At 73.1% G+C, this 56,225-nt stretch carries 51 protein-coding genes (1 of these 51 only partly in view); 27 read left to right on the forward strand and 24 right to left on the reverse strand.

All coding sequences use genetic code 11. From position 1 onward, the window contains the following. The first annotated feature begins 26 nt into the window (after positions 1-26). A complete protein-coding gene (locus ACWEPF_RS09355; protein ID WP_452172083.1) occupies positions 27-1,406 on the forward strand; it encodes a phospholipase D-like domain-containing protein in 1,380 nt (459 codons plus the stop codon). Here the strand turns inward: ACWEPF_RS09355 and ACWEPF_RS09360 are convergent. The 3 genes from ACWEPF_RS09360 to ACWEPF_RS09370 are packed head-to-tail and all read right to left on the reverse strand — an operon-like array spanning position 1,403 to position 3,410. Further along, on the reverse strand, positions 1,403-2,272 hold the full coding sequence (locus tag ACWEPF_RS09360; protein ID WP_452172084.1) for an alpha/beta fold hydrolase: 870 nt from the start codon (positions 2,270-2,272) through the stop codon (positions 1,403-1,405). The genes ACWEPF_RS09355 and ACWEPF_RS09360 overlap by 4 nt on opposite strands. Beyond that, positions 2,269-3,198, reverse strand: a complete 930-nt coding sequence (locus ACWEPF_RS09365; protein ID WP_452172085.1) for a GNAT family N-acetyltransferase — start codon at positions 3,196-3,198, stop codon at positions 2,269-2,271. The genes ACWEPF_RS09360 and ACWEPF_RS09365 overlap by 4 nt, the downstream gene beginning before the upstream one ends. Positions 3,199-3,233: 35 nt before the next feature. Next, a complete protein-coding gene (locus ACWEPF_RS09370; protein ID WP_452172086.1) occupies positions 3,234-3,410 on the reverse strand; it encodes a hypothetical protein in 177 nt (58 codons plus the stop codon). Positions 3,411-3,539: 129 nt separating this feature from the next. Between ACWEPF_RS09370 and ACWEPF_RS09375 the strand changes: the two genes are divergently transcribed. Further along, the gene (locus tag ACWEPF_RS09375) at positions 3,540-3,968 is read left to right on the forward strand and encodes a DUF6221 family protein (RefSeq protein ID WP_452172087.1); all 429 of its coding nucleotides are present in this window, start codon (positions 3,540-3,542) and stop codon (positions 3,966-3,968) included. Between the two features lie 67 nt (positions 3,969-4,035). Here the strand turns inward: ACWEPF_RS09375 and ACWEPF_RS09380 are convergent, their stop codons facing one another. Genes ACWEPF_RS09380 through ureA form a run of 3 tightly spaced genes read right to left on the reverse strand, consistent with a single transcriptional unit; the run spans position 4,036 to position 7,591 of the window. Further along, a complete protein-coding gene (locus tag ACWEPF_RS09380) occupies positions 4,036-5,079 on the reverse strand; it encodes an agmatine deiminase family protein (protein ID WP_452172088.1) in 1,044 nt (347 codons plus the stop codon). Between the two features lie 45 nt (positions 5,080-5,124). Beyond that, entirely contained in the window at positions 5,125-6,825 is a 1,701-nt protein-coding gene (locus ACWEPF_RS09385) for an urease subunit alpha (protein ID WP_452172089.1), read from the reverse strand. Positions 6,826-6,880: 55 nt separating this feature from the next. After that, positions 6,881-7,591: an urease subunit gamma gene (gene ureA / locus ACWEPF_RS09390; protein ID WP_452172090.1), complete on the reverse strand. Its 711-nt coding sequence runs from the start codon at positions 7,589-7,591 to the stop codon at positions 6,881-6,883. A 239-nt stretch (positions 7,592-7,830) separates the two neighbouring features. Between ureA and ACWEPF_RS09395 the strand changes: the two genes are divergently transcribed. From ACWEPF_RS09395 to ACWEPF_RS09405, 3 genes are all read left to right on the forward strand, one after another. Then, complete coding sequence (locus tag ACWEPF_RS09395) at positions 7,831-8,295, forward strand: MarR family winged helix-turn-helix transcriptional regulator (protein ID WP_452172091.1); 465 nt, start codon at positions 7,831-7,833, stop codon at positions 8,293-8,295. Between the two features lie 224 nt (positions 8,296-8,519). Continuing rightward, positions 8,520-9,035, forward strand: a complete 516-nt coding sequence (locus ACWEPF_RS09400) for an ATP-binding protein (RefSeq protein WP_452172178.1) — start codon at positions 8,520-8,522, stop codon at positions 9,033-9,035. Between the two features lie 364 nt (positions 9,036-9,399). Next, positions 9,400-11,634, forward strand: coding sequence for a SpoIIE family protein phosphatase (locus ACWEPF_RS09405; RefSeq protein ID WP_345289320.1), 2,235 nt, complete (start codon positions 9,400-9,402; stop codon positions 11,632-11,634). A gap of 156 nt (positions 11,635-11,790) precedes the next feature. Here ACWEPF_RS09405 and ACWEPF_RS09410 read toward each other — a convergent pair whose 3' ends face one another. From ACWEPF_RS09410 to ACWEPF_RS09430, 5 genes are all read right to left on the reverse strand, one after another. After that, on the reverse strand, positions 11,791-12,864 hold the full coding sequence (locus ACWEPF_RS09410) for a DUF2637 domain-containing protein (RefSeq protein WP_452172092.1): 1,074 nt from the start codon (positions 12,862-12,864) through the stop codon (positions 11,791-11,793). A 171-nt stretch (positions 12,865-13,035) separates the two neighbouring features. Then, positions 13,036-13,860, reverse strand: a complete 825-nt coding sequence (locus ACWEPF_RS09415; protein ID WP_452172093.1) for a (2Fe-2S)-binding protein — start codon at positions 13,858-13,860, stop codon at positions 13,036-13,038. Between the two features lie 143 nt (positions 13,861-14,003). After that, positions 14,004-14,816, reverse strand: coding sequence for a hypothetical protein (locus tag ACWEPF_RS09420; RefSeq protein WP_452172179.1), 813 nt, complete (start codon positions 14,814-14,816; stop codon positions 14,004-14,006). Between the two features lie 129 nt (positions 14,817-14,945). Next, complete coding sequence (locus ACWEPF_RS09425) at positions 14,946-15,800, reverse strand: hypothetical protein (RefSeq protein WP_452172094.1); 855 nt, start codon at positions 15,798-15,800, stop codon at positions 14,946-14,948. 140 nt (positions 15,801-15,940) lie between these two features. Further along, a complete protein-coding gene (locus ACWEPF_RS09430; protein ID WP_452172095.1) occupies positions 15,941-16,531 on the reverse strand; it encodes a nucleotidyltransferase family protein in 591 nt (196 codons plus the stop codon). 216 nt (positions 16,532-16,747) lie between these two features. On the opposite strand from ACWEPF_RS09430, the gene moaA reads away from it, so the two are divergent. Beyond that, a complete protein-coding gene (gene moaA / locus ACWEPF_RS09435) occupies positions 16,748-17,743 on the forward strand; it encodes a GTP 3',8-cyclase MoaA (RefSeq protein ID WP_345289325.1) in 996 nt (331 codons plus the stop codon). A 139-nt stretch (positions 17,744-17,882) separates the two neighbouring features. On the opposite strand, the gene ACWEPF_RS09440 is transcribed toward moaA, so the two are convergent. From ACWEPF_RS09440 to ACWEPF_RS09455, 4 genes are all read right to left on the reverse strand, one after another. Continuing rightward, on the reverse strand, positions 17,883-19,481 hold the full coding sequence (locus tag ACWEPF_RS09440) for an alpha/beta hydrolase (RefSeq protein ID WP_452172096.1): 1,599 nt from the start codon (positions 19,479-19,481) through the stop codon (positions 17,883-17,885). A 40-nt stretch (positions 19,482-19,521) separates the two neighbouring features. Further along, complete coding sequence (locus ACWEPF_RS09445; protein WP_452172097.1) at positions 19,522-20,280, reverse strand: HNH endonuclease family protein; 759 nt, start codon at positions 20,278-20,280, stop codon at positions 19,522-19,524. 162 nt (positions 20,281-20,442) lie between these two features. Beyond that, positions 20,443-22,791, reverse strand: coding sequence for an ArnT family glycosyltransferase (locus ACWEPF_RS09450; RefSeq protein ID WP_452172098.1), 2,349 nt, complete (start codon positions 22,789-22,791; stop codon positions 20,443-20,445). A gap of 89 nt (positions 22,792-22,880) precedes the next feature. Continuing rightward, positions 22,881-23,999: an alpha/beta hydrolase gene (locus tag ACWEPF_RS09455; protein ID WP_345289329.1), complete on the reverse strand. Its 1,119-nt coding sequence runs from the start codon at positions 23,997-23,999 to the stop codon at positions 22,881-22,883. 126 nt (positions 24,000-24,125) lie between these two features. Here ACWEPF_RS09455 and ACWEPF_RS09460 point away from each other — a divergent pair, with 126 nt between their 5' ends. Then, positions 24,126-25,142: a LacI family DNA-binding transcriptional regulator gene (locus ACWEPF_RS09460; protein ID WP_452172099.1), complete on the forward strand. Its 1,017-nt coding sequence runs from the start codon at positions 24,126-24,128 to the stop codon at positions 25,140-25,142. Positions 25,143-25,250: 108 nt separating this feature from the next. On the opposite strand, the gene ACWEPF_RS09465 is transcribed toward ACWEPF_RS09460, so the two are convergent. Beyond that, positions 25,251-26,636: a hypothetical protein gene (locus ACWEPF_RS09465; protein WP_452172100.1), complete on the reverse strand. Its 1,386-nt coding sequence runs from the start codon at positions 26,634-26,636 to the stop codon at positions 25,251-25,253. A 174-nt stretch (positions 26,637-26,810) separates the two neighbouring features. On the opposite strand from ACWEPF_RS09465, the gene ACWEPF_RS09470 reads away from it, so the two are divergent. Genes ACWEPF_RS09470 through ACWEPF_RS09480 form a run of 3 tightly spaced genes read left to right on the forward strand, consistent with a single transcriptional unit; the run spans position 26,811 to position 29,883 of the window. Further along, entirely contained in the window at positions 26,811-27,596 is a 786-nt protein-coding gene (locus tag ACWEPF_RS09470) for a sporulation protein (RefSeq protein ID WP_345289332.1), read from the forward strand. A 30-nt stretch (positions 27,597-27,626) separates the two neighbouring features. Next, a complete protein-coding gene (locus tag ACWEPF_RS09475) occupies positions 27,627-28,493 on the forward strand; it encodes a polysaccharide deacetylase family protein (RefSeq protein WP_452172101.1) in 867 nt (288 codons plus the stop codon). A 37-nt stretch (positions 28,494-28,530) separates the two neighbouring features. Beyond that, on the forward strand, positions 28,531-29,883 hold the full coding sequence (locus ACWEPF_RS09480) for an acyltransferase (protein ID WP_452172102.1): 1,353 nt from the start codon (positions 28,531-28,533) through the stop codon (positions 29,881-29,883). A 68-nt stretch (positions 29,884-29,951) separates the two neighbouring features. Here the strand turns inward: ACWEPF_RS09480 and ACWEPF_RS09485 are convergent, their stop codons facing one another. Both ACWEPF_RS09485 and ACWEPF_RS09490 read right to left on the reverse strand, forming a co-directional pair. Beyond that, positions 29,952-32,507 carry a discoidin domain-containing protein gene (locus ACWEPF_RS09485; RefSeq protein WP_452172103.1) on the reverse strand — a complete coding sequence of 852 codons (2,556 nt, stop codon included), beginning with the start codon at positions 32,505-32,507 and terminating at the stop codon, positions 29,952-29,954. Between the two features lie 358 nt (positions 32,508-32,865). Beyond that, complete coding sequence (locus ACWEPF_RS09490; protein WP_345289336.1) at positions 32,866-34,092, reverse strand: ROK family transcriptional regulator; 1,227 nt, start codon at positions 34,090-34,092, stop codon at positions 32,866-32,868. Between the two features lie 163 nt (positions 34,093-34,255). Between ACWEPF_RS09490 and ACWEPF_RS09495 the strand changes: the two genes are divergently transcribed. From ACWEPF_RS09495 to ACWEPF_RS09510, 4 genes are read left to right on the forward strand one after another with little or no spacing between them, the layout of a single operon-like run. Then, positions 34,256-35,566 carry an ABC transporter substrate-binding protein gene (locus ACWEPF_RS09495; protein ID WP_452172104.1) on the forward strand — a complete coding sequence of 437 codons (1,311 nt, stop codon included), beginning with the start codon at positions 34,256-34,258 and terminating at the stop codon, positions 35,564-35,566. A 46-nt stretch (positions 35,567-35,612) separates the two neighbouring features. Then, a complete protein-coding gene (locus ACWEPF_RS09500; RefSeq protein ID WP_380148937.1) occupies positions 35,613-36,647 on the forward strand; it encodes a carbohydrate ABC transporter permease in 1,035 nt (344 codons plus the stop codon). Further along, positions 36,640-37,482, forward strand: a complete 843-nt coding sequence (locus ACWEPF_RS09505; protein WP_345289338.1) for a carbohydrate ABC transporter permease — start codon at positions 36,640-36,642, stop codon at positions 37,480-37,482. Before ACWEPF_RS09500 ends, ACWEPF_RS09505 begins: the two co-directional genes overlap by 8 nt. 35 nt (positions 37,483-37,517) lie before the next feature. Continuing rightward, positions 37,518-38,855: a GH1 family beta-glucosidase gene (locus tag ACWEPF_RS09510; protein WP_452172105.1), complete on the forward strand. Its 1,338-nt coding sequence runs from the start codon at positions 37,518-37,520 to the stop codon at positions 38,853-38,855. Between the two features lie 3 nt (positions 38,856-38,858). On the opposite strand, the gene ACWEPF_RS09515 is transcribed toward ACWEPF_RS09510, so the two are convergent. Beyond that, the gene (locus tag ACWEPF_RS09515) at positions 38,859-39,908 is read right to left on the reverse strand and encodes a hypothetical protein (protein WP_452172106.1); all 1,050 of its coding nucleotides are present in this window, start codon (positions 39,906-39,908) and stop codon (positions 38,859-38,861) included. 107 nt (positions 39,909-40,015) lie between these two features. Here ACWEPF_RS09515 and ACWEPF_RS09520 point away from each other — a divergent pair, with 107 nt between their 5' ends. Both ACWEPF_RS09520 and ACWEPF_RS09525 read left to right on the forward strand, forming a co-directional pair. After that, on the forward strand, positions 40,016-40,420 hold the full coding sequence (locus ACWEPF_RS09520) for an effector-associated constant component EACC1 (RefSeq protein WP_452172107.1): 405 nt from the start codon (positions 40,016-40,018) through the stop codon (positions 40,418-40,420). Next, positions 40,417-42,276 carry a caspase, EACC1-associated type gene (locus ACWEPF_RS09525; protein ID WP_452172108.1) on the forward strand — a complete coding sequence of 620 codons (1,860 nt, stop codon included), beginning with the start codon at positions 40,417-40,419 and terminating at the stop codon, positions 42,274-42,276. The genes ACWEPF_RS09520 and ACWEPF_RS09525 overlap by 4 nt, the downstream gene beginning before the upstream one ends. 27 nt (positions 42,277-42,303) lie before the next feature. Here the strand turns inward: ACWEPF_RS09525 and ACWEPF_RS09530 are convergent, their stop codons facing one another. Beyond that, the gene (locus ACWEPF_RS09530; RefSeq protein WP_452172109.1) at positions 42,304-43,353 is read right to left on the reverse strand and encodes a M4 family metallopeptidase; all 1,050 of its coding nucleotides are present in this window, start codon (positions 43,351-43,353) and stop codon (positions 42,304-42,306) included. Positions 43,354-43,568: 215 nt separating this feature from the next. Between ACWEPF_RS09530 and ACWEPF_RS09535 the strand changes: the two genes are divergently transcribed. The 7 genes from ACWEPF_RS09535 to ACWEPF_RS09565 all read left to right on the forward strand — a co-directional run bounded on the left by ACWEPF_RS09535 (position 43,569) and on the right by ACWEPF_RS09565 (position 47,034). After that, a complete protein-coding gene (locus tag ACWEPF_RS09535) occupies positions 43,569-43,970 on the forward strand; it encodes an effector-associated constant component EACC1 (protein WP_452172110.1) in 402 nt (133 codons plus the stop codon). Beyond that, on the forward strand, positions 43,870-44,226 hold the full coding sequence (locus ACWEPF_RS09540) for a DUF6086 family protein (protein WP_452172111.1): 357 nt from the start codon (positions 43,870-43,872) through the stop codon (positions 44,224-44,226). Before ACWEPF_RS09535 ends, ACWEPF_RS09540 begins: the two co-directional genes overlap by 101 nt. Before the next feature lie 65 nt (positions 44,227-44,291). Beyond that, positions 44,292-45,104, forward strand: coding sequence for an SDR family NAD(P)-dependent oxidoreductase (locus ACWEPF_RS09545; RefSeq protein ID WP_452172112.1), 813 nt, complete (start codon positions 44,292-44,294; stop codon positions 45,102-45,104). A gap of 19 nt (positions 45,105-45,123) precedes the next feature. After that, complete coding sequence (locus tag ACWEPF_RS09550; RefSeq protein ID WP_452172113.1) at positions 45,124-45,588, forward strand: hypothetical protein; 465 nt, start codon at positions 45,124-45,126, stop codon at positions 45,586-45,588. 34 nt (positions 45,589-45,622) lie between these two features. Next, the gene (locus ACWEPF_RS09555; RefSeq protein WP_452172114.1) at positions 45,623-46,327 is read left to right on the forward strand and encodes a hypothetical protein; all 705 of its coding nucleotides are present in this window, start codon (positions 45,623-45,625) and stop codon (positions 46,325-46,327) included. A 105-nt stretch (positions 46,328-46,432) separates the two neighbouring features. After that, a complete protein-coding gene (locus ACWEPF_RS09560; protein ID WP_452172115.1) occupies positions 46,433-46,786 on the forward strand; it encodes a hypothetical protein in 354 nt (117 codons plus the stop codon). Next, the gene (locus ACWEPF_RS09565) at positions 46,783-47,034 is read left to right on the forward strand and encodes a hypothetical protein (RefSeq protein WP_345289353.1); all 252 of its coding nucleotides are present in this window, start codon (positions 46,783-46,785) and stop codon (positions 47,032-47,034) included. The genes ACWEPF_RS09560 and ACWEPF_RS09565 overlap by 4 nt, the downstream gene beginning before the upstream one ends. 25 nt (positions 47,035-47,059) lie before the next feature. Here the strand turns inward: ACWEPF_RS09565 and ACWEPF_RS09570 are convergent, their stop codons facing one another. Genes ACWEPF_RS09570 through ACWEPF_RS09580 form a run of 3 tightly spaced genes read right to left on the reverse strand, consistent with a single transcriptional unit; the run spans position 47,060 to position 51,059 of the window. Continuing rightward, positions 47,060-47,506 (reverse strand): DUF3052 domain-containing protein, encoded by a 447-nt coding sequence (locus ACWEPF_RS09570; protein ID WP_452172116.1) that lies wholly within the window; start codon positions 47,504-47,506, stop codon positions 47,060-47,062. Between the two features lie 32 nt (positions 47,507-47,538). After that, positions 47,539-49,566, reverse strand: coding sequence for a CocE/NonD family hydrolase (locus ACWEPF_RS09575; protein ID WP_452172117.1), 2,028 nt, complete (start codon positions 49,564-49,566; stop codon positions 47,539-47,541). Positions 49,567-49,577: 11 nt separating this feature from the next. Next, positions 49,578-51,059, reverse strand: coding sequence for a peptide MFS transporter (locus ACWEPF_RS09580; RefSeq protein WP_452172118.1), 1,482 nt, complete (start codon positions 51,057-51,059; stop codon positions 49,578-49,580). 207 nt (positions 51,060-51,266) lie between these two features. On the opposite strand from ACWEPF_RS09580, the gene ACWEPF_RS09585 reads away from it, so the two are divergent. Next, positions 51,267-52,370 (forward strand): HoxN/HupN/NixA family nickel/cobalt transporter, encoded by a 1,104-nt coding sequence (locus ACWEPF_RS09585; protein WP_452172119.1) that lies wholly within the window; start codon positions 51,267-51,269, stop codon positions 52,368-52,370. Between the two features lie 223 nt (positions 52,371-52,593). Here the strand turns inward: ACWEPF_RS09585 and ACWEPF_RS09590 are convergent, their stop codons facing one another. Beyond that, positions 52,594-53,580: a helix-turn-helix transcriptional regulator gene (locus ACWEPF_RS09590; protein WP_449797095.1), complete on the reverse strand. Its 987-nt coding sequence runs from the start codon at positions 53,578-53,580 to the stop codon at positions 52,594-52,596. 214 nt (positions 53,581-53,794) lie between these two features. Here ACWEPF_RS09590 and ACWEPF_RS09595 point away from each other — a divergent pair, with 214 nt between their 5' ends. The 3 genes from ACWEPF_RS09595 to ACWEPF_RS09605 all read left to right on the forward strand — a co-directional run. Further along, positions 53,795-53,989: a hypothetical protein gene (locus ACWEPF_RS09595; protein WP_345289361.1), complete on the forward strand. Its 195-nt coding sequence runs from the start codon at positions 53,795-53,797 to the stop codon at positions 53,987-53,989. A 28-nt stretch (positions 53,990-54,017) separates the two neighbouring features. After that, positions 54,018-54,290, forward strand: coding sequence for a hypothetical protein (locus tag ACWEPF_RS09600; protein ID WP_452172120.1), 273 nt, complete (start codon positions 54,018-54,020; stop codon positions 54,288-54,290). Positions 54,291-54,584: 294 nt separating this feature from the next. After that, on the forward strand, positions 54,585-56,225 hold the beginning of the coding sequence (locus ACWEPF_RS09605) for a DNRLRE domain-containing protein (protein ID WP_452172121.1). Its footprint extends 4,617 nt past the window's final position; only the first 1,641 of its 6,258 coding nucleotides appear in the window; the start codon lies at positions 54,585-54,587; its stop codon lies off the right edge, out of view.

Here is a 56,225-nt window from a genome sequence, read left to right on the forward strand (position 1 = left end):
CGCGGGCTGGTCTAGAGTGGCCCGCCATGATCACCGAGAGACTGACCCTCAGGGCGCTCGGCGCCACGGCGCCGAAGGCCCGGCGGCTGCTGCCCGCGCTGCTCTGCGGCCTCCTGCTGGCCACCGCCGTCCCGACCGCCGCGGTCGCCGAGCCGACCACCTACGTGACCACCGGACCGGTCTTCAACAACCCGAAGGCGCCCGACACCGCGGGCCAGAACGCGATACTCGGCCACCTCGGCCGGCTCACCGGCGGGGCGCTGCCCGGCTCCACCGTCCGGATCTCGATCTACTCGCTGCGCTCCGACTGGTACGCGGGCAAGCTGGCCGAGGCGCACCGCAACGGCGTCAACGTCCAGGTCCTGGTGGACCACACCAGCATCGAGGCCGACAGCTCCGGGGCGACGCCCGGCCTGAAGGTGAAGAACACCCTGGACGCCGCGTTCGCCGAGACCGCACCCGCCGGGAAGACCTACGGCACCTCCTGGATCCGGGTCTGCGCGCCGGACCAGGCCTGCCTGGCGAAGAACGCCGAGCAGTACGCGCCGTTCAGCAACAACCACAACAAGTTCTTCCTGTTCTCCCGCACCACCGGCAGCGGCTCGCCCACCCTGGGCGTCCCGCTGGACGACGTGACCGTGCAGTCCTCGGGGAACCTCACCGTCTGGGACCTCAAGTACGGCTGGAACGACGCCATGACGGTGGTCGGCAACGCCGAGCTGCACGCCGCCTACCGCACCTACTTCGAGAAGCTGACGGCCTCTCAGGCCGCCCCGGACGGCTCGCTCCAGACCAAGGACTACCCCGTCGAGGTGCAGGCCGGGGCGGCCCGGGCCTACTTCTTCCCGCGGGCCACCTCCGACCCGATCGTGGACCTCCTCAACACGGTGGACGACCCGATCGGCACCGCCCCGGTCTGCTACGGCAACACCAAGACCGCGGAGAACCCCGAGGGCCGCACCGTCATCCGGATCGCCCAGCACCAGATCTCCCGCGCGGCCGTCGCGCAGAAGCTCTGGGAGCTGGCCGAGGCCGGCTGCTACGTGGACGTCGTGTACCGCCTGCTCAACGACTGGGACGCCCCCGGCCCGCAGCGCGACATCGGCTTCTGGCTGACCCGCTCCACCAAGAACGGCAAGATCTCGCTGCACCGCCTCAACAACGACACCCGTGGCGGCTCCGCCACCCACACCAAGTACCTGCTGGTGGAGGGCGGTTACCAGGGCCAGGCCGACCAGAAGCTCGTCTTCACCGGCAGTCACCCCTACACCAACATGGGCCTCACCGAGACCGACGAGGCCCTGCTGAAGTACCAGGACGCGGCCGTCCACGACGCCTACCTGAAGAACTTCCGCGACCAGCGCGCCGCCGCGGTCGCCGAGGACGCGCTCGGCGGCGTGGCCTAGCCGGAGGTCTCGCCCGGAGCGGCGGCGGGTCCGCCGTCCCGGGCGAGGAAGTCCAGCAGTCGGCCGTCGAGCGCGCTCGGGTCGGCGGTCGGGATCGCGTGGTGCGACAGGCCGGGCAGCAACGCGACCTCCGCGTGCGGCAGTTGACGGCGGGCCCGGGCGGCGAGGGCGGCCGCGTCGTGGGTGCGGCTGCGTTCGGCGAACAGCACCAGGGTGGGGACGGCCGGGCCGGGTGGGCGGGTGGTGCGGCCGCTGACCGGGCGGCCGACCCTGGGTGCGGTGGCGCCGAGCACGTAGAGATCGGCCCAGGCCGGGTCGGGAGCCGAACTACCGGTCTCCCAGCGGAGGTAGTCGCGGACCCGGGCCTCGGTCGGGCGCAGCAGCAGGGGCAGCGCGCGCAGCAGGTAGCCGGGGCGGAAGCCGCCGAACACCTGGGTCGGGTCGAGCAGGGCCAGCCTCGTCACCCGTTGCGGGGCGTGCCGTGCGAAGGTGACGGCCAGCCAGGCGCCGTAGGAGTGGCCGCAGACGGCGGTGGCGGAGAGCCCGAGGCCGTCCAGGACGGAGCCGAGCCAGGCGGTCAGGTCGGCGGGGCGGCGCAGCGGCCGGCCCGCGCGGACGCTGCGTCCGACGTCGCCGAGGATGTCCACGGCGTAGAGCCGGTGGTGCGCACCGAGCGCCGGTGCGTTGGCGTACCAGACGGTGCCGGTGGCTCCGCCGCCGTGCAGCAGGAGGAGCGGGGCGCCGTCCGGCGGGCCGTACGCGTGCACCCGGGTCGGCCCGTACGGGGTGGGGACGGTCAGTTCGGCCGTGCCGGCGGGCCAGCGGGCGAGCAGGGCGTCGTAGGCGGCGGCGAAGCGTTCGGTCACGGTCCCTCCGGGGTGTGGCTGATCTCCTTGCGGTGGACGGTGGAGCTGTGGCGGACCCGCATGCCGACGTGCAGGTAGAGGTCGAGGGCGCCGGTCTCGGAGTGGGTGCCGAGGGTGGTGGTGGGGCGGCCCGCCCGGGTGAAGGCCTGGAAGGTGGCGGCCAGCAGGTGGCGGGCCAGGCCGCGGCGGCGGTGGGCCGGGTGGACGGCCAGCTGTTCGATCCAACCCTCGTCCGGCTCGGGGGAGTCGAGGGAGACGGTGGCGCCGGTGAGATGGCCGCCGGTGAAGGCGAGCAGGGTGGCGGCCGGGGCGAAGGACGGGTGGGCGAGGGTGTGGGCGGCCCACTCGTGGTAGCCGTGGCGGCGCTGCTGCCACTCGTCGAAGGCGTCCTGGACCAGGGCGTGGAGCGCCGGGCCGTCACCCTCCCGGTACGGGCGGACGGTGGTGCCGGGCGGTGCGGGCGGGAGGTCCGCGAGGGACGCGGTGTGCTCCAACAGCCATTCGGTGACCCGGGGTCGGTACCCGCGCGAGCGGACCAGGGAGACGGCCGCGGCGTCGGCGTCCGGCACGACCTGGGTGATCTGCTCCCCGCCGGCCGCCCTGGCCCGGGCCTCGGCCCAGTCGAGCAGTGCCGCCCCGAGCCCGAGCCCCCGGTGCTCCGGATGCACCCGCACCACGGAACGCCGGTCCACCCAGGCCCAGCCCGCCACCGCCCCGGCCGTCTCCCGCACCACGACGGTGTCCAGCTCGGCGACCAGCCCCGGCCGTGCCAGGTCGGCCGTCACCTGCCCGGCGCCGTGGCCGGCCCTGCCGTACAACTCCTGTTCGCAGCGGGCCAGGAGGGCCTCGACCGCGGGTACGTCCTCGGGGCGGACCGGGTGGCTCCGGTACCCGGCGGGCAGCAGCGGTTCGACGTGTCCCGACATGCCGTCAGCCTAACCGGCGCAGGGTGGAGGGGAGTTCAGTCCCCGACGTAGATCTGCTGCTGCGGGTCGAGGTGCTCGGCGACCGGGGTGGTGTAGTTGGCGTAGGGGGTCGCGCCGCTGAGGACGTGGGCCACCGAGGCGGAGGTGGCGTCGGTGAGGCAGGCCGCCATGGCGATGGCGGCCGCTGCTGCGGCCATGGCGCGGATGTTCATCGGGACCCCCGTGATCCTTCCAACCCGACCGCACCGGCCGGGCTGGTGATCTTCGCAGGCCGACGTCCCGCGGCACAAGGGTGGTCCGAAACGGCCTGCGGTTGTGTCAGGTCAGGGGATGATGTCCGCATGACCGAGGACCTGCCCGCCTTCCTGCGGGCCCGCTTCGCCGAGGACCGGCAGGCCGCCCTGGAGGCGCACCCGCAGGCGGCCTCGGGGTGGTGGGCGGCCGACGCCGCGACGCCGGTCGAGCGGTACCTGGCCCGCTGGAGGCCCTCGCGGGTGCTGGCCGAGACCGCCGCCAAGCAGCAGCTGCTGGAGCTCGCCAACGCGGAGTGCGCACCCGCCTGCCGGGTGGAGCACGCCTTCGACGCCGGGTGCGGCCTGCGGTGGATGGGGCCGCTGCACGTCGAGGAGGACGGCGGCCGCTGGCTCCGGGACGACACCGGGGCCCGGTTCGCGCCGCCCCCGGTGACCTCGCCGCAGACGCTGCGCCTGCTCGCGCTCCCGTACGCGGACCACCCGGGTTACCGGTGGGAGTGGGCCCCGGGGCTCTGAGCTTCGAACGGCCGAGGGCCGCCCGGCACGTGGTGCGCCGGACGGCCCTCGTTGCCCTGACGGAGCGTCAGGCCTTGGGCTGCTGCTGGGTGATGCAGTGGATGCCGCCGCCGTTGGCGAAGATCTCGCGGGCGTCGACCAGCTCGACCGTGCGGCCCGGGTAGGCCTCGGCGAGCAGCGCGGCGGCGACCTGGTCGCGCGGGTCGTCGAAGGCGCAGAGGACGACGGCGCCGTTGGCGACGTAGTGGTTGATGTAGGAGTAGTCGACCGGCTCGCCCTCCTCGTCCAGCAGGACGGTGGGGGCGGGGAGTTCGACGACCTCCAGCTGCCGGCCCTGGGCGTCGGTGGAGGCGCGCAGGATGGCGACCAGCTCCTGGCAGACCTCGTGGTCCGGGTGGGCGGGGTCGGGCTGGACGTGGGCGACGACCACGCCGGGGCGGACGAAGGAGGCGACGATGTCGATGTGGCCCCGGGTGCCGAACTCGTCGTAGTCGCGGGTGAGTCCGCGCGGCAGCCAGACCGCCTTGGTGGTGCCGAGGTGGGCGTGCAGCTCGGCCTCGACCTGCTCCCTGGTCCAGTCGGAGTTGCGGCCCTCGCCGAGCTGGACGGTGTCGGTCACCAGCACGGTGCCCTCGCCGTCCACGTGGATGCCGCCGCCCTCGTTGATCAGGCGGGAGGCGAAGCGCTGCACCTCGGTGAGCTTGGTGATCTCCTCGGCGATGTGCTGGTCGTTGTCCCAGCGGGCCCAGGACTGCGCGCCCCAGCCGTTGAACACCCAGTCGGTGGCCGCGAGTTCACCGGAGCCGTTGATCAGGAAGGTGGGGCCGATGTCCCGCATCCAGGCGTCGTCCAGCGGGCGCTCGACCAGCTCGACCGAGGCGTCGACGTAGCGGCGGGCGGCGTCCAGCTCCCCGGTGTTGACGATCATCGTGACCGGCTCGTACCGGACGATGGTGTTGGCGACCCGGGCCCAGGCCTCCCGCGCGTTGTGCAGGTGGTCGGGGGTGTCGAAGGTCGGGTTGTCGGTGGGGAAGGCCATCCAGGTGCGGTCGTGCGGGTGCCATTCGGCGGGCATCCGGAAGCCGAGCTGGGCGGGGGTGGCGGCGGTCATGGGTGTGAAGTCCTCGATGGGTGAAGGGTGTTGGACGGGGGTTGGTCAGAGGAAGTAGAGGCGGCTGAGCGAGACGGAGTCGGCCGGGGCCGAGCGGAGCGGTTCGCCGTCGAGCGTGACCAGGCCGGTGGTGGCCTCGACCTGGACGGTGCCGGTGCGGGCGTTGCGGACCATGTCGGCGGGGCCGATGCCCCGGGTGCCGCGGACGGCGACCCGGCGGCGCCGGGTGGGCATGGCGTCCCCGTTCTCGACGGCGGCCCGGGCCACGAAGGCCACCGAGAGGTCGGCGGCGGTGGCCCCGTGGGCGCCGAACTGGGGGCCCAGGACCAGGGGTTCGCAGCGGTCGGTGGAGGCGTTGGGGTCGCCGGTGACGCCGTAGGCGGGGAAGCCGGACTTCAGCACCAGCTGCGGTTTGGCGCCGAAGTGGTCCGGGCGCCAGAGCACGATGTCGGCGAGCTTGCCCACCTCGATCGAGCCGACCTCGTGGGAGAGGCCGTGCGCGATGGCGGGGTTGATGGTGAGCTTGGCGACGTAGCGGAGCACCCGCTCGTTGTCGTCGCCGGCCTCGGTGGTGCCGAACCCGCCGTCCAGCGGCCCGAGTTCGAGCTTCATCTTGCCGGCCATGGCGAAGGTGCGGCGCACCGTCTCGCCCGCCCGGCCCATGCCCTGGGCGTCGGAGGAGGTGATGCCGATGACGCCCAGGTCGTGCAGCACGTCCTCGGCGCCCATGGTGCCGGCCCGGATCCGGTCGCGGGCCATGGCGGCGTCGCCGGGGAGGTCGACCTTGAGGTCGTGGGCGGAGACGATCATGCCGAAGTGCTCGCCCAGGGCGTCCCGGCCGAACGGGAGGGTCGGGTTGGTGGAGGAGCCGATGACGTTGGGGACGCCGGCCATCTTGAGCACGTTGGGGACGTGTCCGCCGCCGCACCCCTCGATGTGGAAGGCGTGGATGGTACGGCCGTCCAGCACCCGCAGGGTGTCCTCGACCGAGAGGCACTCGTTGAGGCCGTCGGTGTGCAGGGCGACCTGGACGTCGTGCTCCTCGGCGACCCGCAGCGCGGTGTCGAGCGCGCGGGTGTGGGCGCCCATGTCCTCGTGCACCTTGAAGCCCGAGGCACCGCCCTCGGCCAGTGCCTCGACCAGCGGGGCCGGGTCGGAGGACGAACCGCGGCCCAGGAAGCCGATGTTGACCGGCCAGGCGTCGAAGGCGTTGAAGGCGTGGCGCAGGGCCCAGGGGGAGTTGACGCCGACGCCCCAGACCGGGCCGAACTCCTGCCCGATGACCGTGGTGACGCCGGAGGCGAGCGAGGCCTCCATGATCCGGGGCGAGAGCAGGTGGACGTGGGTGTCGATCGCGCCGGCGGTGGCGATCAGGCCCTCCCCGGAGACGATCGTGGTGCCGGTGCCGACCACCACCTCGACGCCGTCCAGGGTGTCCGGGTTGCCGGCCCGGCCGATCGCGGCGATCCGGCCGCCGATCAGGCCGATCGAGGTCTTGCGGATCCCGAGGACCGCGTCGATCACCAGCACGTTGGAGATGACGACGTCACAGGTGTCGCGCACGGCGGCGGGCTTGAGGTGCAGGCCGTCGCGGGCGGTCTTGCCGAAGCCGGCCAGGAACTCGTCACCGGGGGCCTGCGAGTCGGACTCCACCCGGACGATCAGCCCGGAGTCGCCGAGCCGGATCCGGTCGCCGGCCCGGGGGCCGTGCACGGAGACGTAGTCGTGCGGGGTGATGGCGGTCATCGGCCGGCCTCCTGGAGCGGGGCAGGGGCAGAGGCAGGGGCGAGCTCGGGCGCGGTCACGAGTCCAGCTCCGCGTCGTCGAAGCCGGTCAGGTAGCCGGTGGCCCGGGCCTTGGCGAGCGCGGCCTCGCGGGCGCCGGGGGCGTCCAGCGGGCCGTCCACCAGGCCGGCGAAGCCGATCGCCACCCGGGCCCCGCCGATCGGCACCAGGCCGACCTCGACGGTGGCGCCCGGGTCGAAGCGGACCGAGGAGCCGGCCGGTACGGCGAGGTGGGTGCCGTAGGCGGCGGAGCGGTCGAAGGCGAGCCGCGGGTTGGCCTCGAAGAAGTGGAAGTGCGAGGTGACCGAGATCGGCACGTCCGAGGTGTTGTGCACTGGGAGCAGCAGGGTCTCCTCGATCGGGTCGTACCCCTCGCCGCTGCCCAGCAGCACACCGCCGGGGGCCTCGTCGCCGAGCGAACCGGTGCCCCGGAAGGGGGCGTTGACCACGGCGAGGCGGGTGCCGTCGTCGAAGACCGCCTCCACCTGGACCACCGTCACCACGTCGGCCACGCCGGGCAGCACGTCCGCGGCGGAGAGCACGGTGCGGCCGGCCTCGACGGCCTCGGCCAGCCGGCGGCCGTCCCGGGCCGCCTCGCAGACGGCGTCGGCGATCAGGGCGGTGGCCTCGGGGACGTTCAGCTTCACGCCCCGGGCCCGCCGGGCGCGGGCGAGTTCGGCGGCCGTGAAGATCAGCAGCCGGTCCCGCTCGGTGGGGGTCAGTCGCACGGTGCCTCGCTCTCCTCGCCGTGGCGGCGGCCGCTCAACTTAGAACGCCGTTCAAACTCTCTGTCCGGCCATTGAACCCGGACGGCGCCGCCGTGTCCAGCCTTGTCCGTTCCGGGGTGTTCTGCGCGCCGGGCGTCGCAATCGTGTGGCGGATGCTTGCGGGAGGGCCGGACACCGCGGGTGGCGCGGGTCGATACTGGGGCCGTCCGTGCACAGCCCAGTGAATGGAGCCCCGGCTGATGAGTGCCGCCACCGACCCCGCCGTCCTGCTGGCCGGACCGAAGGGGGCGCGGCTCCGCCTCGGCCCCGCGATCAGGCAGGCTGAGCAGAGCGTGACGGCAGCCAAGGTGGAGGCGCTGCGGGGCCTCGGTCTGACCGTGCCGCAGTACGCCGTGCTGCTCCAGCTCGCCGAGCGGACCGAGCGCTCCGGAGCCCAGCTCGCCCGGGGCGCCGCCGTCACCCCGCAGACCATGGCCGGTGTGCTGGCCAATCTGGAGGCCAAAGGCCTGATCGAGCGTCAGCAGTCCGAGGTGCACGGCAAGGTGATGCTGGCCCGGCTGACCGAGGCCGGGGAGGGCCTGCTCGCCGAGGCCGACGACCGCGCGGTGGGGGTGGAGGCCGCGCTCTGGTCGGCCTTCGCCCCCGAGGAGCGCGAGCAGCTGTGCGCCCTGCTGCGGCGGGCGGCGACCGCCCTGCGCCCGTAGCGGTCCACCGGCAGGGGGCCGGTCGCGGTCCAAACCTCCCGGCAGCCCCGGAAAGGATCATTCGGAGCCCCCTGAGCCCCGCTTCACCACAGGTGACCGTCCGCACACTGTTGCGTGTCCCCGCCAGTGGGCATGAGGATGGTCGTCGGTATCGGGACAGTCCGCCAGCGGGGGACGCGACGCGGCCAACTGTCCGTGAGAAGGGCTGTGGGGGGCGTTACGTGATGGAAGGCAAGGCCAGGTTCCCGCGTCAGCGGACGGCTTCGAGCAGCACGGCGGCCGGCGGGGACTCCGTCCGCGCCAGGGGCCACGACCAGCACACCCACGAGGGGCGGACGCCGCAGGAGCCGGGCTGCGCCCTGCACCGCAGGCTGCACGCGGCGCTCAGCCCGGCCGACCTGACCGGAGTCGGCGCCGTCCGCCGCCGGCTGCGGGCCGCCCTCGACCTCTGGGGCGTCCCCGAACTCGCCGACACGGCGGAGCTGTTGACCTCCGAGCTGGTGACCAACGCGCTGCTGCACACCGAGCGCGGCGCGGTGCTGGACGCGGTGCTCAGCCCCGAGCACCGGCTGCGGATCGAGGTCCAGGACGGCACCACCCGGCTCCCGGGCCGCCGGATCGCGAGCGAGACCGCCACCTCCGGGCGCGGCCTGCAGCTGGTCGAGGCGCTGGCCGACGACTGGGGTGTCCAGCTGCGCGGTGACGGCAAGGTCACCTGGTTCGAGCTCGGCGCCGCCTGAGCGGTTCCGCTCCGCCCCTCCCGCCCCCTCCCGGCCGACCCCGCGACCGTCCCCCGTGCATATGCCGCGTCACCGCCCGGTCACGAAATGCACCCGGCTCATTGCCCGCACCGCCGTCCTGTGCTCATCTGGTCCTGGCCTTTCGGGTACGTCCCGCGCGTGCGGCCGGCCCCGTCACCCGAAAGCCCGCTGGTGAGGCGGTACTAGTAATCTTTCGGCAGGATAGTGAGAATGTGTGCCCGGGAAGGCAGCGGGGAGATCCGAGCCTCGACTGACCGCCCTCGACCCGTGCACCGCCCACCCACTCGGCACACGGCTGTCACGGTCCGCCCGGACCGGACGGCACGGCAGCGGCAGGAGAAAAATGGCGACTGAGCCCGAGTCCGCGGGGCCCGCACGCCGCACCCCGCCTGCCCAGTCGGCCCGCGGCACGGCCGGCCACGGCCGGTCGGCGGTCAACGCGCTGCGCCCCGCCGCCGCCGGCAGCGGGCTGGCGGCCGGCCGGATCGCCCCGGTGGTCCCGCGCGGCCTGCCCACCAGGACGGGCGACTCCACCCCCGACTGGCTCGAACCCGCGATGGCCGCCAACGGCATCGGCTCCTTCGACTGGGACATCCGCCGCGACGTGCTGGAGGGCGACCCGCGCGCCTGCGCCATCCTCGGCCTCGACCCGGGCCGCTTCGACCGCAGCGCGGCCTCCTTCCTGGCGATGCTGCACCCCGAGGACGCCCCGGTGGTCCGCCGCCGGGTCGAGCGGGCCGTCGCCGAGCTCGGCCAGTGCGGTGCCTACTACCGCACCGTCTTCCCCGGCGGCGAGCTGCACGCCGCCCGCTTCCGCGGCCGGGTGCTGGCCGACGCCTTCGGGCGGCCGTCCCGGATGGTCGGCTTCGTCTGGGACGCCACCGTCGAGCTGCACAAGCGCGAGCGCGCCGGGGCGATGGCCGCGCTGCGCGAGGAGCGCTCGCGGTTCATCAAGGAGGCGGCCCGGGCGCTCTCCGAGGCCGTCACCGTCCGGGACGTGGCGCGGGTCTTCACCGAGCTGCCGCTGCCCGGCCTGCCGCCGGACGGCCTGATCCTGGCCTCGCTGGAGGCCGGCCGGTTCCAGGTGCTCGGCGCCAGCGGCTACCGCGACGGCGACCTGCGCCAGTACGACCGCGCGCCCGTCCCGCCCGGCCACCCGGCCGCCGAGGCGATCCGCAACCGCGCCCCGGTCTTCATCTCCAGCCGCGAGGAGTACCGCGAGCGCTACCCGGACGCCTACCCGCAGATGGCCGAGAACGGCCAGCGCAGCGCCTGGGCCTTCCTGCCGCTGGTGGCCAGCGGCCGGGTGACGGGCGTCTGCGTGGTCGGCTTCGACGACGACCGCGAGCTGGACGCCGACGAGCGCACCCTGCTCTCCACCCTGGGCGGTCTGGTCGCCCAGTCACTGGCCCGGGCCCGGCTGCACGACGCCGAGCACGAGCTGGCGGCCGGCCTGCAGCGGGTGATGCTGCCGCGCACCGTGCCCTCGGTCTCCGGCGTGACCACCGCCGTCCGCTACCTGGCGGCCGGCTCCGGCCTGCAGATCGGCGGCGACTGGTACGACGTGGTGCCGCTGCCCGGCGGCCACGTCGGCCTGGTGATCGGCGACGTGCAGGGCCACGACGTGCACGCGGCGGGGATCATGGGCCAGCTGCGGATCGCGCTGCGCGCCTACGCGGCCGAGGGCCACCCGCCCGCCGCCGTGATGGCCCGGGCCTCCCGCTTCCTGGCCGACCTGGACACCGACCACTTCGCCACCTGCACCTACGCCGAGGTGAACGTGGACTACGGCGTGGTCTACGCCGTCCGGGCCGGCCACCTCGACCCGGTGGTCCGCCGGGCCGACGGCACCGCCACCGCCGTCCCGGTGGCCGGCGGACTGCCGCTCGGCGTCTCCCCGGACGAGGAGTACCGGGTCACCCGGTTCTCGCTGGACCCGGGGGAGACGGTGGTGCTCTGCACCGACGGCCTGGTCGAGGCCCGCGACATGGACCTGGACACCGGTTACGCCCGGCTCTGCGACACCGTCGCCCGCGAGCTGCCCGGCCGGGGCGAGGGCCCGCGCGACCCGCTGGACGAACTGGCCGACCGGATCGCCTCGCTGGCCGCCGACTCGACCGAGCGCGAGGACGACATAGCGCTGCTGTTGCTCCGCTGGGACGGCCCGGCGGGCGGGCTGGCCGCGCAGCAGCTGCGCCGCCGGATCGGCCAGGCCGACCTGGCCCGGATCTCCGAGCTGCGCGGCGAGCTGCGGGACGCGCTGCGCCGCTGGGGCGTGGCGGAGCTGGTGGACTCGGCCGAGCTGCTCGCCTCCGAGCTGGTCACCAACGCGATCCGGCACACCGACCGGGACGCCATGTTCACCGCCCGGCTCTACCGGGAGGGCTCCGGGGAGGGCCGGGCCCGGCTGCGGGTCGAGGTGGAGGACGAGTCCGACCTCTGGCCGACCAGGCGCACCCCGGGCGAACAGGCCTCCTCCGGGCGCGGCCTGATGCTGGTGGAGGCGCTGGCCGACGCCTGGGGCGTGGAGCCGCGCGGCAGCGGCAAGCGGATGTGGTTCGAACTCTCCGCCGACTGAACCGGACGGACCGTCAGGCGGCGGCCGCGGGAGGACCGGGCCGTGGCCTGATCGGTCCGGTCAAGGGTTGCGCCGGGGGCGTGGGGGGCCAACCACGCGCCGCTACCCGACGCCACCAAGGAGACAGCCCCTAGCCGCGCCCGGCCGGAAGGTCCGTCAGCCGAACTGCTGCTCCAGGTCCTTGAGCTTCTGCTCCAGGGAGTCCAGCCGGGGCAGCGGCATGGTCTCCTCCTCCGGCGTCAGGTCGATGCTGCGCCGGACCGGCAGCGCGCCCTCGGTGGCCGGAGCGGCGGGGGCTGTCGCCCCGGAGCCCCGGGAGCTCGGGGAGCTCGGGGAGCTCGGGGAGCTCGGCGATCCCTGCGAGTTCTGCGACGGTTCTATGACGGGCTCCGAACTTCCCGGCGTCAGCTGCCGGTTGGCCCCCCGGGCCCGCCAGGCACTGCCGGGCTGGCGCCCGATGGCGCGGATCTCGGCCCGCTCCCGGCGGCTGGCCATCCGCTGGCGCTCGCGGTCCAGCGCGGCCTGCCGCTTGTCGTCGCGGACCTCCTCGACCGCCTCGTCCAGGCTGCGCACGCCCTCCAGCAGCATCAACGACCAGGCGGCGTACGTCTCCAGGGGCGCCCGCAGCCAGCGGACCACCCGGATCTGCGGCAGCGGCCGCGGCACCAGGCCCTGCTCGCGCAGGGCGGCCCGGCGGGTCTGCTTCAGCGCGCGGTCGAAGAGGATCGCGGCCGAGAGCGACATCCCGGCGAAGAACTGCGGGGCGCCGACGTGGCCGTAACCCCTGGGCGCGTGAACCCAGTTGAACCAGGCGGAGGCGCCGGCGAACAGCCAGACCAGCAGGCGGGAGCCGAGCGCGGCGTCACCGTGGCTGGCCTCGCGGACGGCGAGCACCGAGCAGAACATCGCGGCGCCGTCCAGGCCGAACGGCACCAGGTACTCCCAGCCGCCGGAGAGCCCGAGGTTCTGCACCCCGAAGCCGACCAGGCCGTGGAAGGAGAGGGCCGCCGCCACGCCCGCGCAGCAGAAGAGCAGCGCGTAGGCGGAGACCCCGTACATCGACTCCTTGCGGCGGCGGCGCTCCTCGCTGCGCTCCCAGGAGTCCGTCGCACCGGTGGCGGCCGCGGCGGCCGCGGTCCTGGTGCGCAGGAAGGTCACCAGGACGGCGACCGCCACCAGACCGGCCACGCCCGTGACGGCCCAGCCCAGTGGAATATCGGACAGTTTCATGGCCGGAACCAGCCTCGCTTTCCCGCCTTGTGATGGCGAGTCACCACTATGGCCGATGACTGACGGCCTTTCGGCCGATTCCGGGCCAATGCACCGAGGAGAGGGAATTCCGAAGTCGTTGAATCCATACGGTCATATGAAATGGTCGAGCTGATTCCGACCCGGAACGCGCTATTCCGGACAGCTCCGCGGGCAGGTGAGACAGGTTTCTTCCGGACGCACCGTGTAGAACAGGCAGCAGCTCACCCGGGTCCTGGTCCGGGCGGCCGGGCCGTCCGTCAACCGCCTGAAGTCCGCCCCGCCGACGAACGGGCGCTCGGACGGGCCGGGCAGCAGTTCGGTCACCGCGGCGGCGGCCCGCTCCTCCTCGCCGAGCAGACCCCCGAGGAACCAGAGCCCCTCGATCACGTCGTCGGTGGCCATTCCCCACAGGGTGCGCGAGCCGCGCCGCATGGCCGGGCGGAAGGCGTTCAGCGTCGGGGTGAGCAACTCGGTCAGGGCGGAGCGGAGTTCGGCCCGCAGGGCGGCCTCGTCCGGTACCACCCGGGCGCCCGGCAGGTGGGCCGCGGGATCGTCCGGCAGGCAGGCGAAGCCGTCCGGGTCGACGGCGAGCTCCCCGGCCGCGCGGTCGATCGCCACCCGGTCGGCGGGCAGCCGGGGCACCCGGCGCTCCAGGAACCACGGCAGGGTGAAGGCCAGTGCGGCGGGCCAGACGAAGCGGTGCAGGCAGAAGCCGGCCGCCACGTCGGGCCGCAGCAGCTGCCCGTAGTCGGCCAGGGCCAGTGACTGGTCGTGGGCGATGAGCTCCTGGCGGACCGATTCCTCGCCGATCAGCGCGGTGGCGGAGACCCAGCCCGGGCCGGTGGGCAGCGGGCCCGCGAGGATCCGCAGGGCCGGGAAGACCAGGTGCTGGCGGGCGTAGCTGCCGAGCAGCGGCGGGCCGTCGGCGAGGGGGCCGGGGCCGGTGGGGCGGGCCTCGGTGCTGCTGGCGGTCATGCGGGCCCCCGGAGGTGGGCCGGCGCTCGGGGAGCCCGGGACGGCGGTACGGGCCGGCCCGCACGGGCGAGCCGGACCTGCCCGGAGTGGGTCCCACCGGGCAGGTTAGGCTCACCTTAGCTGATGCCCCTTCCGACGTCCCGTCAGCTTCCGCCGTCCGGGGGAGTCGCCGGAGCGGGCACGGTGTCCAGCCGCCGCGCGAGCCAGACCGGCACGCCGCCGAGCGCCTGCACCAGCCGGGCGGCCTCCGCCCGCAGCCGGGCCGCCTCGGCCGGCTCCGAGACCTCGGCCAACGCGGCCAGGGCCGGTGCCACCCCCACGGTGAAGCCGAGCTCCTCACGGATCGTCAGCGAGGCCCGGAAGCCCTCCCGGGCCTGTTCGGCGTCGCCCGCCGCGAGCGCCAGCGAGGCCAGGTGGCGCCAGGTGTAGGAGCGCAGGAGTTCGTCACCTCGCTCGGCCGCGCCGTCGTGCGCGCGCCGGTACGCGATCCAGGCCGCCTGCCGGTCGTGCAGCAGGTTCTCCGCCACCAGGCCGCGCCGGAAGTCCAGCAGGGGACGCCCCGGGGCGTCCGGCGGGAGCAGGGCCGAGGTCCGGCCGAGCGCGGCCTGGGCCTCGTCCAGCCGGTCCCGCGGGCCCAGCACGCTGGCCACGTAGGCCAGGAAGCCGCGCGCGCAGGCGGAGGCGGCGCGCTGGTCGGGGGAGGCGGCCAGGGCCTCCGCCGCGCGCAGCGCCTCCTCGCCCTGCTCCCAGTGCGCGGCGGTGAACATGCACTGCTCGATGAGGAGTTCGGCCCGGGCCAGGGCCGTCGAGGGGTCGTCACGGGCCGCCGGGAGGAGCAGTTCGGCGGCCTCCTGCCAACATCCCCGGGACCGTAGCCGCCAGACCGCGTCCGTCTTGCTGCCCCCCAGGGCCGTTCCGTGCTCCGACAACGCCACCTCCTTGTGCGCGGTGTCCAGCGAGCGGGCGTGGCCGCTGTGGCGGCAATTCAACACGGGGGTGAGCTTGTGCACCAGATCACGAGCGCGAGATGATCCGGAATCAGCTCCTCCTGATCGACTGGTCCAGACCGCCGGAGAGGCGGTGGATCAGGAGGTCCACCCCGTCTCCAGCAGGGCCTCCGCCGCTCCGTTGGCCGGCTGCGGGATGCCGGACTCGTCGAGGCGGAAGAGCGCGACCAGCAGTTGCTCGCCCCGCACCAGCGCCTGCTGGGTGAAGCCCGAGCGGCTGAACAGTGCCGCCGCGATCTCCTCCGCGTGCAGGGTGCGCAGCCAGAGGCACTCCACCGTGCGGAGGTCGGCCGGCGCCCCGGAGCCGTCCACCTGGGCCACCATCCGGCCGCCCAGCAGGGTGACCAGGGAGGTCTCCTGATCCTCCGTCATCTCCAGGTCGTCGAAGCCCAGCCAGCGGAGGTAGCGGGCGGCGGTGAGCACCGCGTCGTCCTCGGAGCGCACCGGGTGCGGGCGGAACGGCGGCCGGTACTCCCAGGCGGACGGCCCGCCCTGGACCGGGACGCTGGGCCGCCGGTCGGCCGGCAGCCCGTCCAGCCCGTCGAGCGCGCGGCTGTCCAACGGCCGGTGAGCGACCGGGCGTTGGTGCCCGGGGCCGGGGCCGGCGCTCTGCAGCCGGGGTGCCCGGTCCACCGGGAGGCGGACGGTGGCGCCGCAGTTGCAGGTGAACTCCGGCTGGGGCCACTGGTCGTCCCGGCCGCAGTGCGGGCAGCGCATGCTCAGCCAGGAGTCCTCCCAGGAGCGGAAGCGGATCTGCACCGGTATGCCGCCGCGCAGCAGCGGCACCCGCAGCCGGGCCCCGCAGGGGCAGGGCAGGCTCGGCGGGTCGTACAGGTGCTCGCGGCGGCAGGCCGGGCAGCGGATCGGGCTCGCACCGTGCGGCCGGTCCGCCGCCGGCTCGTCGAAGTCGTCGGGCAGCGGTGCTCCGGGCATCGTGCACACCGTCCGTTCTGGTCGCCTGGCCTGGTCGGTCCCATCGTCCCCGATCCGACCGGCCGTCGGCCCGGATATCGGCAATCCTCAGGGAGAGACCAGGGGCACGTCAGGGGCGCACGGTCCCGTCGGGCGGGGGTTCAGCCCGCGCCCCACCGGGCCAGGTCCTCCGGGGTGTCCAGGTCGTCCGGGACGGCCACGTCGCCGCACTCGACCAGCTCGACCGGATGGGCGGCGAGCAGGGCGCGGGCCCCGGCGTCGCCGACCGCACCGGCGGCCGCCTCGGCGAAGTGCCGGGCACCGATCAGCACCGGGTGGCCGCGCCGCCCGTGGTAGCCGGCGGCGGCCAGTTCCGCACCGGCCGCGTGGGCGGCGAGCAGCCGGGCCACGGCCGCCGGCGTGACGCCCGGGGTGTCGACCAGCATCACCAGGGCGGCGGTGGCGTCCGGTGGCAGAGCGGCCAGCCCGGCGCGGAGCGAGGAGCCCATGCCGCCCTCCCAGTCGGGGTTGTCCACCAGGACGCTGGCCCCGGTGTCCACGGCGGCCCGGACCTGCTCGGCGGCGGCACCCAGCACCACCACCGCTCCGGCGCAGCCGCCCTCGCGGACCACCGTCAGCGCGTGCGAGAGCAGCGGGCGCCCCTGACGGGTGATCAGCGCCTTGGGGCGCCCGCCCAGGCGGCGTCCGCCGCCCGCTGCGAGGACCAGGGCCGGGACGTTCACGGGACTCATGCCGCTGCTCTCCTCCTACGCTCGCCGGACCGCGTTGCGTGCCGTATGGCCCATCCTGCTCCACGGCGCGCCCCCGGGGGCCCGTACGGAGAGTCTGGGGCCGGTGGGGAGGACGGGGCAGTTGTGCGATCGCACAGGGCGCCGCCGCAGGTCAGCGGGGTGGGCCGGTGCTTCCGCCGCTGGTGCTCGCCGGGGGGCGGGCCCTGTACTGGGCAGATGGACACCGCACCAAGCCCGCTGGTGGACCGCTTCGGCCGGGTCCACACCGATCTGCGGGTCTCGCTCACCGACCGCTGCAACCTGCGCTGCACCTACTGCATGCCGGCCGAGGGTCTGAACTGGCTGCCCCGGGCCGAGGTGCTCACGGACGACGAGGTCGAACGGCTGGCCCGGATCGCCGTCACCCGCCTCGGCATCACCGCCCTGCGGCTGACCGGCGGCGAACCGCTGCTCCGCCGCGGCCTGCCGGGCCTGGTGGGACGGTTGAGCGTGCTCGGGGCCGAGGTCTCGCTCACGACCAACGGCATCGGGCTGGCCCGCACGGCGGCCGACCTGAAGGCCGCCGGACTGCACCGGGTCAACGTCAGCCTGGACACCCTGCGGCCCGAACGCTACGCCGAGATCACCCGCCGGGACCGGATCGCCGACGTCTTCGCGGGCCTCGCCGCCGCCCAGGCCGCCGGACTGGCGCCGGTGAAGGTCAACGCGGTCCCGGTGCGGGGCGTCAACGACGACGAGATCGTGGAGCTGGTCGAGTTCGCGGCGGAGCACGGGTACCGGATGCGGTTCATCGAGTCGATGCCGCTCGACGCGCAGGGCGCGTGGGAGCGGGACCGGATGATCACGGCGGACGAGCTGCTCGCGGTGCTGACGGAGCGTTGGGAGCTGGTGCCGGTGGGGCGGCACGGCAACGCCCCGGCAGAGGAGTGGCGGATCGCCGGGACGGACGTGGTGGTCGGGGTGATCGCCTCGGTGACGCGGCCGTTCTGCGGCGGCTGCGACCGGGTCCGGCTGACGGCCGACGGGCAGCTGCGGAACTGTCTCTTCGCGACCGAGGAGTCCGATCTGCGGGCGCTGCTGCGCGGCGGTGCCGACGACGCGGCGATCGAACGAGCCTGGCGCAACACCATCGCCCGCAAGGGCCCGGGCCACGACATCAGCTCCGCCGACTTCGTCCAGCCCGCCCGCCCCATGTCGGCCATCGGGGGTTAGTGGTCACACCAGGGGCGCGAGGAACTGCGCGGGTCGGAAGGCGGCGCACCGGCAACTGAACCACCGTCGGCCAGTTGCAGGTGCTGCCGTTCCCCTCCGCGCAGTTCCTCGCGCCCCTGGCGCGCTGCCCTGCCGGTGCTCAGTCCTTGCAGCGGGTGCCCGGGGCGGGGAGGGTGCCGGTGGTGAGGAAGGTGTTGACGGCGGTCGTGGTGCAGGGGTTCTTGTTGTAGCCGGTGTGGCCCTCGCCCTCGCGGGTGAGGAGGGTGGCGTTGCCGAGCTCGGCGGTGAGCTGCTCGGCCCAGGCGTACGGGGTGGCCGGGTCGCCGGTGGTGCCGACGACCAGGACCGGGGGTGCGCCGGGGGCCTTGGCGGGGGCGGGCTGCTCGGTGGTCCGGTAGGGCCAGCTGCGGCAGTCCGGGTCGAAGAGGTCCTCGTCGGTGTAGCGGGCCGAGATCAGCGGTGCCTCGTCGTGCAGCTTCTGCCGGGCGGCCGCGAGCTGCGCCGCGGTGGGGACGTCCGCGCCCGGGTCCGCGCAGTGGATCGCGGTGTAGGCGTCGAGCATGTTGCTGTGCTTGCCGTCCTCGCCGCGGTCGTAGTAGTCGTCGGCCATCGCCTGCAGGTAGTCGCCCTTGTCGCGGAGCATCGCCCAGCCGAGGGCGTTGCGCAGGTACTCCCAGCTGGTGGCGTTGCCGTAGAGCATGCTCAGGGTGCCGGTCCAGGCGGAGGACGAGGTGAGCGAGCGGCCGTCGGTGGTGGTCAGCGGCTCCTTCTTCAGGCCGTCGAGGAAGGCGGCCAGCTTGGCGGGCGCCTGCGCGGGGTCCTTGCCGAGGCTGCACTGCTTCTGCTGCGCGCAGTCGGCGGCGAAGGCGCGCAGGGCCTTCTCGAAGCTGATGTTCTGCTGGACGGCGTGGTCGAGCTGACTGAGCGTCGAGTCCACGGCGCCGTCGAGGACGACCCGGCCGGCCTTGTCCGGGAACTGCTCCAGGTAGCGGGAGCCCAGGTAGGTGCCGTAGGAGAAGCCGAGGTAGTTGAGCTTGGCCTCGCCCAGGGCGGCGCGCAGGACGTCCATGTCGCGGGCGGCGTCGCGGGTGCCGACGTGGGGGAGCAGCGTGCCGGAGTTGGCCCGGCAGGCGTCGGCCATGGCCTTGCCGCGGGTGCCGTCCCGGGTGTCGGTGCTGTCGAAGGCGTCCCGGGCGCGGTCGTCCATGCAGTGCACGGCGGTGCTGGCGCCGACACCGCGCGGGTCGAAGCCGACCAGGTCGTAGCTCTCGCGCAGGCCGTCCTTGCCGAACTCGGTGCCCCGTTGGACCATGCCGGCGCCGGAGCTGCCGGGGCCGCCGGGGTTGAGCACCAGCGAGCCGATCCGCTTGCCGTCCTGGGCGGTCCGGCGGCGGGACAGGGCGATCTCGATGGTCTCGCCGCCCGGGGCGGCGTAGTCCAGCGGGACGCGCAGGCGCGCGCACTCCGCGGTGGACTCGTCGAGCTTCGCGGTCTTCGGGTCGTCCGTGCAGGCGGCCCAGGCCAACTGCTGGCCGTAGTACGGCTTGAGCGCGGGATCGGCCTCGCCGGTCGGCTTCGGGGTCGGGCTGGGGCTCGCAGCCGTGGTGGGGGTCTGCGTCGGGCTCGCGGAGCTGCTCGGCGCCGCCGTCTCGGTGCCGGAGGTGCACCCGGCGAGCAGGGCGGCCGCCAGGGCGACGGGGAGCAGGCGGCCGGAGAGCCGGGCGGTGTCGGTGATCACCGCCCATGGCTATCATCCGATCGCCCTGGTGATCATCTCGTTATCCGCCGCAGAGGCCCAGCATGGTCTTCTTGTCGGCCGGGACCACCGGGAGCTGGTACTTGAGGGAGACCTGGGCGAAGCGGACCGCGTAGGAGCAGCGGACCGCCTCGTTGGCCGGGAGCCAGGCGGAGGGGCCGGAGTCGCCCTTGGAGGCGTTCTGCGAGCCGTCGGCGGGGATCAGGTTGAGCGGGTCGTTGGCGATCTGGACGCGCTTGGCCTTGGTCCAGGCGGAGGCGCCCTGCTTCCAGTCGTAGGAGAGCGGCATCACGTGGTCGATCTGGATCTTCGTGGCCTGCTGCTTGGTCCACTGCACCGTCTGCCCGGTGTAGGGGTCGTAGATGGTCATCCCGGTGACCACGCAGGCGGAGCCGTCCTTGCGGGCCACGGACCGGCCGTCGCGGGCGAGCAGGTCGTCGCGGGTGCCGCAGTCGTTGTGGCCGAACGGGACGCCGTCGACGTTGTCCGTCCACGGCGGGCCGAACTGGTCGCGGTCGTACCCGGCTTGGGAGCCGGGCTCGGCGGTGGTGACCTTGGCGATCAGGTCGCGGGCGGCCTTCCTGTCCGCGTCGGTGGTGATCGGGGCCAGGCCGGGCTTGGTGCCGTCCGGGTTCTGCAGCGGGTTGGTGCCCAGGGCGGCGCCGTCGGCGGAGGAGGGGGCCTTGTCCTGGGAGGAGCCGGAGGGGCCGCAGGCGGCGAGGGCCGGGGCGAGCAGCAGGAGCAGGGCGGTCGCGGTGAGTGTGGTCCTGCGGGCGCGCACGTTTCTTCCCCCGGGTCGGTGGTGCGGTCGGTGACGGTGCACCAGCACAGCAGCCGCCTCACGGGGGGTCAAGTCGGCGCGACGGCGCGTCGGAACGGAGTGTGCAAGCACACACGCGCCCCTCGGCGGGGGAGCCGCCGAGGGGCGCGTGGTGGTGGGCCGTCAGCCCTTGGGCTGGGCCGTCAGGTCGTAGAGCGTGGTGGAGCCGACGGTCTTGGCGGTGAAGTTCTCCGTCACCCAGGAGGCGATCTCGGAGGACCAGTTGGAGCCGCCCATGCCGCCGCCGCCCATGCCGCCGCCGCCGATGAACCAGTGCACCTTGCCGTCGGTGACGTACTGCTTGAACTGCTCCAGGGAGAGGGAGGGGTCCGAGCCGTTGAAGCCGCCGAGCGCCATCACCGGTTCGCCGCTGGCGAGTTGGTAGCTGGCCTGGTTCTGGGAGCCGACCGCGGCGGCCGTCCAGGTGTACTTGTCGGCGTCCTGCCTGAGCAGCTGGGCCACCTCGTCGCTGACCTTGGCGCCGTTGAGCAGGCCACCCATGCCGCCGGTGCTGAAGCCGAACCGGGCCTCGCCGCCGCCGGGGAGCTGGCCGCCGCCCTGGGGGAACTGGCCGGTGCCGCCCGGGAGTTGGCCGCCGCCCTGCGGGAGCTGGCCGTTGCCGCCCGGGAACTGCCCCGTGCCGCCCGGGAACTGCCCCGTGCCGCCCGGGAACTGCCCCGTGCCGCCCGGGAACTGCCCCGTGCCGCCCGGGAACTGGCCGCGCCCGGTGCCGCCCTGCGGGAAGCCCCCGCCGTCGCCGTTCATCCGCATCCGGGGCCCGCCGCCGCCCGGCCCGAAGCCGTTGCCGCCCTCGACCCGGGGGCCGGCCGTCACGATGGAGCCGGTGTGCGGGGTCGCGACGGTCTCGACCGCGTAGGCCGCCGGACCGCCGAGGGCCGCCGCCAGGGCGGCCAGGCCGGCCACCGCGCCGAGCCGGGCGCCGGTGCGGCCGGGCAGGGTCAGCACGGGGGCGAGGGCCAGCACGAGCGCCGCCACCAGGCCGACGGCGAGCACGGCCCAGCGCAGCCACGGGAGGAACTCGGAGCTGCGGCCGAGCAGGACGTACGCCCAGACCGCCGTGACGGCTACGGTCAGCGCCAGCAGGGTCGCGTACGGGACCCTGGCCCGGGCTCGCCAGAGGCCGTCCGCGCCCATGCCGACCAGGGCGGCGACCGCCGGGGCGAGGGCCACGGTGTAGTACTGGTGGAAGATCCCGGACATGAAGCTGAAGGTCAGGCCGGTGCAGAGCAGCCAGCCGCCCCAGACCAGGAAGGCGGTGCGGGCGCCGTCGGTGCGCGGTGCGCGGCGGGTGGCCCAGAGGCCGAGCAGCAGCAGGATCAGGGCGGCCGGCAGCAGCCAGGCGATCTGGCCGCCGATGTCGCCGTCGAACAGCCGGCTGATGCCGGTGCTGCCCCACATGCCGCCGCCCTGCCCGCCGCCGGGGCGGCCTCCGCCGCCGACGCTGCCGGTCTCCTCGCCGGTGATCCGGCCGAGGCCGTTGTAGCCGAAGGTGACGGAGAGGAAGTCGTTGTCCTGCGAGCCGCCGATGTAGGGGCGTGAGGAGGCCGGGACCAGCTCGACGACGGCCACCCACCAGCCGGCGGAGACGATCAACGCCAGCGCGCCGTAGAGCAGTTGGACCACCCGTCGGCCGAGACCGGTGGGTGCGACCACCAGGTACACCAGGGCGAGGGCGGGCAGCACCAGGAAGGCCTGGAGGGTCTTGGTGAGGAAGCCGAAGCCGAGCATCACGCCGACGAACACCAGCCAGCGGGTGCTCGCGGTCTCGGTGGCCCGGACGGTGCCGTAGGCGGCCAGGGTGAGCAGCAGCACCAGCAGCGCGTCCGGGTTGTTGAAGCGGAACATCAGCGCGGCCACCGGGGTGAGCGCCAGCACCGCCCCGGCCACCAGGCCGCCGAGCGGGGAGAAGCGGCGGCGCACCGTCGCGTACACGGTGGCCACGGTGCCCACCGCCATCAGGACCTGGGGCATCAGCAGGCTGAAGGAGTTGAGGCCGAACACCCGGGCGGAGAGCGCCATCGGCCAGAGCGACATCGGCGCCTTGTCGACGGTGATGAAGTTGGCCGCGTCGGAGGAGCCGTAGAAGAAGGCCTTCCAGCTCTGCGAACCGGCCTGCACGGCCGCCGAGTAGAAGGAGTTGGCCCAGCCGTTGGCGGTCAGGTTCCAGAAGTAGAGGACCGCGGTCAGGGCCAGCAGGCCGAGCAGCGCCGGGCGGGCCCAGGCCGGGTCGTCGGGGCGGCCGCGCCAGGTGCGGGCCGGGAGGGTGGCCAGCCGGGCGGACCAGGTGGCCGGGCCCTCGGGGCCGGTGGCCGGCAGCGGAAGGGAGGGGAAGAGCGGGGGGACCTCGGCCCGGGCCGGTGGCGTCGGGGCGGCGGGCGGCTCCGGCGGCGGGTAGTTCGCAGCCTCGGGCCACGGTTCGCTGGTCGGAGGTGGGGAACTGGTCGTGGTCATGGGGATACGCTCGGGCGTCCCCCTGAGATTCCGATGAGGGGCGGCTGTGAGCCGCTTTCAAATCCGGCCGCCCCGTTCCCCGGCGGGACTCAGGCGGACTGAACCTGCGTCAGGTGCTTGCCGAGCCACTCCAGCGCGGGCGGGATCTCCCTGGTCCAGGTGTGGAAGTTGTGGCCGCCGCTGTCCAGGGTGATGGTCGCCATCCGGGTCGGCGCCTTGAAGTTGGCGACCATCTCCTTGGTGGCCTGGTAGTTGTACTCGTTGTAGCTGGTGGCCAGCAGCAGCGAGACCGCCGGGGCGGGCCGGTTCTTCAGCAGCCAGACCAGGTCGTTCTCCTTCTTCAGCTGCTCGTCCCCCTCGAACAGGTCGCCGGTGGTGGCGTCGATCGGGGTGGTGTAGTAGCCGGAGAGCGAGATCGCCGTGCGGTACGAGTCCGGCTTGCGCAGTGCGAACTTGAGGGCGCAGTACCCGCCGGTGGAGTTGCCGATCGCGACCCGCTGGTCGGGCTGGTCCGACACCCGGTAGGAGGCGGCGACCGCCTTCGGCAGGTCCTCGGTGAAGTACGTCTCCACCTGCGGGCCGCGCGGGACGTCGACGCACTCGGTGTCCCGGTTGCCGACCACGGTCGGACGCATCATCACCAGCACGGTCGGCGGCAGCTTGCCGGACTCGATCGCGGCCAGCGTGGAGGCCGGGTACTCCAGCAGCGAGATCAGCTTCTCGGCCGACCCCGGGTAGCCGGAGAGCACCAGCGCCATCGGGAACCTGCGGTGGTCGTAGTCGGTCTGGAAGTACTGCGGCGGCAGGTAGACGTAGGCGTCGCCGCTGATGCCGGACTTGGCGCCCTTGATGGTGACCTGCTGGATCACCCCGGCCCGCTCGCGGGAGGAGCCCTGCGAGGAGTACACCTTCTGCTCCCCGCGCAGCGCCACCGCCTTGCCGGGCTGCTGCTCCACCACCACGCCGGGGCTGCCGCTGGTGCCGAGCAGGTCGGTCCAGCTGGTGTAGAAGCCGAAGTAGGAGTTGGCCACCAGGCCCATCGCGGCCAGCAGGGCGACCTGCGCCACCAGGAAGGCGCCGATCCGCCCGGCCCAGGCCTTCCACCCCTTCCCCGCGAGCCGCGGCCAGAGCCACATGGTGAGCACGAACGCCACCACCGCGAGGACGACGGCGACGATCTGGATCGGGGTTCCGGTCAAGCTGGGCACTTGCTGATCGTAGATGAGAGATTCCTGTGTCCGGTGCTCCGGGGCCCCGGACTGCCCCGTTCCGCACCGGGTCTGCCCCCGCGATCACGCCGGGACTGCCCTCCCGCTCGTGCTATAAACGGCCGCATGAGCGAAGCCCTGGCGCGGCGGCCCGCGACGCTGGAGGACGTGGCCCGGGAGGCGGGGGTCTCGCGATCGACCGTCTCACGGGTGATCAACAACATCCGGAACGTGGACCCCGAGCTCCAACAGGTGGTCCGGGACGCGGTGGCCGCCACCGGTTACGTCCCCAACGCGGCCGCCCGCGCCCTGGTGACCAGACGGGCCGGGGCGGTGGCGCTGGTCTTCTCCGGTGCGCCCGGGCAGGGCGAGATCTTCACCGACCCCTTCTTCGGACGGGTCGTCAGCGGAGTGATCGGTGCGCTGCGCCCGCTCGGCGTGCACCCCGTGCTGATGCTGGCGGACGACGCGGCGGCCCGCGAGGAGGTGCTCTCCTTCCTCCGGCAGGGCAACGCCGACGGCGCGATGCTGGTCTCCACCCGGGCCGGGGACCCGCTGCCCGGCCGACTGGTGGAGGCCGGGCTGCCCGTGGTGGTCTTCGGCAGCCCGCCGGAGGGCCTGGCCGACGGGCTGAGCTGGGTCGACCTGGCCAACGTGGAGGGCGGCCGACTGGCCGCCGGGCACCTGCGCGACCGCGGCTGCCGCCGGATCGTCTCCATCGCCGGGCCCTCCGCGATCTCCGCCGGGCGGGACCGGGAGGCGGGGGTGCGCGAGGTGCTCGGTGACCTGCCGTCGGCCGAGGGCGACTTCGGGCAGGCCAGCGGGGCGGCGGCGATGGCGCGGCTGCTCGCCGCGCACCCGGACCTGGACGGTGTGGTGGCCGCCAACGACCTGATGGCCCGGGGCGCGGTCGCGGTGCTCGCCGAGCACGGGCGGCGGGTGCCGCAGGACGTGGCGGTGGTGGGCTTCGACGACAGCAGTGCGGCCACCGGCGGGCTGCCCCTGCTGTCGACGGTCCGTCAGCCGGTGGAGCGGATGGCCGCCGAGATGGCCCGCATCCTGCTGGAACGCGTCGCCGACCCGGCGGCCGGGCCCGCCTCGGTGGTCTTCGAACCGGAGCTCGTCGTCCGCGACTCCGCCTGACCGCCGAGGGCCGGAAGGGGAACGGCAGCACGTGCAACTGGCTGACGTGCCCCGATCTCACGCCGGTCCGCCTTCCGGACTCGCGCAGTTCCTCGCGCCCCTGACGGGTCAGGTCACGCAGAAGCCGTAGGTGCGGGAGCCGAACTCGCGGCCGTCGGCCGTCCTCGCGCGGACGTCGAGGTAGTGGTCACCGCTCTCGGTGGGGGTCCAGGTGGTGAGGGTGGCCCGGCCGTGGTGGCGGGCCGGGAGGGTGTGCTCCTCGCCGCCGTCGACGGAGTAGACGTAGGAGACCACGCCGGGCGCGTGCGGGGTGAAGGTGAAGGTGCCCGGGGTGCCGACGCCGCCGCCGCACCGGTTCTCCGGGTAGACCGCCGAGCCGACGCCGGTGGCGACCGCCTCGCCGCTGAACCACCAACGCTCGTCGCTGATCCAGCCGTTGGCGCTCCGGCTGGACACCCGGAGGCTGGTCCCCTCGGTCAGCAGGACCGGAAGGACGGCCGTGCCGTCCTTCCTCGCCGCCACCTCGACCGTCCGGGTGTCGTCCTCCGACTCGATCTCCACCGCGTAGGAGACGATCCGGCTGACGGACTGCGCGTGCGCGTTCGGGGTCAGCCGCAGCGGCACGGTGGTGCCCAACTCGACCAGCGGCGGGACGGCCGCGACGGACGGGGCGGTGGACCGCAGGTTGAACTGGTAGGTCACCCGGGAGGACTGGTTCATGGACCGGTCGAGGCTCACCACCGTGAGGGTGTGGCGGGAGAACCAGCCGGCCGGCGGCAGCAGCTTGACGGTGGCCCGGCCGCCGAGCCGGTCGGCGCGGACGTAGTGGTCGGCGTCGGCGTACGGGTCGGTGGGCTTGGGGATGCCGTATTGGCCGATCGCGGTGCCGTGCACCGGCAGCTCGCCCCAGGAGAACTCGAACCCGGCCACGTCCCCCGTGCCGTTGGCGTCGAAGGTGAACTCGACCGGCTCGCCGCCGTCGCTCCACTGGCCCTCGGGGTAGTTCGAGGAGGTGACCAGCGGCGCGGTGGCCGGGCGGGTGTTGTCGACGGCGAAGTAGCACGGTGCGGACCAGCCGGAGACCTCGCTCCCGGCCACGCTGCGCACCGCCCAGCCGTAGGTGGGGCCCTCCGTGAGCGCCGCCATCGGCACGGTGACCGGGGCCTCGAAGCGGGTGCTCACCTCGGTGCTGGTGAGGGTGGCGGTCCGGGCCGGGTCCTCGACGGGCCAGAACCGGTACTCGGCGGCCAGGTAGGGGTGCCCGGTGGGGTCGGTGTGCTGCGGGACTCCCATCAGCTCGACCCCGTTGCCACCCCACAGACGGGTGGGGGCTCCGGGCGCGGTGGAGCAGAAGTTCAGCCCGTTGAACAGGTCGGTGGGAACGGCCGGCGCGCCGGTGGTGGCACCGGCCGGAGGTGCGGTGAGCAGGACGAGCGCGAACGTTCCGGCTGAGGCCAGTGCCGTGCGCACCCTGGAACCGGTGAATCCGGTCATGTGTGATTTCCTCCCCCGTGGAAGGCCCGTTTCGGCTGGCCGGGGGAAATGTTAGGTGAATTCCCTTGCTGTTCAAGGGAATTGATCGTAACAATGCCGCACCGATGGGTCGGGACTTCCGACATTCGGGGATGAGGTGGGAGACTCGGGGCAGATCCGATGAGAGGAAGCGCGATGGGATTCAAGCGACTGCTGGCCGGTCTCGGGGCCGGTGGTGCCTCGGTGGAGACGGTCCTCGCCGACCCGAACGTGCTGCCCGGAGGCACGCTCCACGGTGAGGTGCGGATCCAGGGCGGCAAGGTGGACCAGCGGATCGAGGGGCTGACCCTCAGCCTCCAGGCCCGGGTCGAGGTGGAGAGCGGCGAGGGCGAGCACCACCAGGACATCCGCTTCCAGCCGACCCGGCTCGGCGGGGAGTTCGAGCTCAAGGAGGGCGCGCTGCACGCCGTGCCGTTCGCGATCCCGGTGCCGTGGGAGACGCCGGTGACGGCGGTCGGCGGGCAGCAGCTTCGCGGCATGGTGCTCGGCGTGCACACCGAGCTGGCGATCGACCGCGCGGTGGACGCGGGCGACCTCGACCCGATCGTGGTCCACCCGCTCCCGGTGCAGCAGGCGATCCTGGACGCGTTCGGCCGGCTCGGCTTCGGTTTCCGGAGCGCGGACCTGGAGCGCGGCCACATCCGCAACACCCGCCAGCGGCTGCCGTTCTACCAGGAGATCGAGTTCTTCGCGCCGCAGCAGCAGTACCCGGGCCTGAACCAGGTCGAGCTCTCCTTCGTGGCGGACGAGCACGCGGTGGACGTGGTGCTGGAGATGGACAAGAAGGGCGGCCTCTTCACCGAGGGGTCCGACACCTTCCGCTCCTTCACCGTCGCGCACGCGGACGTGAACGCCACGGACTGGGCCGGGTACCTGCACCAGTGGCTCCATTCGGTGGGCGGCCAGCGCGGCTGGCTCTGATCCGACCGGTCCCGCGCCTACGGTGACGGGATGTCAGTGAGTCGCAGGGCGCTCCTCGGCGGGGTGACGGTGGGCCTGGTGGCTGCCTGCGGCGGCCCGGTGACGGCACCACCGTCACCCGCCGCGTCCTCGGCCCCGCCGTCCTCCGCCCCGCCGAGCCCGTCGCCGAGCCCGTCGCCCGCGCCCCCGCCGACCCGGGCGGAGGTGGTCGCCCGGTACGGCGGGCAGCCCGCCGGGCGCTGGGGGACGGACGTGCCCGGCGTGCTCGACCGCCTGGCGGGGGAGGAGGTCGCACTCACCTTCGACGCCTGCGGCGGCCCCGGGGGCAGCGGGTGCGACGAGGCGCTGCTGCGGACGCTGCGTCAGCACGCCGTGCCCGCCACCCTGTTCGTGAACGCGCGCTGGCTGGCGGCCGATCCGGGGCGGGCCCGGGAGCTGGCCGCCGATCCGCTGTTCGAGCTGGCCAACCACGGCACCGCGCACCGCCCGCTCTCGGTGGACGGCCGCTCCGCGTACGGGATCGCCGGGACCCGGGACGTCGGCGAGGTCTACGACGAGGTGGCCGCCAACCACCAGGGGCTGGCCGAACTGACCGGCCGTCCGCCGCGCTTCTTCCGCTCCGGCACCGCGCACTACGACGAGACCGCCGTCCGGGTGGTCGGTGAGCTGGGCGAGCGGGTGGCCGGGTTCACCGTGAACGCCGACGCGGGGGCCACCTTCAGTGCTGGCCAGGTGCGGCAGGCGCTGGCTGCGGTCGGCCCCGGGGCGATCGTGATCGCGCACGTCAACCGGCCCGGGCACGGCACCGCCGCCGGCTTCGCCGCCGTGCTGCCGGAACTGCTCGGTGCCGGGCGGAGGTTCGTACGCCTCTCGAATGGTGTAGACCACCTGGGTTAGCCGCTATCGTGCCGGTCAACCACCGGGAGGGCCAGCCATGACCACCACCAGTACCACCACCGAGCGAGTGCGCACCGTCCGGGCCGGGACGGCCTCCGGCGAGGTGATCCGCTGCGGGGTCTCCGACGCGATGCTGGCCGAGCTGGCGGTCTCCGTCGTCTTCTTCTACGACCGCCCGCTGGACGAGCAGCGGCTCGCGGACGGCCTGGCGGTGGCGCTGGGCCGGGTGCCGATGTTCGCCGGACGGCTGCGGAGCACCGGTGCGGACCTGGAGATCGTCTGCTCCGACGCGGGCGTCCCGATGGTCTCGGCGGACGCCCCCGAGGCCCTGGGCGAGGCGCTCGGCCGGATGACCCTGGCGGCCTCCGGGTACGTCGACCACGTCGCCGCCCAGGCCGTTCACGAGGGCGAACTCCCGCTGTTCACCGTCCGGTTGACCCGCCTCGCGGACGGCGGGACGGCGCTGGGATGCTCCTGGCACCACGTGCTCGGGGACGTCCAGACCTTCATGACCCTGATGCGGGCCTGGTCGGCGGCGGTGCACGGCGCCGAGCTGCCGGAGGTGCTGCCGGTCGAGGACCGGGAGGCGTACCTGGCCTCGGTGCTGCCCGAGCGGGACTCCGGGCGGCTGGGGTTCAGGATCCCCGGGCCTGAGGAGGCGGAGCTGCTGGGCCGGGAGTTCGCGGTCGCGGCCCGGGCCAACCGCACCGTGCAGGTGTACTTCACCGACGCCGAAGTCGCCCGGCTGCGGGCCGGGTTCGAGGAGTCGGCGGGGCGCCGGCTGTCGGTCAACGACGTGCTCTGCGCCCATGTGGTCACCGCGGTCCGTCGACTGGACGAGGACCACGAGGCCCGCACCCTGGTGCTGCCGGTGAACGTGCGCCGCCACCTGGGCCTGCCGGCCGGCGGTCTGGGCAACGTGCTGGGGGAGATCGTGCTGAGCTGCCCGGCCGACGCCGATCCGGCCGCGCTGGCCGCCGAGATCCGGGCCGGGGTGGAGGGCTTCCTCACCGACCACCTCAGCCTGCGGACCAACCGTGACTTCCTCGCCGGGCTCGGCCGGGAGCGGCTGCGCGAGTGCGTCCCGCTCGGCTTCGACCCGGGAGCCAAGACCTTCACCCTCTCCACCTGGTCCCGCTCCGGGGTCTACGAGCTGGCCTTCGAGGGGCACCGGCCGATCGCCTTCAGCCCGGCCGCCAGCGTCCAACTCCCCTGGGTTTCCTGGCTGGTGGAGGGTTTCGAGGGGAGCGGTCACCTGCTCACCGTCTCGCTGCCGGTCCGGCTGGCCGGCCGGCTGCGCACCGAGGCGGGGCAGGCCCTGCTGCACTCGCACCGGGCGGCCGACGAGCAACTCCCGGCGATCGCGCGGCAGATGAAGAAGCTGGCCTGACCGCAGGCCGCCGGCCCGCCCCCACCTCCGCCGAGGTGGGGGCGGGCCGCCGCGTCAGCGGGCCGGGGTCACGGGAAGGAGACCACGGTGGACGGGGTGGTGCCGGTGCCCGAGGTGGCGGCGCCGGTGGAGTTGACCACGTGGTTGTACTGGCCGTTGCCGCCCAGCGAGACCACCGAGAGGTCGTGGAACTTCACGCCCGGGCGGACCGGGGCCTCGAAGCCGTGCTCCTGGCGGATGCTCGGGTCCACGTTGTAGTAGCAGTAGCTGCCCAGGCCCCAGCCCTCGTGGGTCTGGACGTCCGGGCCGACCCGGTAGGCGGCGTAGCCTTGGGTCGAACCGTTCTGCACCGCGGCCTGGTTGGGGGCGTCGTAGGCCTTCTCGTTCTGGAAGAAGATGGTCTTGCCGCGCTCGCCGAACCACTGCACGTCGTACTTGTTGAAGTGCTCGACGAACAGACCGGTGGTCAGCACGTCGTCGCCGTTCACGATCAGACCGTAGTCCGAGCGGTTGGTCTCCCAGCCGACGCCGTCACCGTGGTCGGCCCGCCAGAGCCAGGTGTGGTCCACGATCACGTCGTCGCTGTTGACCACGACGGCCGTGGTGGCCTTGCCGGCGCCCGCGCCGCCGACCCGGACGAAGACGTCCTGGACGGTGGTGGGGTTGGCGGTGTGGTCGGCCGAGGCACCGGTGGGCCCGACCTCCAGCAGGGTGGGGGAGTTGACGGTGCCGGCGTCGATCAGGAAGCCGGCCAGCTTCACGCCGTCCACGTCGGCGACCTTCATCGCGGTGACGCCGTTGTCCGGGACGAGGGTGGCCAGGCCGAGGCCGAGCACCACGGTGTCCGGGCGGGTCACGTTGATCGTCTGGTCGACGTGGTAGACGCCGGGCGTGAACAGCAGGTTGAGGCCCTGGGCCAGCGCCGCGTTGATGGTGGCGGCGGTGGCGCCGGCCTTCACCACGTAGAACTGGGAGAGCGGGACGGAGCTGCCCTGCGGCGTGCCGTTGCCCCAGCTGGTGCCGCGCGCGTCGGTGCGCTTGGCCGGGACGAAGACCTTGTAGTCGGCGCCGTCCAGGTAGAGGAAGGGCTTCTCCCGGGAGACCGGGGTGGTGTCCAGGGTGGTGTAGGCGGGGTTCGGGAAGCTCTGCGCGGGAGCGCCCTGGACGCCGGAGAAGACCTGGTTCCAGACCGAGTTGGAGAAGCCGCCGATCGAGCTGTCCCGGGTGTACCACTGCTGCTGCGAGTAGTTGCCGATCTGGCCGTCGATCTTGCTGTCGGCGATGTACCCGCCGCTGGCCCAGCCGTAGCCGTTGGGGGCCAGGTTGAGGCCGCCCTTGACGTGCATCCGGCGGAACGGCGCGGCCTGGGCGACGGCCCAGCGGTCGGTGCCGCTCACCGGGTTGAGGGCCAGGTTCTCGGTGGAGCGCCAGAAGTTCTGGGTGGCGTTGCCGTTGGACCAGCCGGCGTCCACGGTGACGTCACCGTTGATGGTGGTGTCGTCGGGGGAGAGGCCGAGGCCGCTGACCGAGGTGTAGAAGCCGACCTGGGCGTTGAGGTTGTTGTACGTGCCCGGCTTGAAGAGGAACTGGTAACGCCCGCTGCCGAACTGGGCCGACTCCTGCTGCTGGAAGACCTGGTCCAGCTTGGCCTGGATGTTCGGGGTGGACGGGTCGAAGACGATCACGTTGGGGCCGAGGTCGCCACCGCCCTGGATCGGGGGCAGGCCGGTGCCGGTGTTGACCTTGAAGTCCCAGAGCGAGTAGCCGTACCCGGTGCCCCGGGTCAGGCCGTTCATCCGGACGTAGCGGCCGGAGCCGGAGACGTCCAGGGTCTCGGTGCCGCCCGCGCCGTTGGTGGTGCTCTGGATGGTGGTCCAGGCGTTGCCGTCGGCCGAGGTCTGGATCTGGTACGACTTCCCGTACGCGGCCTCCCAGTTGAGCACCACCCGGCAGAGCTGCTGGACCGAGCCGAGGTCCACCTGGAGCCACTGCGGGTCACTGGCCGCCGAGGCCCAGCGGGTGCCGGAGTTGCCGTCGGTGGCGGCCGAGGCCGGGGTGCCGCCGTTCTCGGTGGAGGAGGCGGTGGTGGGGCGGCCCTGGGCGGCGTCGGTGGTGGAGCAGGTGGAGCCGCCGGTCTGGGTGCCGAAGACCTGGAACTCCCAGAGCGAGTAGCCGTACCCGGTGCCCCGGGTCAGGCCGTTCATCCGGACGTAGCGGCCGGTGCCGGTGACGTTCAGGGTCTCCACGCCGCCGGTGCCGTTGGTGGTGGTGTGGATGGTGGTCCAGGCGTTGCCGTCGGCCGAGGTCTGGATCTGGTACGACTTCCCGTACGCCGCCTCCCAGTTGAGCACCACCTTGCTGATGGTGGAGCCGGCGCCGAGGTCGACCTGGAGCCACTGCTGGTCGCTCGCGGCGGAGGACCAGCGGGTGGCGGTGGAGCCGTCCACGGCGAGGGCCGCGGCGGTGCCGCCGTTCTCGGTGGAGGAGGCGGTGACCGTCTTGCCCTGGGAGATCAGGGCGTCGGCGGCGTGGGCGGTGGTGCCGGGCAGGGCGAGCAGTGCTCCGGAGAGCAGTGCCAGCGTGGTGGCGGTCGCGGCCGTGCCGCGTGCCGAGGTGAGCCTCACGGGCTTCTCCTGCGGTGGGTGGGGGGTGGGGGTCGGGAGGCGCGGACGGTGGACACTACACACCGGCGGATCTTCGGAGAGCGCTCCCCGGTGGGAGTCTGGAGGGCCCAACTCGCGGCTGTCAAGCACCCGGTGGAAACCTGACGGAAACCGGGGAGACCCGACGTGTACGCCCAAGTGCGGGCTCCTGGAAGGGAGTTCGCGCAGGTGGGGGACCCTGCGCGTACCCGTGCGGACGGCCTCCGGAGTTCGCCGCGCCGCCGCCCCTCGCCCCGTCCGGATCTCGCCCCGTCCCGCTCCCGCGCCTCGAGCCGGAGACCCGCCGGAGGCGGCGACTCCGGTCGGCAGCCGGTTCCCGCTACGCGGGGGCGAGCCGGCGGAGCTCCCCGCCCGAGGTGAGGAAGTGCGTCAGCGGCAGGGTGGCCGCGCCCACGGTGACGGCGTCCGGGCCCAGCCGGCCCAGGGTGATGGTGGTCTGGGCGCGCGGGAAGCGCAGGGCGTACTCGGTGGCGGCGGCCTCGATGCCCGGGAGCAGCCGCGGCCCGAGCAGCAGCCCGGCCCAGCCGCCGATCACGATCCGTTCGGGGTTGAAGAGGTTGACCAGGTCGGCGATGGCCGCGCCCAGGTACTCGGCGGCCTCGGCGAGCAGGGCCTCCGCCGCCGGGTCGCCCGTTTCGGCGGCGGCCAGCAGGGCGGCCAGGCCCTCCTTCTCCGAGCTGCCGGGCGGCGCCGCGCCCCACCGCTCGACCAGCGCCTCCGCGCCGACGTACGCCTCCAGGCAGCCCTTCGAGCCGCACCGGCAGAGCCGCCCGCCGACGTGCACCTTGGTGTGGCCCCACTCGCCCGCGCTGCTGGTGGCGCCGCGGAAGCGCGAGCCGTCGGCGATCACGCAGGCCCCGACGCCGGAGCCGAACAGCGCGACCACCGCGTGCCGCGCACCCTGCCCGGCACCGAACCACATCTCGGCCTGCCCCAGGGTCTTGGCGCCGTTGTCCACGTAGAGCGGCAGGTCGGTGCCGGCCCGGAGCAGCCGGCCGAGCGGCACGGCGTCCCAGCCGACGGTCTGGCTGTGCACCACCACGCCGTACCCGTCCGAGTCGGGCTCGCCCTGCTCCACGATGCCGGGCACGCCGATGCCGACCCCGAGCACGGTGCCGCGGTCCACTCCGGTGCGCTCCAGCACCTCGCCGATGCCGGTGAGCATCAGCTCGACCACGTGGTCCACGTCGTGACCGTGGTCGGAGAGCGGGTGGTCGCTGGCGGCCAGCTCGGTCAGCGCCAGGTCGAAAAGCGCGACCCGCACCTGGGTCTCGCCCACGTCCACCCCGATCAGGTGCGCCCGGTCGGGGGTGACCTGGAGCAGGATCCGCGGGCGGCCGCCGTCGGAGTCGACCGAGCCGCACTCCTCCACCAGCCCGTCGGCGATCAGTTCGCCCACCACGTTGCTGACCGAGCCGCCGCTCAGGCCGCTGATCCGCCCCAACTCCTGTCTGCTCAGCGGACCTTCGAAGTACAGCCGGTGCAACAGGGTGGAACGGCTGCCCCGTCGCAGGTCACGGACGGTCTGCTTGCCTCGCTCTGCCATCTGGTCTCCCTCCTGACTCGAATCTATCGCTGCGCGGACTCTTGACGCCAGCTTTTCTCACACGTTAAATCACGGTCCGAAGTAAGCATCTGAGCTCGCGGTTCCACGGCGGCTCACACTTCCCCCGAATCCCACCACCCACTCGTCCGAGAGGGACACGGTCATGCGCTTCCACCGTCTCGCCGCAGCCACCGCTCTGGTCTCCGTCCTCACCCTGACCGCCACCGCCTGCGGCGGCGGGTCCTCCTCCGAGGGCGGCGACAACAGCGCCCCGAAGGAACTCACCTACTGGGCCAGCAACCAGGGCACCAGCCTGGAGAACGACAAGCAGGTCCTGGAGCCCGAACTGAGAAAGTTCGAGCAGCAGACCGGGATCAAGGTCAAGCTCGAGGTCGTCCCCTGGTCCGACCTGCTGAACCGGATCCTGGCCGCCACTGCGTCCGGCCAGGGCCCCGACGTGCTGAACATCGGCAACACCTGGTCCGCCTCGCTGCAGGCCACCGGCGCCCTGCTGCCGTTCGACGAGGCCACCTTCGGCAAGATCGGGGGCAAGGACCGCTTCACGCCGTCCACCATCGCCTCCGCCGGCGCGGCGGGCAAGGACCCGGCGGCCGTCCCGCTGTACTCCATGGCCTACGGCCTCTACTACAACAAGAAGCTCTTCCAGCAGGCCGGCATCGCCCAGCCCCCCGCCACCTGGGACGAGCTGCTGACGGACGCCCAGAAGCTCACCAAGGACGGCAAGTTCGGCCTCGCCATCGAGGGCGGCAACGTCTCGGAGAACGTCCACCACGCCTTCGCCTTCGGCAAGCAGCACGGCGCCGACTGGTTCGACGCCTCCGGCAAGCCCGCCTTCGCCACCCCCGAGGCGGTCGCCGCGGTCAAGCAGTACGTCGACTTCATCGCCAAGGACAAGATCGCCGCCCCCGGCAACGCCGAGTACGCCGCCAACCAGTCGGTGACCGACTTCGCCAGCGGCAAGGCCGCGATGCTGATGTGGCAGGCGGCCGGTGCCTCGCTCAAGTCGCACGGCATGGCCCCCGAGGACTACGCCGTCGCGCCGATCCCGCTGCCGGCCGGCGCGTCCGGTGCCAAGGCCACCACCTCGATGGTCGCGGGCATCAACCTGGCGGTCTTCAAGAACACCAAGAACACCGACGGCGCGCTGCAGTTCGTGAAGTTCATGACCAGCAACGAGGAGCAGGTCCAGCTCAACAAGACCTACGGCTCCATCCCGCCGGTCAAGGAGGCCCAGGCCGATCCCGCCTTCTCCACCCCGGAGTTGAAGACCCTGGCCACCGTGCTGCAGACCAGCGCCGCCCCGCTGCCGCAGGTGGCGAACGAGAGCCAGTTCGAGACCCTGGTCGGCACGGCGGTGAAGAACCTGCTGGCCGCGGCCGCCTCCGGCAAGCCGGTCACGGACGAGTCGGTCAAGGCCGAACTCACCAAGGCCCAGCAGCAGATGCCGGCCTAGAGCTCCCGGCTGTTGGGGGGCGGCGTCACGACGCCCGGGCTGTCGCCTGGACGGCTTCTCCTCAGTCGCCGCAGCTCCGCTGCTACTCCTTCGTCGGCGCCGCCCAGACTCGGCCCGGACGCCGCTCCTTCTCCCACCCCCCAACAGCCGGAAGCTCTTTGATCTGATGCGACAGCGATTCGGCCGACGTGCCCTGCCCTACCTGCTCCTGCTCCCGGCGCTCGCCCTGGAGCTGCTGATCCACCTGGTCCCGATGGTGGTCGGCATCGCGATGAGCTTCAAGCAGCTCACCCAGTTCTTCATCCGGGACTGGTCGGCCGCGCCCTGGTCCGGCCTCGCCAACTACCGCGTGGCGGTGGACTTCGACGCACCGATCGGCCGATCGCTGCTGCACTCGTTCTGGGTCACCTGTACGTTCACCGCCCTGGCGGTCGGGCTCTCCTGGCTGCTGGGGACGGCGGCGGCGGTCTTCCTGCAGCAGGAGTTCCGGGGGCGGGGCCTGCTCCGCACCCTGTTCCTGGTGCCGTACGCGCTGCCGGTCTACGCGGCGGTGATCACCTGGTCGTTCATGTTCCAGCGGGACACCGGCCTGGTGAACCACTTCCTGGTGGACCAGCTCCACCTGCTGGACGAGAAGCCGTTCTGGCTGATCGGCGAGAACAGCTTCTGGGCCCTGGTGGTGGTCGCGGTCTGGAAGACCTGGCCGTTCGCCTTCCTGACCCTGATGGCCGGCCTGCAGAACATCCCGCGCGAGCTCTACGAGGCCTCCGCGATCGACGGGGCCGGGGTCTGGCAGCAGATCCGCCGGATCACCCTGCCGTCCCTGCGGCCGGTCAACCAGGTGCTGGTGCTGGTGCTCTTCCTCTGGACCTTCAACGACTTCAACACCCCCTACGTGCTGTTCGGCAAGTCCGCCCCCGAGCAGGCCGACCTGATCTCCATCCACATCTACCAGTCCTCCTTCGTCACCTGGAACTTCGGCTCCGGCTCGGCCATGTCCGTGCTGCTGCTGCTCTTCCTGCTGCTGGTGACGGCGGTCTACCTGTTCGTCGGCTCGCGCCGGAGGGACGCCGATGCTTAAGCCTCCTTCGTCCTTCCGCTGGGCCCGCCGGGTGTTCCTCACCCTGCTGACCGCCTTCGTGCTGGCGCCGGTGCTGGTGATGCTCAGCTCCTCGCTCAAGCCGCTGCGCGACGTACAGGGCCCGTTCCGCTGGATCCCCAGCGAGCTGACGCTCCGTCCGTACGTCGACATCTGGACGACCGTCCCGCTGGCCGACTACTTCGTCAACTCGCTGATCGTGTCGGTGAGCGCGACGCTCTGCTCGGTGGCCATCGCGGTCTTCGCGGCCTACGGGGTGAGCCGCTACCGCTTCCGCGGCCGCAAGCTCTTCACCGTCACGGTGCTCTCCACCCAGATGTTCCCCGGCATCCTCTTCCTGCTGCCGCTCTTCCTCATCTTCGTGAACCTCGGCAACGCCACCGGCATCGCCCTCTACGGCAGCCGGGGCGGGCTGATCCTCACCTACCTCACCTTCTCGCTCCCGTTCTCGATCTGGATGCTGGTCGGCTACTTCGACTCCATCCCGCGGGACTTGGACGAGGCGGCGGCGGTGGACGGCTGCGGCCCGCTGCGCACGCTGCTGCGGATCGTGGTCCCCGCGGCCACCCCCGGCATCATCGCCGTCTCGGTCTACGCCTTCATGACCGCCTGGGGCGAGGTGCTGTTCGCCTCGGTGATGACCAACAAGACCACCCGCACCCTGTCCGTCGGCCTCCAGGGGTACGCCACCCAGACCGACGTGTACTGGAACCAGGTGATGGCCGCCTCCCTGGTGGTCAGCGTCCCCGTGGTCGCCGGATTCCTCCTGCTGCAGCGCTACCTGGTGGCCGGCCTCACCGCCGGCGCCGTCAAGTGACCCTCTTCTCCGTCCCCTTCGAAAGGCAAGCTGACATGGAACTCCGTTCTCTCCCCGACGACTTCGTCTGGGGCGCGGCCACCGCCGCCTACCAGATCGAGGGCGCCGTCGCCGAGGACGGCCGGGCCCCGTCGATCTGGGACACCTTCTCCCACACCCCGGGCAAGGTCGACAACGGGGACACCGGTGACGTGGCGTGCGACCACTACCACCGCTGGCCGGAGGACCTCGGCCTGGCCTCCCGGCTGGGCCTGGGCGCCTACCGCTTCTCGATCGCCTGGCCCCGCGTGGTGCCGCAGGCCGACGGCGTGGTCAACCCGGCCGGGCTGGACTTCTACGACCGGCTGGTGGACGCCCAGTTGGAGGCCGGCCTCACCCCCTTCCCCACCCTGTACCACTGGGACCTCCCGCAGGCCCAGCAGGACCGGGGCGGCTGGGCCGAGCGCGCCACGGCCGAACGCTTCGCCGAGTACGCGGCCGTGGTGGCCGAGCGCCTCGGCGACCGGGTGACCAACTGGGCCACCCTCAACGAGCCGCTCTGCTCCGCCTGGATCGGCCACCTCGACGGCAACATGGCCCCCGGCATCAAGGACCTCACCACCGCCGTCCGGGCCTCCTACCACCTGCACCTCGGCCACGGCCTCGCCGTGCAGGCCCTGCGGGAGTCCGTGCCGGGCGCGAAGATCGGCATCGTCAACAACCTCAGCACCATCGAGCCGGCCTCCGGCTCGGCCGCCGACCTGGCGGCCGCCGTCCGCGCCGACGGCCACATCAACCGGTGGTGGCTGGACCCGGTCTTCGGGCGCGGCTACCCCGAGGACATGGTCAAGCTCTACGGCGTCGAACTCCCGGTCCGGGAGGGCGACATGGAGCTGATCGGGGCCCCGCTGGACTGGATCGGCCTGAACTACTACTTCCGGCAGTTCGTGACCGACGACCCGTCCGGACCGGCGCCCGGCTTCCGCCAGGTGCGCGGCCCGAACGCGGAGCACACCGCGATGGACTGGGAGGTGCACGCCCCCGGCCTGGAGGAGCTGATCCTCCGTCTGTCGAACGAGTACGGCGCCTCGAAGATCTACGTCACCGAGAACGGGTCCGCCTACGCCGACACCGTCACCCCCGAGGGCGCCGTCCACGACCCCGGCCGCACCGCCTACCTGGAGCAGCACCTCGCCGCCTGCGACCGCGCCGTGGCCCAGGGCGCCCCGCTGGCCGGGTACTTCGCCTGGTCCCTGCTCGACAACTTCGAGTGGGCGTACGGCTACGACAAGCGCTTCGGCCTGGTCCACGTCGACTACGAGACCCAGCGACGCACCGTCAAGACCAGCGGCCTGCGCTACGCCGAGCTGATAGCGGCCCACCGCAGCCGCTGACCGTCACCACCACCAGGCGGTCAGCTGCTCGTGGAGCTCGCGGAGCCACGGGCGCCGGACGGCCGGCAGCCGGGCGAGCGTCAGGCCGAGGCCGACGTGGTCGTGCTGGAACGCATACACCGGGAGCTGCCGGGGAGGTTCGTCGCGGAGCACGCCGGCCGGCAGGTTGCCGAGGACCGGGATCTCCACCTCCTCCGCCCCGTGGGCGAGGTGGGCCCAGAGATCGGCGTCCAAGGGGACGGTCGGGGCTCCGTTCGGCGGGCTCCACGGCTCGCCGGTGACGGGATGGCGCGGCACCAGCGCGATGTCGGGAGCCGGGTTCGTCACCCCGGGGCCGGCCAGGGACAGCACCCTGGCCGGCCCCTTCGCGCGTTCCTGGGGGAGCAGCCGGTGGAGGGCGTCGCCGAGGATCGTGGAGACGGTGCCGGGCGGCAGTTGGACCGGTGCGCCGTCGCAGGCGGCGAGCAGGTGGGCGAGGGCCGGTCCGGCGGCCATCTCCCACTTGCGGTTCCACCGGCCGTTCGGTTCGAGGACCGGGGTGGTCGGACCGGTCGCCAAGGAGTCCCAACCCCGTTCGGGCCCACCGCCGGTGACGGGCCGCCGGATCACCGCACCGGGTTCCAGCCAGACCGCCTGCCAGTACGAGCACTCGTCGATCCGGCAGGCCACCAGTTCCCCGCACCCCGCGCAGGCCATGTTGGGGCCGTTCCCGCGGTCCATCCCGCAGCAGTAGCCCTCGCAGAGCTCGGGCACCAGACGCATGGCCCGGCCGTCCCCCGGCGCGATCAGCACGGCGCCGGGCGCTCCGTCGGACAGCCGGCCGAGCCGGGCGTGGATCCCCCGGGCCGCCGCCTCCTCCTGCCCGATTTCCTCCCAGGTCCGCCACGGTGGTCCGCTCGGCTCAGGGTCCACCGCGTAGGTGCCCTCGTCCATCAGGACCGGGAGGGCGGTGCCGTTGCCCCACTTCCCGTGTGCGTGCACGGGCAGGGCCACCCTGGTCAAGGCGGTGGTCAGCACGGACTCGCACCGTGCGCAGACGAAGACGTCGGCCAACTGCTCTCCTAGCTCGGAACAGGCGGATTCTGCCCTCCGGCGGCGGAGCCGCCAAGCGGTTTTCGGCCCGTCGTAGACTCCGTGGAGTCCGGAGGCGAGGAGGGGCAGTGGAGGCATGGATCTCCGTGCTGGGTGGGGACCCGGTGCGCGAACTTCAGGAACTCGACGGGTGGTTGAACGAGGAACCGGAGCTGCGGGGGAAGGTGCGGCCGCGGGCCGCCCGGCCGGGGCACGGTGAACTCGGCGCGCCGTACGACGTGTTGATCGCGGCGATCGGGAGTGGCGGGGTGGTCACCGTGCTGGCCGGATCGCTGCACGGCTACCTGACCCGCCCGCGCGGCGCCGACGTGCGGATCTCGGTCTCCTCGCCGGACGGGCGGAGCGTCGAGCTGGAGGCCCAACGGGTCGAGGACGTCGAGGCCTTGCTGCGCCAGGTGATCGCCGCCACGGAGGAGCCCGGCAGGGCCGGGGCCGAAGTCGAGGACGGGAGACGGGGCGAGGTCGAGGCGTGAGCCGGGCGGTCGACCCGGGGCGGTCGCGGGTGGTGCTGATCGGTACGTCGGCCTACCGCGACGAGCGGCTGCCCGATCTGGGGGTGGTCGCGGCCGGAGTCGCCGATCTGGAGCGGGTGTTGACCGATCCCGGGCTCGGCGGCTTCCCGGCGGAGCACTGCCGCACCGTGCCGCCGGACGCCGACCTGGCCCGGGTGGGGGAGGAGTTGGCGGCCGCCGCCGAGGAGGCGGAGGACCTGCTGCTGGTCTACTTCGCCGGGCACGGCCTGATCGACCGCCGCGGCAGGCTCCACCTGGGTCTGGCCGGTACCCGCGTCGACCGGCTGCCCTACACCGCCCTGCCCTTCGAGGCCGTCCGGGAGACCTTCCTGGACAGCCGGGCGGAGAACCGCCTGCTGATCCTGGACAGCTGCTTCAGCGGCCGGGCGGTGGGCCGTCCGATGGCGGAGTCGTCGCAACCGCACCTCGCCGAGCTGGAGGTCTCCGGTGCCTTCACCCTCACCTCGGCCCCGGCCAACCGGGCCGCCCTGATGCTGGACGGCGAGCCGCACACCGCGTTCACCGGGCGGCTGCTCCGGCTGCTGGAGGAGGGCAGCCCGCAGGCCGGACCGATGCTCACCCCGGCGGACCTGTTCCGGCACCTCCGTGCCCAACTCGCCGCCGAGGGGCTCCCGTTGCCGCAACACCTCGGCACCGACACCGCCGGTGAGCTGGGACTGGTCCGCAACCGGCAGGCCCGGACGGGCCATCGGCCGCCGGTGGGGCAGGCGCTCCCGGTCCTGATGCACGCAGCCGTCACCGGGCCGGCGTCCCCGGGGCGGAAGGCCGTCCCCGAGGTCGCGGAGCGGGCGATCGAGGAGGCGCTCCGGCACACCGCCCGGGCGGACACCAAGCAGCTGCGGCGCATCCTGCTCGCCGCCGTGGCTCCGGTGGTCGCCAAGGTCTCGGTCGAGCAGGCCCTGGGCATGGCCGCCGCCGTCTCCGACCCGGACCGACGGCAGTCGGTCACGGCGGACATCGCCGTGGTGCTCGCCGCCGAGGACCCCTTCAGAGCCATCGACATGGCACAGAGCCTCTGGGAGCCCTACCGGAGCGAGGCCATCGTGGAGAGCGCCCGGGTCGACGGCCACCGCGACCGGGCCGGCGGACTGTACCTGCTGGACACCTACTTCCTCTCCGACAAGCGTCCGAGCCGGACGAGTTCGGTCCGCTGGGAGGACGTGGTGCGCTCGGTCGCCGCCTTCGCGCCGGACCGCGCGGAGGAGCTCGCCGACGCCCTACCGGAGGGCTACTCCCGCACCGTGGCCCGCGCCCGCGTCGCCCTGGCCCTGGCGGCCGCGGACCCCGGCCGCGCCCTCCGGCTGCTGCCCGACCGCTGCAGGCCCTGGGAGACGCTCTCCGTCGCCGAGGCCCTGGCCACCGTCGACCCGGACCGGGCACTGACCTTCCTCGCCCCCCATGCGGACCAACAGGCCTACCCCCACGCCCTGGTGGGCGTCTGCCGGGCGGTGGCCGCCACCGATCCCGGGCGGGCCGCCCGCCTCGCCGGCACCATCGCCGATCGCTCCCGCCGCGCTGAGGCCCTGGCTGCCGTGGCGGCCGTGGCCGGCGCCGCCGACCCGGACGGAGCTCTGGAGATCACCCGCACCATCGGCGACCCCGAGGTCGAGCAGGCCGCCCGCGCCGATCTGGCCCCCGTGCTCGCCGCCACCGACCCGCACGGCGCGATGGCCCTGGCGGGCACCGTCACGGACAGCCCCTGGACGGTGTACGCCCTCACCGGGATCGCCGCCGTCCTGCTCGGCGCCGGCCACCGCCGGAGCAGTGCCGCCGCCCTCGCGGCAGCCCTTCGCTGAACCACGGGGACGGCGGCACCGCACCGGTTACAGGCCGGGGATCTGCCGGGCGGCGAAGGCCTGACGGACCGTCGCCGCCGCCTGGTCGCCGTACATCGCCCTGGCGGTGGCCACGGTGGCCTGGGCCGCGGCGGAGAAGGAGGTGTCGGGGGCGAAGGAGAACTGGGCGTTGACGATCACGCGGTCGGCGGCGCGGGCGCCGAGCGCCTTGCGGACGTCGTACAGCGCCCGGGACCAGATCTCGCCGTCCGCGTGTACCTCGCCGACCCGGTCGGCGTAGGTCTTGCCGGTGTCCAGGCGGCGCAGGCAGTGCGGCGTGGTGGTGGTGTAGGCGGTCGAGTCCCAGTCGCCGACGCAGGCCTCCTCGGCCCGGCCGGTCCAGCCGTACCGGGCCTGGGCGGCCTGACCGACCGCCAGGGCGAGGTAGTCGCCGAAGGCCTCGCCGATCGAACCGGCCTCCACCGAGCTGCCGAAGCCGGGCACCTGGGCCTCGTGCACCGCGTGACCGTACTCGTGCACGATCACCTCGGCGTCCTCGGCGTCGTCCACGCCGCCCTTGCCGAGGCGGATCTCGTTCTTCTTGTCGGTGAAGAAGGAGTTGTCGGATCCCCACTGGTTGAGCCGGACCTGCTGGACCTTGTCGTTGGCCCCGCGCAGCTCGCCGCCGAAGCCCAGGCCCTGGAGGTACTCCTGCGCCTCGTTGACCCAGAAGTACGCCATCACCTGCTCGAACCGGTCGTCGCTGCGGGTGTACCGGAAGTCCCCGGCGGCCGACCGCGCGGGGGTTCCGGTCTCCGAACGGACCGCCGCCCAGCGGCCGGAGAGGCCGCCGCTCGCGTCGAGGTTGCGCAGCGCCACGGTCGCGTAGGCGGAGGCCGGCACGGCGGAGTCGGCGTCCTTGGCGTCGGTCAGCGACTGGTCCCCGGTCGCCTGCACGGGGTTGACCCGGAAGACCTGGCCGGTGGGAACGGCGGGGGCGGCGGGGGCGGCCACGGCCGGGGAGACCGGGACGGCGAGGGTGGCCAGGGCGGCGGCGGTGGCCAGGGCGAGGCGGGAAGCACGGGTGGTACGGGACAAGGCTCCTCCAGGGCGGGCTGGTGGCGGACTGCGGCGGCCCGACCGATCGGTCGGGTCCGACGGCGGGGATCATGCCGCATCGCCACGGGAATGGACAGGGCCCGGACCGAACCCGTCGGAACTCCTAACACCGTGATCCGGCGGCTCCGTTAGGGGGTTGCCAAACCGTTTTCCGGCCGCCGAGACTCCAAGGGAGGCGGAGCGGAGGAGGGGCAGTGGAGGCTTGGCTTTCGGTGCGGGGCGGCGACGCGGTGTGCGAACTGCGTGAACTGGAGCGGTGGTTGGAGGCCGATCCGCTGCTGTGCGGCCGGATCCGGGCGCGCGCCGCGCGGCGCTGGCGCGGTGAGCTCGGCGTCCCTTACGGAGTGCTGGTCGTGGCGGTCGGGCACGGCGGGGCGGCCGGCGCACTGGCCGGGGCGCTGCACGGCTTCCTGGCCCGGCCGGGTGCCGGTGGGGTACGGATCTCGGTCTCCTCGCCGGACGGGCGGAGCGTACGCCTGACCGACCAACGGCCCGATGAGGTCGAGATCCTGGTGCGCGAGGTGCTCACCGCCCCGGCGGAGGACGAGGACGAGTACGCGCCCTGGCCGACCAGGGCCGGAGCCCTCGCCTCCTGAGAGGGGAAATCGACGGGCCCTGGACCGGCACCTGCGGACGGGGCACGCCGTGATCCGGGCGCTGAGCGAGGGCTTCGTGCTGACGACGCTGGTGCTGGCGGACCGGGCCGGTGTCGGGCCGGGGTGGGAGCCGACGGGCTCCGGGCCGGCCTGGGAGCTGAGGGACGTGCAGGTGCCGGCGCGGCCCGTGACGGACGGTCTGGTCGGTGAACTGCGGCTGAAGGTAGCCGAATTGAGCCTGGCGATGGCCCGCTGACGACCCTGCTGCGACCGGCGTACGTATGATCGGCGGACGAGGCAGGTCGGGGGAGTGGGGGAGTCGTGGGCGGGAAGCGGGTCGTGGTCGTCACCGGGGGCGGGACGGGGATCGGGGCGGCGACCGCTCGGGTGTTGCGGGAGGCCGGGCACGAGGTGGTGGTGTCCGGGCGGCGGGCGGAGCCGTTGGCGGCGGTGGCGCGGGAGACCGGGGCGGTCGCGCACGTGGCGGACACTACGGAGCAGTGGCAGGTGGAGGGGCTGGTCGCGGCGACGGTCGAACGGTTCGGGCAGCTGGACGGGCTGGTGCTGAACGCCGGGATCGGGCGGCCGGGAGCGGTCGGGGAGCTCGCGGTGGAGGACTGGGAGGCGGTGCTGCGGACCAACGTCACGGGTCCGTTCCTGATGCTGCGGGCCGCGCTGCCGCACCTGTTGGCGGCGGAGGACGGTGGCGCGGTGGTCGGCGTCGCCTCGGTCTCCGCGATTCGCAGCGGGCACGGCAACGCCGCGTACGCCACCTCCAAGGCCGCGCTGCTCCAGCTCTGCCGCTCGGTGGCGGTCGACTACGGCTGGCAGGGCGTGCGGTCCAACGTGGTCTGCCCCAGCTGGGTCCGCACCGAGATGGCCGACCGCCCGATGGGGCGCCTCGCGCGGCTGAGCGGGCACGAGGACGTGGAGGCCGCGTACGAGGAGGCGACCCGGCTCAACCCGCTGGGACGGGCGGGGGAGGCGGCCGAAGTCGCCGAGGCGGTGGCCTGGTTGCTCTCCCCGGCGGCGAGCCTGGTCAACGGTGCGGTGCTCAACGTCGACGGCGGCATCAGCGCGCTGGACCCGGGGACGGTGCCGTTCCCCTTCCGGGTCGAGCGCCGGGAGGGCTGATCTGCTTGCATGGGGCTCCATGAGCGCCATACTCACCAGTGTCATAGCCGTGTTGGGGACCCTGTTCGGCTCCCTGCTCACCCATCTGTTCCAGCAGCGTTCGGCCCGGCAGACGGAGTGGAGCGCACGGGCGGAGCGGCACCGGCAGGAGCGGATCGAGGCCTTCGGGGCCTTCGCCGGGGTGCTGGTGGAGCTCCGCCAGGCGCTGCTGCACCACTGGCACTGCGTGCACGAGGGCACCGACGCCGCCGAGGAGCCCACCCTCCGCAACCGTTCCTTCGAGCTCCGCTCCCGCGCCCAACACGCCCTCTTCCAGGTCCAGTTGACCGCCAGGACGCCCGGGATCGCCACCGTCGCGGCATCGGCCTTCGAGACGGTCGGCCGGATCGACCGAGCCACCGACCTGGCGGACGTCATCGCCCGGCGGGACGCCACCCGTCTGCTGATCGACGAGTTCGTGGCCACGGCGAGGCAGCACCTGTGAGGTCCTGACGTGGCTTCAGGGGATAATCGCAACCGTGACAGAGCACCGCGAATGGACCCATGACGGCACCGGACTCGCCTGGCTGTCGGCCCGGCTGGGACGGCCGGAGCCCGGCCCCGGGCACCTGGTGTCCCAGCTGCTGCCCGACGGGTACCAGGCGTACGTCCGGATCTTCCACCGCTTCGAGAGCCTCGACGGCGCCGTCCAGGGCCCGAGTTGGCGGGAGTGGGCGGAGCGGTCGGGCGTCCCGTTCCTCCCGGAGCTCTCGCACCGCTGGCTGAAGGACGGGCTGGAGACCCAAGACGAGGACGGCGAGGTGACCACCGTCCGCTGGGTGGCGGAGGACGGAGCGCTGGACACCGCCAGCCGCCGCGCGCTGGCCGGCGCCCTGGAGGCGGTGACGGGGGATCAGCCCGTGCACTACGCCTGGGACCTGGCCGCCGTCACCAACGGCCTCGACGCCCCGCTGCTGCGCACCGCCCCGCTGGCCGGCCTGGAGACCGCGCGCACCGAGGCGGCCGCGCTCGTCGGCGACTCCGGCCCCGAGTACTGGTGGCCCGAGGACCGCACCTGGGTGGTCTGCACCGACTACGACCTGCTCTCCACCTACATCGCCTGCGACACCCCCACCGCCGCCCTCCTCCTCGCCACCCCGTCCCTGGAGACCATCCAGGCCACCCCGCACACCCGCGTCGACTGGTCCACCGAGCCCCCGCGCGCCGAGGCCCTGCCGTCTTGACCGCACCGGTTGGTGGGAGGAGAGAGACATCGAGCCGGCCGAACCGGAGGATCAGTGGTCCTGCCGCGTTGTAGCGTGGTAGCGGCCTACCTGTACGGAGGAGACGTGACCGCGCAACCGGAGCACCGTGCCGAGGAGCTGATCCCGCGCCCCGAGCTGACCATCATCGCCCTCAAGGCTGCCCTTGCTGTCGTAGCCCCGGACCGTCTGCTGGAGATGCAGACCGAGCAGGCCGAAGCGATCACCAAGGCCATCGACTCCGAAACCCTCGATCCTCTCCGTGGGTTCCTCCTGCGATGGGCGGTCGTGGTCGAGATCGAGCGGTATCCGGCGACGGCCTCCAAGCTCCGCCGAGCCGAATACCTGATGCAGGTGGCAGCGGAAGCGGATGACTCCCGTCGTCATGCGCTCGTTGCCGCCGAGATCGTCCGAGCCGCGTACCGAGCGCTGGGCACATGACCTGGTCCTGGGAGTACCTCCCCAGCGAGGAGTACGTGATCAGCGAGGTGCCGCCGGCCTTCGTCGCCGAAGTCGAGAAGAAGGCCGACGAGCTGGTCCGCGCTGCGGAGGCCCTCTACCTGGACGGGGCCTCGTATCGGGGCGAGAACCCCAGGAGCAGGACGGCCGACGTTCCGGGCGGCATGTTCGAGTACCTGACCGTGGTGCGGCACGAGCAGATCTACATCGTCCAGGTCACGTACCTGTAGGCCACGACGAGCCCGTCCGCGCCACCTACCGCTTCGGGGAGCCGCGGTTCTCCTTGCGCCGGACGAACTTCAACCCCGACCAGTCGTCACCGAGGGCGGCCACCTTCACGTCGACGACGCCGAGCGGCAGGAACAGCTCCCGCAGCCCGTTCTCCGTGATGTCGCTGTCGTGCCCGGCCGCCCGCCGGGGCCAGGCGATCCACAGCATCGCGTGATCGTCGAGCTCCCCGACCAGTTCGGCGGCCTCCGCCGCCAGCACGGCGAACGACCGGTGGAAGGCGAGGGCCACATCGGCCCCCTGCGGACCGCCGGCCGCGACCGTGGTCCCCTCGGGCAGGTCCGGGACCTCCCACCCGCCGGGCCGGTGCGACACCCGCACCTGGTCGCCCGCCCTGATGCCGATCTTCTTGGCGAGCGGCGTCCCGGAGTACCCTCCCGCCGGCGCCCCGGAGCCCTGTGCCCGGTCACCCACGTCGAGTCCTGCTGTCCGGTGCGTCCAAGGCGCTAGCTCGCCGTGCGGGGGATGCGGCGTTGCCAGTCCCGCTCGAAGACGACGTCCCCGCCCTCCAGGGCGGTGAGGTGGTTGTGGACGGTGAAGTGGTGGGCGTCGCAGGTGATTTCGGAGCGGGTGCGGACGGTGGTGTCCCAGCCGAGGTCGGGGCGTTGGAGGCGGACGGTCCAGTCGGAGCGGGTGGTGGCGGAGAGGGGGGAGTCGGCGAGGACGGCGTAGGACTCCAGGGCGTGTTCGTCGTAGACCAGGCCGTCGGGGTAGATCCGGGTGCCGCCGTAGTTGGGGTCGACCTCCAGGCGGTGTTCGCCGGTGGCGACGTCGCGGATGAGCAGGCGTTCGGGGCGGGCGGTGAGGGGTTCGGGGTAGGTGACGTCCAGGCCCTCGGACTGCTCGGGGGGTTCGAAGGTGACCGGCGGGGAGCCGGCGTCGGCGGCCAGGTGGCGGACGGGGAGGGTCAGGCGGCTGTGGCCGGGGTCGACCTCGAAGCCGGTGGGGTCGGGCTGGGGCCAGATCCAGGGCCAGTAGGCGGAGGAGAGGGCGAGCCGCAGGCGGTGGCCGGCGGGGAAGGCGTGGGCGATGGAGACGAGTTCGAAGGTGACGTCCTCGACCTCGCCCGGGGTCCATTCGACCACCCGGTCGCGGCCCTGACGGGAGCTCAGGTTGAGCACGCCGCGGGTGACCAGGGTGGAGGAGCCGTCGGGGGCGACGTCGCAGAGCCGGGCGATCACCTGGCCGCGCCGGGCCCGGCTGCGCACCCGCAGCCGCACCGAGGCCCGCCCCAGGACCTCCACCGGCTCGGGCAGCGGCAGCGAGTCGAAGCAGACCGAGCGCCCGTCCTCCTCGCGCTGGTCCGGCGGGAGGTCGGAGGCGTTGCCGAAGGGGAAGAACCGTCCGGCGTCGATGCCGGTGTGCTGCGGGGAGCGGACCTCCACGTAGCGGTCGGCGGAGGTGCCGGCGGTGCGCAGCGCGTCGTCGAGGCCGTAGCCGACCTCGCGGACGTCGGGGGAGGGCCAGGTGTCGTCGCCGACCCAGCGGCCGGGCCGGTTGGCGTACACGGTCGCGGGCGGGACCGACTCGTTCATCCAACTGCGCAGCGCGGGCTCGGACATGACGCCGTTGTCGACGTCCTTGAGCCAGTGGTCCCACCAGCGCAGGGTCTCCTGGAGGAAGCCGATCGCGGGGCCGGGCGGCAGGCCGCGGTCGGGGTACTGGTGCGACCAGGGGCCGATGATGCCGCGCACCGGTGCGTCGAGGTGTTCCAGCAGTCGCAGCACGGTGTCCCGGTAGGGGTCGGCCCAGCCGCCGACGGCGAGCACCGCGGCGGTGATGGCGCCGTAGTCCTCGCAGACGCTGCCGTGCCGCCAGTAGTCGTCCCGCACCTGGTGGGTGAGCCAGGGGTGGACGAAGGGTTCGACGGACTCCAACCGCGACAGCCACATCCGGCGCCAGTCCTCGCCGACGTACTTCGGGTCCGGCGGGCGGGCGACGAAGGCCAGCATGGTGGCGGACCAGGCGTGCATGTCGACCGCGAGCAGTGAACCGCCCATGTAGTGCACGTCGTTGTCGTAGCGGTCGTCGGTGGAGCAGACGGTGACGACGGCCTTGAGCGGCTCGGGGGCCAGTGCGGCGATCTGGAGGCTGTTGAAACCGCCCCAGGAGATGCCGAACATGCCGACCTTCCCGCTGCACCAGGGCTGCGCGGCCAGCCACTCCACCACCTCGACGCCGTCGGCCAGCTCCTGCGCGGAGTACTCGTCGCCGGGCAGGCCGCCGGAGTTGCCGTGCCCGCGCACGTCCACCCGGACCGAGGCGTAGCCGTGGCCGGCGTACCAGGGGTGGCGCTGGGCGTCGCGCGGGGCGGTCCAGTCGGTCAGCCGGTACGGGAGGTACTCCAGCAGGGCGGGCACCGGCTCGTCGGTGACGGGGCGCCAGATCCGGGCGTACAGCTCGACCCCGTCGGAGAGCGGGATGCGCAGGTCCTGGCGCGTGGTCCCGTACGGGTACTGCGACGGGTGCTGCATCGGGGTCCTCCTCAGTGGACGGGGTGCATGGTCCGGCGCATCCAGGGCAGGGCGAGGTACAGCGCGACCCCGGCGGCGACCGCGAGGGCGCCGAGCCAGCCGTAGTAGGCGGCGTCGGAGACCTCGCCGTAGACCTTGGTGAGCTGGGCGGCGATGCCCTGGGAGAGGGCGAGCGAGAGGAACCAGACGGCCATGGTCTGGCTGGCGAAGTGACGGGGCGCCAGCTTGCTGGTGGCGGACATGCCGGTGGTCTCCAGCAGGATGTCGCCGACGCCCATGAACAGGTAGCAGCCGAGCAGCCAGAGCCCGGCGATCCGGTAGTCGCCGCTCTTCCCGACGGTGGCCGGGACCAGGATCAGGAAGGACGCCCCGGCGGCGAACAGCGAGTAGGCGATCTTGCGGGAGGCGTGCGGCTGGCGGTGGTCCATCCGTACCCAGAGGGCGGCGACCACCGGGGCCAGCAGCACCTCGATGGCGCCCAGGATCGAGGTCCACCAGCTGGACGGGAAGTGCCAGCCGAAGATCGAGTTGTCCACGTGGTCCACGGCCAGCAGGGCCAGTGTGGTGTACGAGGAGAAGAGCACCAGGTTGAAGACCACCGAGGCCAGGAAGAGCACCACGTAGGGGCGCAGCCGCCCGCGCTCCTCCCGGCTGACCTCGGGGGAGCGGAACATGACGGCGAAGTAGGCGATCGGGGCCAGCACCGAGACCAGGGTGATCAGGTCGACGGTGCGGTCCATGGTGAGCCAGCCGACGGCCCACAGCAGCAGCCCGGCGGCGGCCACCGCGGCCGCGCCGATCAGCGCGCCCCTGGTCCAGCGGACGCGTTCGGCGGGGGTGAGCGGGTGCACGGGGCCCTGCTCGCGCCGCAGGGTGGAGCGGCCGAGCACGTACTGGACCACGCCGAAGGTCATGCCGATCGCGGCGGCCGAGAAGCCCCAGTGCCAGCCCACGTTCTGACCGAGCCAGCCGCTGACCAGCGGGCCGGCGAAGGCGCCGATGTTGATGGCCATGTAGTAGAGGGCGAAGCCGGCGTCCCGGCGGTCGTCGTCGGTGGCGTAGAGGCCGCCGACCAGGGTGGCCGCGTTGGGCTTGAGGAAGCCGGTGCCGATCACGATCAGACCGAGACCGACCCAGGTCATGGTGGCGGTGGGCACCGACATCGCGTAGTGGCCGCAGGCGATCAGCACCCCGCCGTAGAGCACCGCGCGGTAGGAGCCGAGCATCCGGTCGGCGACCCAGCCGCCGACCACCGAGGTCAGGTAGACCAGCGTGCCGTAGGCGGAGACCACCGAGGCGGCGGTCCCCTGGGCCATGCCCAGTCCGCCGTCGGCCACCGAGTCGGCGAAGTAGAGGACCAGGATGGCCTGCATGCCGAGGAAGGAGAACCGCTCCCAGACCTCCAGGCCGGAGAGGGTCAGCAGCCCTCTGGGGTGTCCGAAGAAGGAGTGGTCGAGGAGGGCGGGGTCCTTGCGCTCGGTGTCCGTGGTCACAGGAACAGACAATAAGGGACATTTATGTCGATTTCCTGACGGGGTGTGAGCTGGGCGGTCGTCAGGGCGCCGCCGGGCGCTGTCGAGTGAACCCGTGCGCCGGGGTGGCGCAGTTGCGAATGGCTTGCAAGTGGCTGCCGTCAGGCGGAAGGATGGCCCAGCTCAGCGCCCTGGGCATCTCGTACGACTTACCTGGAGGACTGCCGGATGGCTTCGCCCGCGAGACTGCGCGACCGGCTCACCCGCGAGGAGTGGATCAGGCTGGCCGGCATGGGCGGCTTCGTGCTGGCCCTGCACGTCGTCGGCTGGTTCACCCTGATCGCCCTGGTCGCCCCCGAGAAGTACGACGTCGGCGGCCAGGTCTTCGGCGTCGGCATGGGCCTGACCGCCTACACCCTCGGCATGCGGCACGCCTTCGACGCCGACCACATCGCGGCCATCGACAACACCACCCGCAAGCTGATGGGCCAGGGCCAGCGCCCGCTCTCGGTCGGCTTCTGGTTCTCGCTCGGCCACTCCTCGATCGTCTTCGGCCTCTGCGCGCTGCTCGCCTTCGGCATCCAGTCGCTGGCCGGGGAGGTCGAGTCGGACGACTCCACCCTGCACGACGTCACCGGCCTGATCGGGGTCAGCGTCTCGGGCGTCTTCCTGATCCTGATCGGCCTGATCAACCTCGGCGCCTTCAACGGGATCCTCAGGGTGTTCCGCAAGATGAAGGTCGGGGAGTACGACGAGGCCGAGCTGGAGCGCCAGCTCGACAAGCGCGGCTTCCTCAACCGGATCCTCGGCAGGGTCACCAAGGCCGTCACCAAGTCCTGGCACATGTACCCGGTCGGCCTGCTCTTCGGCCTCGGCTTCGACACCGCCACCGAGGTCTCGCTGCTGGTGCTGGCCGGCGGCGCGGCCGCCTTCCAGCTGCCCTGGTACGCGCTGCTGGTGCTGCCGGTGCTGTTCGCGGCCGGGATGAGCCTGCTGGACACCATCGACGGCTCGTTCATGAACTTCGCCTACGAGTGGGCGCTCTCCAAGCCGGTCCGCAAGATCTACTACAACCTGACCGTCACCGGCCTCTCGGTCCTGGTCGCGCTGGTGATCGGCACCATCGAGCTGGTGGGCCTGCTCGGCGAGAAGCTGGAGATCACCTCCGGCCCGGTCGCCTGGATCGGGGAGATCGACCTCGACCTCGTCGGCTACGCCATCGTCGGCCTGTTCGTGCTCACCTGGGCCGCGGCGTACGGCTACTGGAAGCTCGCCCGGGTCGAGGAGCGCTGGACGGCCGCGATGGCCAAGGGCGCCGTGGCCCGCGACTGAGTCCGACCGGCAACCGGGGCGGCGCCTCAGGGGCGCGAGGCTCTGCTGATGTGCGGTTCCGCCGCGCGGGCGCGAGTACGGAAGGCGGACCAGCGTTGGATCGGGGCACGCGAGCCAGTTGCACGTGCTGCCGTTCCCCCGCGCGCCCCGCGGCGGAGCCGCACATCAGCAGAGCCCCGCGCCCCTGCGGGGCGCTTTCCCCATCGTCACGCCGCGGCAGGGCTTAGAGCCAGCCGCGCTGGGCCGCCTTGAGGCCGGCCTCGAAGCGGCTGGCGGCGTCCAGGCGCTCCATCAGGGCGGCCATCTGGCGGCGGACGGTGCGGACGGAGACGCCGAGGCGCTTGCCGGCGGCCTCGTCGGTGAGGCCGGTGGCGAGCAGGCGGAGCAGCTCGCGCTCGGTGGGGTTGAGACCGGTCTCACCGCAGGAGGCCGGGTCGGTGCCGAGCGGGGTGGCGGTGTCCCAGGCCTGTTCGAACAGGGCCACCAGGGAGGCGACCAGGCCCGGTTCGGTGGTGCAGAGGGCGCCGGCCCTGGTGTCGGTCGGGTCGATCGGCACCACGGCCACCCGGCGGTCGAAGACCAGCAGCCGGGGCGGCAGCATCGGCGCGGTGCGCACCTGGCCGCCGTGGTCCGCCATCCACTGGGCGTAGAGGAAGGTCGGCAGGTCGTTGCGGACGGAGTCCTGGTAGAGCGTCAGCAGCCGGACTCCGCGCGCCATCGCGTCCTGGTCCAGTGGCCGGGAGGCCTCCAGGCTGGCGGCGGACTGCGCCCCGCCGGGCATCACCGAGAGGCACTCCTCGGTCAGGCCCTCGGTGAGCACCTCCAGCTTGGCCTGGATCGCGTCCAGTCCCTGGAGCCGCTCGGCCTGCACAGCGCCGGCGCCCGGGCGCAGGTCCGCGTACTCGGCCACGGCCCGTGCGGCAGCCGCCCGGCTGAGCGTCAACTCCCCCTGACGGCGGGCGAGTTCCTCCTCCTGGCGGCGCAGGATCAGCTCCAGGCCGCGCTCCGGGCTGACGGGGCGCAGCTGGCCGGGGCGGTCCCGGGAGGCCCGCAGCAGGGTGAGGTCGGCGAGCCGGTCGAGGGCGTCGCGGGCCACCGTCTCGGAGAGCGAGAGCCGTTCGCACAGTTCGGCGAGCGAGCCGTCCGGGCGGGCCAGCAGCTCGCGGTAGACGGTCTCGGCGGTCGGATCCAGGCCCAGCAGTTCCAGCACGTCGGCAGCCCCCCACAGCTCGTCGTGTACGCGTCGCGCGCGCGTGATCCGGATCTTCACATTCCGCGCGTGCGGTGCGCAAGCCCGTCCCCGGCGGCCCGGGCAGCATGCTGCCTGGCAGGTTCAGGTCGTCCGGAGGTCCTCCTCGGAGAGGCCGGCGGAAGGGCAGGATCGAGGCGTCGGAAGATCAGATTCCAGAGAACCGGGAACCACCGTGCCCAACTCCGCCCGCCGTGCCGCCGTCCTGCTCACCACCGCCCTCGCGGCCTGGTCCGTGCTGGCCGTCGCCTCCCCCGTGCAGGCCGTCCTGGCCGGTGACGGGATCGGCTGGGACGCTCCGCCGAAGCGGACCGTCCAGGCGGGCGAGGGCATCGGCTGGGACGCCCCGCTCAAGTCCGGCCGGGCCTGACCGGGCGGGCCGCCGCCGGAGCCGCGCCGTGCACGTCGTCGACCTCGTCCTGGTCCGTCCGGGCGCCGGCCCGCCCGGGCCGGACGAGGCCGGCGCCGTGCAGGACGCGGTCTGGGCGCACGCCGCTCCGGCCGACGGGCTGGAGCACGTCCGGGCGCTGGCCCTTCCCGAGGGCATCGGCCTGGTGCTCTTCCTGTGCGCGGCCTCCCGCGCAGCGGCGTCCGCACAGGCCCGGCTGCTGCTGGCCCGGGTGCTGGGCTCGGCCGCGCACGCCGGGCTGACCGTCACCGTCCGGGCCTGATCCACCGTCACACCCCCTGCGCCGGCCGGAGGCCGGGGTGCGCTCCCCGCCCGCGTGGAGGGAGGCCCACCACGCTCCTTCCGCCGCTTCCGGCGGCCGGCCGGTCCCAGCTTTTCCCTTCCTCCCCCCGAACCGCCTGCGGCAGCGGCCCGTAACCGACGGATCGCTGTCATGGGCATGTCTTGAAGGAGACCCATGTCACGCCTTCCCGGCGGCGGAACACCGCCGTCGTCCTCCGGACCGCGGAGCACCCGCGCCGGCCTGCGGCCACTGGCGGTCGCACTCTCCGTACTGATGGCCGCCGAGTGCGGCGTCGCGGTGCTGAGCACCGGTCAGGCCTTCGCCGTCACACCGAACTCCGCGCGGATCGAGCTGCCCACGGCGAAGCCGGCCGGTCCGGCGACGGCCGGGGACGAGGCCAGCGCCCGGGTCAAGGCCCGGCTGGAGAACCGCCGGATCGAGATCCTGGACGCCCGCTCGGAGACCGTCACGCTCTGGGCCAACCCGGACGGCTCGACCACCCAGGACATGGCCACCGGCCCGGTCCGGTTCAAGGACGCGGGCGGCCGGTGGCAGGACGTGGACGTCGCCCTGGTCCAGCAGGCCGACGGCAAGGTCACCGCCAAGGGCCACCCGCTGGGCCTCACCCTGGCCGGGAAGAGCGCCGCCGCACCGAAGGCCAAGGCCAGGTCCGGCGCCCGGTCGGCGGAGGCCGCCGCGGCCGAGGCCGTGCCCAGCACCCCGCTGGTCACCCTGCACGGCGGTGAGGGCGGCCCGGCCATGACCCTCAACTGGCACGGCGAGCTGCCCGCTCCGGTCCTGGAGGGCACCAAGGCCCGCTACCCGGACGCGCTGACCGCGACCGACCTGGTCATCGAGTCCACCCGGACGGGCTTCGAGCAGTTCCTGGAGCTCAAGGACCGCTCGGCCGTCGCGGCCAACGGCTCGGTCACCATGACCCTGGACGCCAAGGGCCTCACCGCCCGGGCGAACGAGGACCGTTCGGTCTCCTTCGTCGACCCGAAGACCGGCAAGGAGGCGGGCGTGCTGCCCGCGCCGGTGATGTGGGACGCCCAGGTCGACCCGCGCACGGGTGACCACCGGAACACCGCCCCGGTCGGCCTGAAAGTCCGTCAGAACGGCGATCTCGTCGAGCTCACGCTCACCCCGGACGCGGCCTTCCTGAACGACCCGAAGACCCAGTACCCGGTCACCGTCGACCCGGCGGTCAACCTCGGGGTCGGCTTCGACACCTTCGTCCAGCAGGGCTACGCCACCGACGTCTCCAGCCAGACCGAGCTCAAGCTCGGCAACAACGGCTCCGGCCAGGTGGCCCGCTCCTTCCTGCAGTTCCCGATGGCGAAGATCACCGGCAAGCAGATCCAGAGCGCCAAGCTCAACCTCTGGAACTTCCACTCCTGGTCCTGCACGGCCAAGGGCTGGGAGGTCTGGGACACGGCCAGTGCCACCACCGCCACCCGGTGGACCGCGCAGCCCGGTTGGAACAAGAAGTGGGCCTCCTCCACCTCGACCAAGGGCTACTCCAGCACCTGCGGCGACGGCTGGGTGAACACCGACATCACCACGCTGGCGCAGGCCTGGGCCAACAACGGCAACGCCAACAACACCCTGGGCATCCGGGCCACCGACGAGACCGACGAGTACGCCTGGAAGAAGTTCAACTCCGGCAACGCGGCCTCCAACACGCCCTACCTGTCGGTGACCTACAACACCAAGCCGGGTGCGGCCGCGCCGATCTCCCCGCTGTCGGGCGCGCTCACCAACGACTCCACCCCGACCCTGACCGGCAAGGCCAGCGACCCGGACGGCAACACCGTCCAGCTCTCCTACGAGATCTGGGCCGCCAACGGCACCGCCGCGCTGCAGACCGGCAAGTCGGCCTTCGTCGCCTCCGGCACCAACGCCCCCTGGACC

Source organism: Kitasatospora sp. NPDC004289, assembly GCF_053602875.1.

Coding starts and splice junctions, on each gene's coding strand:
- ACWEPF_RS09385 (WP_452172089.1), bottom strand. CDS start 6,825: ATGACCGCCATCACCCCGCACGACTACGTCTCCGTGCACGGCCCCCGG.
- ACWEPF_RS09425 (WP_452172094.1), bottom strand. CDS start 15,800: ATGCCCGGAGCACCGCTGCCCGACGACTTCGACGAGCCGGCGGCGGAC.
- ACWEPF_RS09510 (WP_452172105.1), top strand. CDS start 37,518: ATGGAACTCCGTTCTCTCCCCGACGACTTCGTCTGGGGCGCGGCCACC.
- ACWEPF_RS09480 (WP_452172102.1), top strand. CDS start 28,531: ATGACCACCACCAGTACCACCACCGAGCGAGTGCGCACCGTCCGGGCC.
- ACWEPF_RS09365 (WP_452172085.1), bottom strand. CDS start 3,198: ATGTCGGGACACGTCGAACCGCTGCTGCCCGCCGGGTACCGGAGCCAC.
- ACWEPF_RS09375 (WP_452172087.1), top strand. CDS start 3,540: ATGACCGAGGACCTGCCCGCCTTCCTGCGGGCCCGCTTCGCCGAGGAC.
- ACWEPF_RS09450 (WP_452172098.1), bottom strand. CDS start 22,791: ATGACCACGACCAGTTCCCCACCTCCGACCAGCGAACCGTGGCCCGAG.
- ACWEPF_RS09460 (WP_452172099.1), top strand. CDS start 24,126: ATGAGCGAAGCCCTGGCGCGGCGGCCCGCGACGCTGGAGGACGTGGCC.
- ACWEPF_RS09575 (WP_452172117.1), bottom strand. CDS start 49,566: ATGCAGCACCCGTCGCAGTACCCGTACGGGACCACGCGCCAGGACCTG.
- ACWEPF_RS09430 (WP_452172095.1), bottom strand. CDS start 16,531: ATGAGTCCCGTGAACGTCCCGGCCCTGGTCCTCGCAGCGGGCGGCGGA.
- ACWEPF_RS09470 (WP_345289332.1), top strand. CDS start 26,811: ATGGGATTCAAGCGACTGCTGGCCGGTCTCGGGGCCGGTGGTGCCTCG.
- ACWEPF_RS09585 (WP_452172119.1), top strand. CDS start 51,267: ATGGCTTCGCCCGCGAGACTGCGCGACCGGCTCACCCGCGAGGAGTGG.
- ACWEPF_RS09370 (WP_452172086.1), bottom strand. CDS start 3,410: ATGAACATCCGCGCCATGGCCGCAGCAGCGGCCGCCATCGCCATGGCG.
- ACWEPF_RS09490 (WP_345289336.1), bottom strand. CDS start 34,092: ATGGCAGAGCGAGGCAAGCAGACCGTCCGTGACCTGCGACGGGGCAGC.
- ACWEPF_RS09465 (WP_452172100.1), bottom strand. CDS start 26,636: ATGACCGGATTCACCGGTTCCAGGGTGCGCACGGCACTGGCCTCAGCC.
- ACWEPF_RS09475 (WP_452172101.1), top strand. CDS start 27,627: ATGTCAGTGAGTCGCAGGGCGCTCCTCGGCGGGGTGACGGTGGGCCTG.
- ACWEPF_RS09400 (WP_452172178.1), top strand. CDS start 8,520: ATGGAAGGCAAGGCCAGGTTCCCGCGTCAGCGGACGGCTTCGAGCAGC.
- ACWEPF_RS09565 (WP_345289353.1), top strand. CDS start 46,783: ATGACCTGGTCCTGGGAGTACCTCCCCAGCGAGGAGTACGTGATCAGC.
- ACWEPF_RS09405 (WP_345289320.1), top strand. CDS start 9,400: ATGGCGACTGAGCCCGAGTCCGCGGGGCCCGCACGCCGCACCCCGCCT.
- ACWEPF_RS09395 (WP_452172091.1), top strand. CDS start 7,831: ATGAGTGCCGCCACCGACCCCGCCGTCCTGCTGGCCGGACCGAAGGGG.
- ACWEPF_RS09415 (WP_452172093.1), bottom strand. CDS start 13,860: ATGACCGCCAGCAGCACCGAGGCCCGCCCCACCGGCCCCGGCCCCCTC.
- moaA (WP_345289325.1), top strand. CDS start 16,748: ATGGACACCGCACCAAGCCCGCTGGTGGACCGCTTCGGCCGGGTCCAC.
- ACWEPF_RS09550 (WP_452172113.1), top strand. CDS start 45,124: ATGAGCGCCATACTCACCAGTGTCATAGCCGTGTTGGGGACCCTGTTC.
- ACWEPF_RS09355 (WP_452172083.1), top strand. CDS start 27: ATGATCACCGAGAGACTGACCCTCAGGGCGCTCGGCGCCACGGCGCCG.
- ACWEPF_RS09505 (WP_345289338.1), top strand. CDS start 36,640: ATGCTTAAGCCTCCTTCGTCCTTCCGCTGGGCCCGCCGGGTGTTCCTC.
- ACWEPF_RS09495 (WP_452172104.1), top strand. CDS start 34,256: ATGCGCTTCCACCGTCTCGCCGCAGCCACCGCTCTGGTCTCCGTCCTC.
- ACWEPF_RS09380 (WP_452172088.1), bottom strand. CDS start 5,079: ATGACCGCCGCCACCCCCGCCCAGCTCGGCTTCCGGATGCCCGCCGAA.
- ACWEPF_RS09410 (WP_452172092.1), bottom strand. CDS start 12,864: ATGAAACTGTCCGATATTCCACTGGGCTGGGCCGTCACGGGCGTGGCC.
- ACWEPF_RS09540 (WP_452172111.1), top strand. CDS start 43,870: ATGAGGTCGAGATCCTGGTGCGCGAGGTGCTCACCGCCCCGGCGGAGG.